The 57,671-nt window shown below is 45.3% G+C and carries 55 protein-coding genes (1 of these 55 running past the window's edge); 49 read left to right on the top strand and 6 right to left on the bottom strand.

Annotation, left to right across the window (positions count from 1 at the left end):
• On the bottom strand, window positions 1–137 hold the 5' portion of the coding sequence (locus ACYQ2L_RS13080) for an MBL fold metallo-hydrolase (protein ID WP_460056485.1). Its footprint begins 454 nt before the window's first position; only the first 137 of its 591 coding nucleotides appear in the window; its start codon is at window positions 135–137; its stop codon lies off the left edge, out of view.
• Window positions 138–147: 10 nt separating this feature from the next.
• On the bottom strand, window positions 148–366 hold the full coding sequence (locus tag ACYQ2L_RS13075) for a hypothetical protein (protein WP_460056482.1): 219 nt from the start codon (window positions 364–366) through the stop codon (window positions 148–150).
• Between the two features lie 111 nt (window positions 367–477).
• Here ACYQ2L_RS13075 and ACYQ2L_RS13070 point away from each other — a divergent pair, with 111 nt between their 5' ends.
• The 32 genes from ACYQ2L_RS13070 to ACYQ2L_RS12915 all read left to right on the top strand — a co-directional run bounded on the left by ACYQ2L_RS13070 (window position 478) and on the right by ACYQ2L_RS12915 (window position 35,007).
• Window positions 478–717 (top strand): hypothetical protein, encoded by a 240-nt coding sequence (locus ACYQ2L_RS13070; protein WP_460056480.1) that lies wholly within the window; start codon window positions 478–480, stop codon window positions 715–717.
• 190 nt (window positions 718–907) lie between these two features.
• On the top strand, window positions 908–1,183 hold the full coding sequence (locus ACYQ2L_RS13065; RefSeq protein WP_460056478.1) for a hypothetical protein: 276 nt from the start codon (window positions 908–910) through the stop codon (window positions 1,181–1,183).
• A gap of 7 nt (window positions 1,184–1,190) precedes the next feature.
• Window positions 1,191–2,012 carry a glutamate racemase gene (gene murI, locus ACYQ2L_RS13060; RefSeq protein ID WP_460056476.1) on the top strand — a complete coding sequence of 274 codons (822 nt, stop codon included), beginning with the start codon at window positions 1,191–1,193 and terminating at the stop codon, window positions 2,010–2,012.
• Window positions 2,009–2,941 carry a ribosome small subunit-dependent GTPase A gene (rsgA, locus tag ACYQ2L_RS13055; protein ID WP_460056473.1) on the top strand — a complete coding sequence of 311 codons (933 nt, stop codon included), beginning with the start codon at window positions 2,009–2,011 and terminating at the stop codon, window positions 2,939–2,941. The genes murI and rsgA overlap by 4 nt, the downstream gene beginning before the upstream one ends.
• On the top strand, window positions 2,941–5,328 hold the full coding sequence (locus ACYQ2L_RS13050) for an endonuclease MutS2 (protein ID WP_460056471.1): 2,388 nt from the start codon (window positions 2,941–2,943) through the stop codon (window positions 5,326–5,328). Before rsgA ends, ACYQ2L_RS13050 begins: the two co-directional genes overlap by 1 nt.
• Window positions 5,329–5,409: 81 nt before the next feature.
• Entirely contained in the window at window positions 5,410–6,039 is a 630-nt protein-coding gene (locus ACYQ2L_RS13045; protein ID WP_460056468.1) for a hypothetical protein, read from the top strand.
• Complete coding sequence (locus ACYQ2L_RS13040) at window positions 6,039–6,437, top strand: hypothetical protein (protein ID WP_460056466.1); 399 nt, start codon at window positions 6,039–6,041, stop codon at window positions 6,435–6,437. The genes ACYQ2L_RS13045 and ACYQ2L_RS13040 overlap by 1 nt, the downstream gene beginning before the upstream one ends.
• 103 nt (window positions 6,438–6,540) lie before the next feature.
• Window positions 6,541–7,155 carry a hypothetical protein gene (locus tag ACYQ2L_RS13035; RefSeq protein ID WP_460056464.1) on the top strand — a complete coding sequence of 205 codons (615 nt, stop codon included), beginning with the start codon at window positions 6,541–6,543 and terminating at the stop codon, window positions 7,153–7,155.
• 12 nt (window positions 7,156–7,167) lie between these two features.
• Window positions 7,168–7,737 carry a hypothetical protein gene (locus ACYQ2L_RS13030; RefSeq protein WP_460056462.1) on the top strand — a complete coding sequence of 190 codons (570 nt, stop codon included), beginning with the start codon at window positions 7,168–7,170 and terminating at the stop codon, window positions 7,735–7,737.
• Window positions 7,734–9,473: a V-type ATP synthase subunit A gene (locus ACYQ2L_RS13025; protein ID WP_460056460.1), complete on the top strand. Its 1,740-nt coding sequence runs from the start codon at window positions 7,734–7,736 to the stop codon at window positions 9,471–9,473. Before ACYQ2L_RS13030 ends, ACYQ2L_RS13025 begins: the two co-directional genes overlap by 4 nt.
• A complete protein-coding gene (locus tag ACYQ2L_RS13020) occupies window positions 9,473–10,783 on the top strand; it encodes a V-type ATP synthase subunit B (RefSeq protein ID WP_460056457.1) in 1,311 nt (436 codons plus the stop codon). The genes ACYQ2L_RS13025 and ACYQ2L_RS13020 overlap by 1 nt, the downstream gene beginning before the upstream one ends.
• Before the next feature lie 22 nt (window positions 10,784–10,805).
• Window positions 10,806–11,408 (top strand): V-type ATP synthase subunit D, encoded by a 603-nt coding sequence (locus ACYQ2L_RS13015; RefSeq protein WP_460056455.1) that lies wholly within the window; start codon window positions 10,806–10,808, stop codon window positions 11,406–11,408.
• Window positions 11,405–13,282, top strand: a complete 1,878-nt coding sequence (locus ACYQ2L_RS13010; protein WP_460056452.1) for a V-type ATP synthase subunit I — start codon at window positions 11,405–11,407, stop codon at window positions 13,280–13,282. Before ACYQ2L_RS13015 ends, ACYQ2L_RS13010 begins: the two co-directional genes overlap by 4 nt.
• Before the next feature lie 52 nt (window positions 13,283–13,334).
• Complete coding sequence (locus tag ACYQ2L_RS13005) at window positions 13,335–13,769, top strand: V-type ATP synthase subunit K (protein WP_460056450.1); 435 nt, start codon at window positions 13,335–13,337, stop codon at window positions 13,767–13,769.
• A gap of 140 nt (window positions 13,770–13,909) precedes the next feature.
• Complete coding sequence (locus ACYQ2L_RS13000; RefSeq protein ID WP_460056447.1) at window positions 13,910–14,782, top strand: tetratricopeptide repeat protein; 873 nt, start codon at window positions 13,910–13,912, stop codon at window positions 14,780–14,782.
• A gap of 48 nt (window positions 14,783–14,830) precedes the next feature.
• The gene (gene uvrA / locus ACYQ2L_RS12995) at window positions 14,831–17,662 is read left to right on the top strand and encodes an excinuclease ABC subunit UvrA (protein ID WP_460056445.1); all 2,832 of its coding nucleotides are present in this window, start codon (window positions 14,831–14,833) and stop codon (window positions 17,660–17,662) included.
• Window positions 17,662–20,985: an LPS-assembly protein LptD gene (locus ACYQ2L_RS12990; protein ID WP_460056442.1), complete on the top strand. Its 3,324-nt coding sequence runs from the start codon at window positions 17,662–17,664 to the stop codon at window positions 20,983–20,985. The genes uvrA and ACYQ2L_RS12990 overlap by 1 nt, the downstream gene beginning before the upstream one ends.
• A gap of 56 nt (window positions 20,986–21,041) precedes the next feature.
• On the top strand, window positions 21,042–22,010 hold the full coding sequence (locus ACYQ2L_RS12985; protein WP_460056440.1) for a PhoH family protein: 969 nt from the start codon (window positions 21,042–21,044) through the stop codon (window positions 22,008–22,010).
• Window positions 21,997–22,461, top strand: coding sequence for an rRNA maturation RNase YbeY (gene ybeY, locus ACYQ2L_RS12980; RefSeq protein ID WP_460056438.1), 465 nt, complete (start codon window positions 21,997–21,999; stop codon window positions 22,459–22,461). Before ACYQ2L_RS12985 ends, ybeY begins: the two co-directional genes overlap by 14 nt.
• Window positions 22,458–23,255 carry a hemolysin family protein gene (locus tag ACYQ2L_RS12975; RefSeq protein ID WP_460056436.1) on the top strand — a complete coding sequence of 266 codons (798 nt, stop codon included), beginning with the start codon at window positions 22,458–22,460 and terminating at the stop codon, window positions 23,253–23,255. Before ybeY ends, ACYQ2L_RS12975 begins: the two co-directional genes overlap by 4 nt.
• Entirely contained in the window at window positions 23,255–25,216 is a 1,962-nt protein-coding gene (locus ACYQ2L_RS12970; RefSeq protein WP_460056434.1) for a tetratricopeptide repeat protein, read from the top strand. The genes ACYQ2L_RS12975 and ACYQ2L_RS12970 overlap by 1 nt, the downstream gene beginning before the upstream one ends.
• 81 nt (window positions 25,217–25,297) lie before the next feature.
• The gene (locus ACYQ2L_RS12965; protein WP_460056432.1) at window positions 25,298–26,476 is read left to right on the top strand and encodes a phosphoglycerate kinase; all 1,179 of its coding nucleotides are present in this window, start codon (window positions 25,298–25,300) and stop codon (window positions 26,474–26,476) included.
• 53 nt (window positions 26,477–26,529) lie between these two features.
• The gene (tpiA, locus tag ACYQ2L_RS12960; protein WP_460056429.1) at window positions 26,530–27,285 is read left to right on the top strand and encodes a triose-phosphate isomerase; all 756 of its coding nucleotides are present in this window, start codon (window positions 26,530–26,532) and stop codon (window positions 27,283–27,285) included.
• Window positions 27,286–27,290: 5 nt separating this feature from the next.
• On the top strand, window positions 27,291–27,623 hold the full coding sequence (secG, locus tag ACYQ2L_RS12955; RefSeq protein ID WP_460056426.1) for a preprotein translocase subunit SecG: 333 nt from the start codon (window positions 27,291–27,293) through the stop codon (window positions 27,621–27,623).
• Window positions 27,624–27,657: 34 nt separating this feature from the next.
• The gene (locus tag ACYQ2L_RS12950; RefSeq protein ID WP_460056424.1) at window positions 27,658–28,077 is read left to right on the top strand and encodes a flavodoxin family protein; all 420 of its coding nucleotides are present in this window, start codon (window positions 27,658–27,660) and stop codon (window positions 28,075–28,077) included.
• A 48-nt stretch (window positions 28,078–28,125) separates the two neighbouring features.
• Window positions 28,126–28,938, top strand: coding sequence for a J domain-containing protein (locus ACYQ2L_RS12945; RefSeq protein ID WP_460056422.1), 813 nt, complete (start codon window positions 28,126–28,128; stop codon window positions 28,936–28,938).
• A 13-nt stretch (window positions 28,939–28,951) separates the two neighbouring features.
• Window positions 28,952–30,001: a peptidyl-prolyl cis-trans isomerase gene (locus ACYQ2L_RS12940; RefSeq protein WP_460056419.1), complete on the top strand. Its 1,050-nt coding sequence runs from the start codon at window positions 28,952–28,954 to the stop codon at window positions 29,999–30,001.
• Window positions 30,002–30,009: 8 nt separating this feature from the next.
• A complete protein-coding gene (gene nusB, locus ACYQ2L_RS12935; RefSeq protein ID WP_460056417.1) occupies window positions 30,010–30,441 on the top strand; it encodes a transcription antitermination factor NusB in 432 nt (143 codons plus the stop codon).
• Complete coding sequence (locus ACYQ2L_RS12930) at window positions 30,438–32,084, top strand: hypothetical protein (RefSeq protein WP_460056415.1); 1,647 nt, start codon at window positions 30,438–30,440, stop codon at window positions 32,082–32,084. Before nusB ends, ACYQ2L_RS12930 begins: the two co-directional genes overlap by 4 nt.
• A complete protein-coding gene (map, locus tag ACYQ2L_RS12925; protein WP_460056413.1) occupies window positions 32,081–32,830 on the top strand; it encodes a type I methionyl aminopeptidase in 750 nt (249 codons plus the stop codon). Before ACYQ2L_RS12930 ends, map begins: the two co-directional genes overlap by 4 nt.
• A gap of 36 nt (window positions 32,831–32,866) precedes the next feature.
• Window positions 32,867–34,369, top strand: a complete 1,503-nt coding sequence (locus ACYQ2L_RS12920; RefSeq protein ID WP_460056411.1) for a Do family serine endopeptidase — start codon at window positions 32,867–32,869, stop codon at window positions 34,367–34,369.
• 29 nt (window positions 34,370–34,398) lie between these two features.
• Window positions 34,399–35,007 carry a phosphoribosyltransferase gene (locus ACYQ2L_RS12915; protein ID WP_460056408.1) on the top strand — a complete coding sequence of 203 codons (609 nt, stop codon included), beginning with the start codon at window positions 34,399–34,401 and terminating at the stop codon, window positions 35,005–35,007.
• Window positions 35,008–35,079: 72 nt separating this feature from the next.
• Here ACYQ2L_RS12915 and ACYQ2L_RS12910 read toward each other — a convergent pair whose 3' ends face one another.
• Window positions 35,080–36,255, bottom strand: a complete 1,176-nt coding sequence (locus ACYQ2L_RS12910; protein WP_460056406.1) for a hypothetical protein — start codon at window positions 36,253–36,255, stop codon at window positions 35,080–35,082.
• Between the two features lie 34 nt (window positions 36,256–36,289).
• Window positions 36,290–36,901 (bottom strand): TP0733 family outer membrane beta-barrel protein, encoded by a 612-nt coding sequence (locus ACYQ2L_RS12905; protein ID WP_460056403.1) that lies wholly within the window; start codon window positions 36,899–36,901, stop codon window positions 36,290–36,292.
• A gap of 142 nt (window positions 36,902–37,043) precedes the next feature.
• On the opposite strand from ACYQ2L_RS12905, the gene ACYQ2L_RS12900 reads away from it, so the two are divergent.
• The 7 genes from ACYQ2L_RS12900 (at window position 37,044) to ACYQ2L_RS12870 (ending at window position 42,482) form a co-directional block, all read left to right on the top strand.
• A complete protein-coding gene (locus tag ACYQ2L_RS12900) occupies window positions 37,044–37,940 on the top strand; it encodes a bifunctional 5,10-methylenetetrahydrofolate dehydrogenase/5,10-methenyltetrahydrofolate cyclohydrolase (protein WP_460056401.1) in 897 nt (298 codons plus the stop codon).
• Complete coding sequence (folE2, locus tag ACYQ2L_RS12895; protein ID WP_460056399.1) at window positions 37,930–38,754, top strand: GTP cyclohydrolase FolE2; 825 nt, start codon at window positions 37,930–37,932, stop codon at window positions 38,752–38,754. The genes ACYQ2L_RS12900 and folE2 overlap by 11 nt, the downstream gene beginning before the upstream one ends.
• Window positions 38,751–39,437, top strand: a complete 687-nt coding sequence (locus tag ACYQ2L_RS12890; protein WP_460056396.1) for a hypothetical protein — start codon at window positions 38,751–38,753, stop codon at window positions 39,435–39,437. Before folE2 ends, ACYQ2L_RS12890 begins: the two co-directional genes overlap by 4 nt.
• 16 nt (window positions 39,438–39,453) lie before the next feature.
• Window positions 39,454–40,683, top strand: a complete 1,230-nt coding sequence (locus tag ACYQ2L_RS12885) for an IMP cyclohydrolase (RefSeq protein WP_460056393.1) — start codon at window positions 39,454–39,456, stop codon at window positions 40,681–40,683.
• A 70-nt stretch (window positions 40,684–40,753) separates the two neighbouring features.
• A complete protein-coding gene (locus ACYQ2L_RS12880) occupies window positions 40,754–41,104 on the top strand; it encodes a hypothetical protein (RefSeq protein WP_460056390.1) in 351 nt (116 codons plus the stop codon).
• Between the two features lie 33 nt (window positions 41,105–41,137).
• Window positions 41,138–41,467: a hypothetical protein gene (locus ACYQ2L_RS12875; protein ID WP_460056387.1), complete on the top strand. Its 330-nt coding sequence runs from the start codon at window positions 41,138–41,140 to the stop codon at window positions 41,465–41,467.
• Window positions 41,460–42,482 carry an SPOR domain-containing protein gene (locus ACYQ2L_RS12870; RefSeq protein WP_460056384.1) on the top strand — a complete coding sequence of 341 codons (1,023 nt, stop codon included), beginning with the start codon at window positions 41,460–41,462 and terminating at the stop codon, window positions 42,480–42,482. The genes ACYQ2L_RS12875 and ACYQ2L_RS12870 overlap by 8 nt, the downstream gene beginning before the upstream one ends.
• 12 nt (window positions 42,483–42,494) lie before the next feature.
• Here ACYQ2L_RS12870 and ACYQ2L_RS12865 read toward each other — a convergent pair whose 3' ends face one another.
• Window positions 42,495–44,006: a pallilysin-related adhesin gene (locus ACYQ2L_RS12865; protein ID WP_460056382.1), complete on the bottom strand. Its 1,512-nt coding sequence runs from the start codon at window positions 44,004–44,006 to the stop codon at window positions 42,495–42,497.
• A 111-nt stretch (window positions 44,007–44,117) separates the two neighbouring features.
• Here ACYQ2L_RS12865 and ACYQ2L_RS12860 point away from each other — a divergent pair, with 111 nt between their 5' ends.
• The 4 genes from ACYQ2L_RS12860 to guaA are packed head-to-tail and all read left to right on the top strand — an operon-like array spanning window position 44,118 to window position 49,823.
• Window positions 44,118–45,548: a lyase family protein gene (locus ACYQ2L_RS12860; RefSeq protein ID WP_460056380.1), complete on the top strand. Its 1,431-nt coding sequence runs from the start codon at window positions 44,118–44,120 to the stop codon at window positions 45,546–45,548.
• Between the two features lie 35 nt (window positions 45,549–45,583).
• On the top strand, window positions 45,584–47,026 hold the full coding sequence (gene guaB, locus ACYQ2L_RS12855; RefSeq protein ID WP_460056377.1) for an IMP dehydrogenase: 1,443 nt from the start codon (window positions 45,584–45,586) through the stop codon (window positions 47,024–47,026).
• An 11-nt stretch (window positions 47,027–47,037) separates the two neighbouring features.
• Window positions 47,038–48,276, top strand: a complete 1,239-nt coding sequence (gene purA, locus ACYQ2L_RS12850; protein WP_460056375.1) for an adenylosuccinate synthase — start codon at window positions 47,038–47,040, stop codon at window positions 48,274–48,276.
• Entirely contained in the window at window positions 48,261–49,823 is a 1,563-nt protein-coding gene (gene guaA / locus ACYQ2L_RS12845; RefSeq protein ID WP_460056373.1) for a glutamine-hydrolyzing GMP synthase, read from the top strand. Before purA ends, guaA begins: the two co-directional genes overlap by 16 nt.
• Before the next feature lie 38 nt (window positions 49,824–49,861).
• On the opposite strand, the gene ACYQ2L_RS12840 is transcribed toward guaA, so the two are convergent.
• Complete coding sequence (locus ACYQ2L_RS12840) at window positions 49,862–51,445, bottom strand: peptide chain release factor 3 (protein WP_460056370.1); 1,584 nt, start codon at window positions 51,443–51,445, stop codon at window positions 49,862–49,864.
• A gap of 167 nt (window positions 51,446–51,612) precedes the next feature.
• On the opposite strand from ACYQ2L_RS12840, the gene ACYQ2L_RS12835 reads away from it, so the two are divergent.
• From ACYQ2L_RS12835 to ACYQ2L_RS12810, 6 genes are all read left to right on the top strand, one after another.
• Window positions 51,613–52,620 (top strand): nitrilase family protein, encoded by a 1,008-nt coding sequence (locus tag ACYQ2L_RS12835; RefSeq protein ID WP_460056367.1) that lies wholly within the window; start codon window positions 51,613–51,615, stop codon window positions 52,618–52,620.
• A 9-nt stretch (window positions 52,621–52,629) separates the two neighbouring features.
• Window positions 52,630–53,574, top strand: coding sequence for an AAA family ATPase (locus ACYQ2L_RS12830; RefSeq protein WP_460056365.1), 945 nt, complete (start codon window positions 52,630–52,632; stop codon window positions 53,572–53,574).
• The gene (locus ACYQ2L_RS12825) at window positions 53,567–54,814 is read left to right on the top strand and encodes a DUF58 domain-containing protein (protein ID WP_460056361.1); all 1,248 of its coding nucleotides are present in this window, start codon (window positions 53,567–53,569) and stop codon (window positions 54,812–54,814) included. Before ACYQ2L_RS12830 ends, ACYQ2L_RS12825 begins: the two co-directional genes overlap by 8 nt.
• Complete coding sequence (locus ACYQ2L_RS12820) at window positions 54,786–56,126, top strand: hypothetical protein (protein WP_460056359.1); 1,341 nt, start codon at window positions 54,786–54,788, stop codon at window positions 56,124–56,126. Before ACYQ2L_RS12825 ends, ACYQ2L_RS12820 begins: the two co-directional genes overlap by 29 nt.
• 44 nt (window positions 56,127–56,170) lie before the next feature.
• Window positions 56,171–56,713: a GNAT family N-acetyltransferase gene (locus ACYQ2L_RS12815; protein ID WP_460056357.1), complete on the top strand. Its 543-nt coding sequence runs from the start codon at window positions 56,171–56,173 to the stop codon at window positions 56,711–56,713.
• Window positions 56,714–56,921: 208 nt separating this feature from the next.
• Window positions 56,922–57,671 (top strand): sensor histidine kinase (locus tag ACYQ2L_RS12810; protein ID WP_460056355.1); only part of this gene is annotated, 750 nt, incomplete at its 3' end.

Here is a 57,671-nt window from a genome sequence, read left to right as displayed (position 1 = left end):
CGTTTTTTTTCTATCTGTTCGATCAACCTTATATCAATACCAGCCGGATCAATCATTACCGCTTCATGACTCTTGTCAGAAACGATAATATAAGCATTCCGGAAAGTTTCCAGGCATATATGTGATAAAATCTGCATGCAGGGACTCCTATATCTGACCGATCGGCAGATATCTTGCCTCTGATCGTTCTTCTTCTTCAAACTGTGCTTCAATTTCATTTGACCACTGAAACATTACATTTTCCCTGACAGAATGACAGAAATTCACTCGCTTCAAATTGCAGTCTTCAAATTCAAGATTCTCAAGTTCAGCAGCAATAAAAGTAGAGCGGAATAAATCTGTCGAAAGTATTTTCTGTTTTTTCATATTCGTACCGTTGAAAGATGCCTGAAAAAAAGTTGAATCCTTGATTTCCGAATTCATCCAATCCGTACCGGCAAAAGTCGTGTTGTGTACGCTGCATTCTTCCCATGTACAATGAGAAAAAATAGAAAAATCAAAAAAACAGGTCTCGAAATGACAATTAGTGAACTTCAATCCCGGAAATACGCAATGAGAAAAACTGCAGTTAATGAATTTCTTCTTTTCAAAGGAAATATCAAGAAAGGACAATTCAGAAAAATTCCACCCGGTGAACTCTGTATGAGAGCTCAACTCTTCCATTATCCTGTTGACACAGGATTGATGATCACTGAGATGGCGATAACAGTATTCTGATCCAGTGAGCGAGAATCTATGACAACCATCGTCACGACATTTTGAAAATACCAGCATTTACCAATAATATCCCAGTTCACCTGCGAACTCAAGCCAGGAAAGATCAGACTCATGCATTACTGGGTCTTGCAAGCCGTCGAAAGCCAAAGTAATATGAACTATGGCACAATGTTTTTCCTGTGGGACTAAGTTGGACAGATCGATCGCCCTGGGGCGAAGCACTCTATGCGCGAACTGCGGTGCTGATCTTCATGTGTGTCTTAACTGCAGGCATTACGATCCGGCAGCCGCCTATCAATGCCGTGAATCAGTAGATCGAGAAATTACCGATAAAGACAGAGGGAATTTCTGTGATTTTTTCCAACTCCCGCTTCCTGGTGAAAGCGTACGTGGCATCAGCCCCGGAAAAAGCAACGATAAAGCTGATGATGCGAGAAAGAAGCTTTCTTCTCTGTTTGGAGACTGATTTTTCCATGAACAAAAAATCCTGTATTTGCGTACTTGATTCTGGTATAGGCGGCTTACCTTATCTGAAATCCATGAGAAAAGAATTACCCGGACATCATTTCTGCTATGTTTCTGATACGGCTGGATTCCCCTACGGTGAAAAGTCATCCTCTGAGCTTCTTGAAAGACTTATAAAAGTGGTGGAATGGTGCTGCAGGAATTTCGAATTAAGAGCCTGCGTAATCGCCTGCAATACTGCCTCTGTGACAGCAATCGCAGCCTTGCGCCTGCATTTTCCCGATTTTCCCTTTATCGGTGTAGTTCCAGCCGTTAAGCCAGCTGCTGCAGCAAGCAAAAAGAAAAGAATTGCCGTGCTCGCAACAAGGAGAACCGTTGAGGATCCTTACCTGTATGACCTGATTTCCAGATATGCAGTCGAAACCGAAGTGCATACCATAGCAGCAGGTGATCTGGTAGATTTCATTGAACATAAACTGTACCTGCCCAATCCGGATCTGAATTGCCTTGTCCCATTCGTGGAGCAGGTTCACGAGTGGGACAGTGATGTTATTGTCCTTGGCTGCACACATTTCCTTCATATACGGGATGAACTCGCGAGATTATCAGGAGACAGTATTACTATAATTGATTCACGGGAAGGAGTGACAAGACAATTGAAGCGCATAATTACTGCATCGGAACCAAAAACAACAGGCGAAGAAGCAGACTCAGCTACACACGATAGGTCTCTCTTATCTGACTGGTTCACCACTGCTGCCTTTCCATCAGAAGCAAGAAACAGAATTGCAGATCTATTCCATCTTACATATCAGGAAATAACTATATGACAGGAATTATTCTTCAGGGAATAAATAATATTTTTACCGTTCAATCAGGAGAATTCATCCGCCTGTGCCGGATCAAGGGCAAAGTGCTTCAGGATAGTGAAAATGTTTATAATCCTCTTGCTCCAGGCGATATGGTTCTTTGTGAAGGTGACCTGATCACAGAACGACTGCCACGAAAAAACTGTCTCGTCCGGTGGAACAGAAAGCGCAATAACATGCAGGCCATTGCTGCCAATGTTGATCAGTTGGTACTCATCGGCTGTGTTGCAGAACCGCCTCTTCGGCCCCGCTTTCTTGACCGCGGTGCTGCTATAGCTGAGCTCACTGGAATTCCATGCATAATCGCAATAAACAAGACTGATCTCGGCATAAATTCCCAGGACGAAGAGCGGCTTGATACTTTCAGAAAGCTTGGGTATCAGATCATCCTCACCTCTACAAAGAACAACACAGGATTAGGAGAACTGAAGAATCTTTGCCGGAATAAAAGAACTGTATTTTACGGCCAATCCGGTGTCGGCAAATCCAGCTGCATCAATGCCATGTTCCCGGGGCTTGCTCTGAAAACAGGGGAAATTTCAGCCAAACACAATCGAGGAAAACACACCACAAATTTCGGACGTCTGCTTACCTCAAAGGATCTTCTCGAGCCGGACAGCGGAACAGAAATAATCGATACCCCGGGCATACGCGAGCTGCACGTAATGGGTTATTCCATACCGGAAATAGCCAATGGTTATCTTGAAATTGCAGAGGCCGGACAGGCTTGTACATACAATACCTGTACCCACAGGCATGAACCCGGTTGTGCTGTCAAGCAAGCTGTTGAGTCGGGACACATACATACGGATCGCTACACAAGTTATCTTAACTGCATTCAGGATATGCAGGAACTCACGAAGCAGTTTTCCATACCGGAGTTAGAATAATGAATCTCAGAGAATCCGCACATGCATTCCAGGTACTCGAATATGACGAGGTCTTCGATCAGGTTATAGCCTGTGCCCGCAGCAGTGAGGGTAGGAATCTGCTTGCAGAACAATCATTTATTACAGATGAAACAGAACTTCTTGTTCTTCAGAAACAAGCAGGTGTATTCCGTGACCTTTTGCTGGAAACAGAATATCCACTTGCCAATTATCCGGAAATAAATAAGGCACTTGAAGATTCACGCGTTGAGGGTTCAATGCTGGAAATGGAGGACTGTGCCGCTGCTGCATACTTCGTTGATACCGCAGCTAAAGAAATGCTGCACATCAGAGAATTTAATCCCGATGCGGCAGTAGAGCTGTGTACAGGGAAAGAAGAAATTCCAGATGAAATTCCAAAGCTTGTCTGGAGGTATCTTGATTCAGGCGGCAACCTCATGGAAGAAAAAATACCTGAACTCAAGTCAATTGCCAGAAAAATCCGCAGTGCCGAGCAGGCGGCCCGCCATGCAGCGTATTCGTATCTTAAAAACGCCCAATACCATGAAATATGGACAAGTGATGAACCCGCACTGCGTGACGGCAGGTTGGTACTCCCGCTCCAGGAAAATTTCCGGGGACGACTTTCAGGTATAATCCACACCAGATCTGCAAGCGGCAACACCCTGTTTTTTGAGCCCTCCGAGATCGTAGAAGCAAACAATTCAGTCAGTGAACAGCAATCGGCATACCAGATAGAGGTTCAGAAAATACTAAGGCGCTTGAGTGACATTATTCACAAATGCAGACCAGCGCTGATGAGACTACAGAAAAAAATCGCAGTGATCGATGACCGCTGTGCCCGTGCCCGCTTTGGAATTCAGCATAACGCATACTGGCTACCTGTACAGCAGAACAGCTCGATCAGACTCATTATGGCTGCGCATCCCTTGCTGGGGAAACAGGCTGTCCCGATCAGTCTGGAGATTGATACTGACCCTTCACGCTTTCTTCTCCTGTCAGGTCCGAACACCGGCGGAAAAACCGTTGCATTAAAAACCCTTGGTCTCTGCGCAGCCATGCATCAGACAGGCTTACCGGTTCCGGCGGCTTCCGGAAGCTGCCTTCCCTTATTTTCACGTATATTTGCAGATATTGGTGATGAACAATCAATTGAACGCGCTCTGTCTACCTTCAGTGGGCATCTGCAAAGAATAAAAAGCATTCTCGAAAATATTGACCATCAATCCCTGGTCCTGCTTGACGAACTTGGAAGCGGCACAGATCCGGACGAAGCCGGCGCCCTGGCATGTGCTGTATGTGAGTTTCTTGGTGATAGCGGCTGTATGGGAATGATAACTACGCATCTCTGGTCCCTCAAGGAATTTGCTTTTGCAAGGGATGATTTTTTCAATGCCGCAATGGCCTTCGATGAAGAAACACATGCTCCAACATATGCTGTAGTTCCAGGCTTACCTGGCAGCAGTCATGCACTGGATACAGCCGAAGCCATGGATTTTCCCGAATCTGTTCTCAAAAAAGCCCGCAGCATTTACAGCTCTCAACAGACCAGCACCACGGCACTTTTGAAGCGGCTTGCAGAAAAAGAGCAGAATCTGGCCGAGAATACTCTCAAGCTGCAGCAGCAGCAGTCAGAACTTCAGTCCCGCGCAGAGAACATAGAGCAACAGCGCCAGGCATTACTTCAGAGAGAAGCCGAGGTACGGAAAGGGCAGATCCATGAACTGCAGAATCAGCTTGCGGCAGGAAGAAGTACTATTGAAGGACTCATACGATCTATCCGCGAAAATGAACTGAACAGCAAACTTATTGCTGAGGTCAGAGACGGTCTCAAAGCTGTAGAGTCAGACATTGAAAGAGCCAGAGATGATACCCGGCAGCTTCAGTCTCGTGCCCGGACACAGGAAGATTTTCACAATCCGGCCTTTGAAGGTGCAAGAGTAAAAATTCTGAGTAATGGAAAACAAGGTCTGATTCAGCGAAATGCCGGCACAGGAAAATGGAGGGTGCTGATCGGCAGTATTACTCTTACCATGCACGAAAATGATTTCATAGTAATCAGCGACAGCGATAAATCCCTGAAGGTCTATCATCCCCCGAAAAGCAATAAAGCCGTCCTGACCGAAGCTCCATTGACAAAAATGGAATACTCAATCGACCTGCGTGGGAAACGTGTCCATGAAGCTGAAAATGAACTGATTCAGCAGATAGATAATGCCATTATGAACGGCAGTACTATGCTGGCAATAATACATGGTAAAGGAACCGGGGCACTGCAGCAAGCAATACATACTATCCTTGCAAGCCACCCTTCTGTTGATAGCTATAAATTCTCACGACCAGAACTCGGCGGGAGTGGGCGCACAGAAGTTTTCTTTACTGACTGATCCTGCCTGTAGTCATAACAAAACCTGAATTTATAATCAGCTTGCTTGTTTTTTCAGTGATTTATGCCTACTATAGCCGCTATGAAGATTAAGACTAATTATGTTGTTTATTTTCTGCTCTGCGGCATATTACTTACGTTTACAGCATGTCTGGATATACATACAGAGATTGATCTGAACAGTGATGGCAGCGGCAGATTACTCTCCACCAACAGCATCCCTAAGGAGCTGCTCGCCTTTTCTGCCTTTGAAGCTCCGGTAAAACAGCTTCAGCTTTCACTGCGAAAAGAATATATAGATGATTATATCGGTCGGCTTGATGGAGTAACCCTGCATTCATACAACCAGAAAGAGAATGAAACACATGTTATAGTCGAAACTGCCTTTCACTATGACAGTTTCGAAGCATTACAGCGGCTCCTCCAGGCCCAGGCCATGGATGCCCGGGAAGTCAGGAATGCAGCGGACCAGAAAACAGGCATAGCGCTGCTGATAGCGCGTGGGGCAGCATTTGATGTACCGCCAGGCCCCTTCAGCGATGAGATCGCAGAACTGGTTAACCTTACATTCAGTCTTGCTGGACCGGATGCCATAACAAGAGTTATACCTGACATCAAGCACGAAAAGGCGGGGAGCAGGGTTTCTTTCAGCATTCCTGTCGAAAAGATTCTTTATTCAGAAGATGATTTCTGGCTGGAGTTCCACTGGTAATGTTCCATCCGAAATCACGTCAGTTTGACAGACAGATGAAAGAGATGTTTGACATTATTGATCATGAACTTGAGGATCTTTATGGGCATGATTACCCTTTACACCCCTCCAGACCAGCACGCGGAAAAACTGCGAATCCTGCAGCAGACGGCTTGTTTAATGTCGGAGTCAGTTTTTCTGCAGGATACGGCAGTAGCAGGGGTAGAGGCTATGTGCTGAATGTGCACATGTCGACACTTGCTCATATACCTAAAGAGAAGAGAGAAGAAATCGAACTAAAAACTGTTTCTCTTATTGAACAACACCTGCCCGAATTCTTTCCTGAACGGGAACTGAGGGTTGAACGCGATGGACCAGTCTTCAAGATCACAGGCGATTTGACATTGGGGAAGCTCTAATGCCGCTTATGTCTGCAGATATTTACAAAGACTCTGTTGCAAGCATTCAATCACTAGTCTACAATGAGGAAATGACCGTAAAATCTAACCTAGCGAGGCATGTATGGATATTCAGCTGAAGGAACTTATTGACAAGATCAAGCAGGACGGCATTGGGGAGGCGGAATCAGAAGCAGAAAAAATACTGCAGACATCACGCCAGAATGCCCAGACCATAATCGAAAAGGCTAAAGCCGAAGCAGATCAAATCAGGCAGGCCGCAAAGGCAGATGCCGATAAGTTCAAGCAGGCTGGGGCTGCAGCTGTGCAGCAGGCAGCCAGGGATATCATTCTGCAGACGCAGAATCGAATCGAAAAGATATTTGATCAGGTCGTCAACAATTCCGTCAAATCACAGTTCAGTGCAGAGATTCTGAAGGACGCCGTAGTAGCGCTGATGAAGAACTGGCAGGGACAAGCTGTATCGGATCTTGCAGTATTCATCTCGGATGATATGTTTGCAGCTGCCGAGAAATCACTCAAATCCGAGCTTGCGACACAACTCAAGCAGGGTCTGGATATTTATCCCTCTGAAAAAATTAAATATGGCTTCAGGGTAGGAGCAAAGGACGGCTCGGCGTTTTATGAAATCTCAGCCGATTCTCTTGGCGCACTGCTCGCATCACGGGTAAACTCGTCGGTTGGAGAGCTGATCAAAGCCGCTGCCGAACAGGAATAAGGGGGTATTGCAGTGAAGCAATACTATAACGTTGGAGCAAGCCTGCCGTTTCTGCATGAAGCCGGCACATCTTTTCCTGCATTCAGTGAGTTTCTGTCAATTTGCGAACCGTGGCTCAATGAGACTGAATTTCAGATTCTATCCGATATCTCATTATCGGGTAGCTCTGCCGCTACTGCGGTTCTTCCGGAATATGTACTGTTTGATTCCATTCTCAGGCAAAACCTTGCGCTGCTGCGTGAAAAAAAACTTAAACGAAACAATCAGGACAGAGAACATACAGTTGCAGACTTTGATCCGGAAGTTGATCGTGCTATACAGGATTTCCGGAATCAGAATGACCCCCTTGCAGGCGAGATCAGCCTTGATCACGCAAGATGGGCTTTCCTTGACAGTCTGCAGGTCGGACACTATTTTGATATCCGATTTCTGACTGTGTATGCACTCAAACTGCAATTGCTTGAGCGAAGAAATTCATTTAACAAGGAAACAGGAACTGAACATTTTACCGCTGCTTATAACGCAGTCTGGGAAGAAATACAGCATCATGTACCAAAGACAGACTCTGGAGCGAATATATGACATACACGAAGGGCAAAGTAATTGGCGTAAACGGAAATATGATTTCTGTAAAAGTCGACGGTATCGTTTCACTGAACGAAGTCGGTTATGTATTAGTGGATGACCGAAAGCTGAAAGCAGAAGTAATCCGTATAAAAGGTGATCAGGCAGAACTTCAGGTTTTCGAAATGACCCGCGGTATCGGAGTCGGTGACGATGTGGAATTTTCACAGGACATGCTCGCCGTCGAACTGGGACCTGGACTGCTGGGGCAGATCTATGATGGATTGCAGAATCCGCTTCCTGAACTTGCCGAACAGTGCGGCTTCTTCCTTGACCGGGGTATCTATCTGGATGCTCTTGACCGCAAGAAAAAATGGGAATTCACGCCACTGCTCAAAGCCGGCGATTCATTATCTGCTGGCGACTCTTTGGGAACGGTTCCTGAAGGCATCTTCAAGCACAGGATCATGCTTCCCTTTGATATTCAGGGTCCATGTATAATAGAGTCGATCGCATCAGCAGGTGAATACACTGTTACAGATAAAATAGCTACTGTCAGCGATGAAAGTGGAAAAAAAATCGATGTCACCATGATGTTCAGCTGGCCTGTAAAGCGTGCTATTGAAGTATACGAAGAACGGCTGAAACCGAGTAAGCCTATGGTTACCAAAGTAAGGTCTGTTGATACCTTCTTCCCCGTAGCACTCGGAGGTACATACTGTACACCAGGGCCTTTCGGAGCTGGAAAGACAGTTCTCCAACAGGTGACAAGCCGTAATGCTGATGTAGATATCGTTATTATAACTGCCTGCGGCGAGCGTGCTGGTGAGGTTGTAGAAACCCTGAAAGAGTTCCCGGAACTGATTGACCCCCGAACAGGCAGAACCCTCATGGAGAGGACAGTTATCATCTGTAACACTTCCTCCATGCCGGTAGCGGCCCGTGAAGCTTCGGTATATACCGGTGTTACACTTGCAGAATACTATCGGCAAATGGGACTGAATGTACTTCTGCTCGCTGATTCTACCAGCCGCTGGGCACAGGCCATGCGTGAAATGTCCGGACGTCTTGAGGAGATTCCCGGTGAAGAGGCCTTTCCTGCATACCTGGAGTCAGTCATTGCTTCGTTCTACGAGCGTGCCGGAGTAGTCAGGTTGAATGACGGAACTGAAGGCTCTGTAACTATTGGTGGTACTGTCAGTCCCGCAGGCGGTAACTTCGAGGAACCGGTAACCCAGGCGACCCTCAAAGTGGTAGGTGCTTTTCATGGTCTGAGCCGTGAGCGTTCAGATGCCAGAAAATATCCAGCCATACACCCGCTTGAGAGCTGGAGTAAATACAAAGGTATTATCGAACCCTCACTGGTCGAATACGCAAGAGATGTGCTTACCCGCGGAAATGAAGTCGGGCAGATGATGAAGGTAGTAGGTGAGGAAGGAACAAGCCTTCTGGACTACATAACCTACCAGAAGTCCGAGTTTATTGACTTCTGCTATCTGCAGCAGAATTCCTTCGATCCGGTTGATCAGGCAGTAAGCACAGAGCGGCAGGAAATTGTATTTAATCATATGTACAGAATTTTACAATCAGAATACAAACTGACAGATAAATCCGAAGCCCGTAATTTCTTTGCGGAACTCCGACAGAAATTCAGGGACTACAATGGTGCTGAATGGGAGTCAGATGCTTACCACGCCCGTGAAAAGGAAATGGAACAATTGGTAGCCAAGTACACTATGAAGGAAGGTGCATAATGCAGAAGGTATACAGCAAAATTGAGTCAATTTCGGGTAACGTTATCTCTGTAAAAGCTGAAGGTGTACGCTATGGTGAACTGGCAACAGTTCAGAGCAAATACGGCACTTCACTGGCCGAGGTTATCCGACTGTATAATGACACCGTATCGCTTCAGGTCTACTCGGGCGGACGCGGTGTTTCGACGGGAGATGAGGTCCGTTTTCTCGGTCATCCCATGAGAGTAAGTTTTTCCGAGAATCTGCTTGGACGTATTTTTACCGGCAGTGGTGTGCCAAGGGACAACGGTCCAGAGCTCCATGAAAACCTTATTGAAATAGGCGGCCCCTCAGTAAATCCTGCACGCCGAATTATTCCCCGGAACATGATCCGAACCGGTATCCCGATGATAGACATGTTCAACACCCTGGTAGAGAGTCAGAAACTTCCGATATTCTCGGTTTCCGGTGAGCCATATAATGATCTTCTGGCAAGAATCGCACTGCAGGCTGAAGTCGACATGATTATTCTGGGCGGTATCGGACTCAAGCATGATGATTATCTTGGTTTTAAACAGCAGCTCGAAGATGGCGGAGCTATGTCGCGAACGATCTTTTTTGTTCACACCGCGGCAGACCCGGTAGTAGAAGCTCTCATGGTTCCGGATATATCCCTCGCAGTAGCGGAGAAATTCGCGCTGCAGGGAAAAAAAGTATTGGTACTCCTTACTGATATGACCAACTTCGCAGATGCAATGAAAGAGATTGCGATCACCATGGAACAGGTACCTTCAAACCGTGGGTATCCAGGAGATCTGTACAGCCAGCTGGCTTCGCGCTATGAAAAAGCGGTTGACTTTGAGGGCGCCGGATCTATTACAGTTCTGGGTGCAACCACCATGCCCGGTGACGATGTTACCCACCCAGTGCCGGACAATACCGGATATATTACTGAAGGTCAGTACTACCTGCGCAATGGACGCATTGAGCCGTTCGGATCACTATCAAGACTTAAACAGCTTGTCAATGATAATACCAGAAGTGATCACCGCGCTATTATGGACGGCATGATCCGGCTGTATGCTGCCAGTAAGGAAACCAACGAGAAAAAATCAATGGGTTTCCGAATGTCGGACTGGGATGATAAATTGCTGAAATACGGTGAAATGTTCGAAGCAAGAATGATGGATCTGTCAGTGAATATACCACTGGAAGAAGCGCTTGACCTTGGGTGGAAAACCCTTGCGCAGTGTTTTTCACCGGCTGAAACTGGTCTTTCATCCAAGTTGATTGAGCAATACTGGCCCAAAGAATCCGTACAGGCAGAATAAAACAATTTCCAGGGGTTGATAGATGGCAAAAGTCAAACTGACAAAAAATGAATTAAAAAACCAGAAGGATATGCTGAAGCGCTTTCAGAGGTATCTGCCAACTCTTATCCTTAAAAAACAGCAGCTTCAGATGGTACTGCGACAGGTCGAGGCTGCAGTACGGGAAAAGACTGCTGCCAAACAGGAAATTCAAGAGGCCATCAATCACTGGATTGCGGTTTTCGGTGAGGATGCAAAACCAGAACAATATGTTCATATCACCAGTCTCCAGACATCTACAGGCAACATCGCTGGTATCGATATTCCTGTTTTCGAAGAACTGCTGTTCGAAGAAAGCACTCATGACCTTCTTGTTACAGCGCCCTGGATTGACGATGGAATTCTCATGCTTCAGAAACTCCTGGCTTATGATGCTGAAATAGCAGTACTGCAGGAGCAGAGACGACTTATTGAACAGGAACTGCGCATTACCACACAGAGAGTTAACCTTTTTGAAAAGGTAAAAATTCCGGAATCCAGAGAAAACATTCGTCAGATCAGGATTTACCTCGGTGATCAGCAGACTGCAGCAGTCGTACGTGGGAAAATTGCAAAAAATAAAGTAGAACGGGTGGCTCAATCATGATTGTAGAAATGAAAAAAGCCCACATAATAATTCAGGAATCCGAGAGAACAAGTACAGTCGAAAAGCTTTCCAGGCTTGGACTGATGCATGTCAGGATTCAGGATGTGGAAGACAGTCAGGTAGATGCTTTCAGGAATAATTTCCAGACAGTTGATACAGCACTGCAGCAGCTTCCGGCGGCTTTAAAAAAACAGAAAATGCTGTCTGGTTTCACTGTAGACAGACTCGACGAAATTCTGTCTCAAGCCAAAGAAGTTGTATCACTAAATGATCAAATTCGGCTTCTGCAGGAACGAAAGGGCAAGTATGCTGCCGATCTGGAGCGTCTTCAGCCCTGGGGTGATTTCTCACCTACTGAACTTTCCGGCTTGTCAGAGCAGGGTTTCAGAATTGAACTACGAATTGTCAACAGCAAAGACTGGAAAAATAAACCCGCCAGCATCAAGGCCTGGATCGTATCCAGCAAAAAAGGAAATATTTATACTGCCATTCTGCAGCCAATGGACGATCCATGGGACGGCGGGCAGTTATTTATTCCTCCGGCAAATGGACTGGCGGAGCTGCGAGCAGAAATAGATGCAATAGATAAAGAACAACAGGAACTGTACTCAAGACTGCAGGAATTTTCGGTTTACAATACTCTTTTCAAGGATGCACGATCTCTGTTGGCAGAATACCTTGATTTCTCCAGTTTACACGCCGGGATGGAACAGGCAGACAGCCTGTGCATAATCAGTGGCTTTATCCCGTCAGAACAGTCCGGGATTTTTCTGAACACTGCAAAGGAAGAAAACTGGGGTGCCCTTATCCAGAACCCGGATGAAGACGATTCCCCACCCACACTTCTGAAAAATCCGAGGTGGATCCGTATTATTCAGCCGGTGTTCAATCTTCTGGGCACGGTACCAGGATACCGCGAGTATGATATAAGTGCCTTCTTTCTTGTTTTCTTCGCAGCTTTCTTTGGCATGATCATTTCCGATGCCGGCTATGGAAGTCTTCTGTTAAGCGCGTCCATACTGCTTTCTATTCGCAGTAAACGCCGCGAGGGTCGGGTAGCCGATGGATTGATCCTCTTTATGGTGCTTAGTGCAGCAACTGTAATCTGGGGCGGTATTACCGGAAACTGGTTCGGCTATGAACCCATAAAAGAAATGCAGCCATTCTCGCTTATTGTCATTCCTATGCTGGACAGTTTTGATCCACGCAGTATTGAGTTTGTGCAGTTGTTCTGTTTCATCCTCGGATTGATTCATCTCAGTCTTGCTTTTTTATGGAATACAAAACGGGCATTACAGGGACCGCATAAACTGAAAGCTATAGCCGAACTTGGGTGGCTCACTATGGTTGTCGGGCTGTTCTTTCTGGTACTCAATGTTGTCCTGGGAAAACCCCTTCCAGAATTTTCCCTGTATCTTATTATCGGCGGTTTCATTTCCGTTACTATTTTCAGTGAACAGGAAGGAAATTTTCTGCAGGGAATTGGAAAGGGTACAGCAGGACTCATGACAAATGCATTATCCAGCGTCAGCAGATTTTCTGATATCGTGTCCTACATCCGTCTGTTTGCAGTCGGACTGGCCTCTATAGAGATAGCCAAGAGCTTCAATGCAATGGGCCTGGATGCATCACAGGCACTGGGTTCAGGTGCCGCCGGTTTCATTGCCGGAGGGCTTATAATCTTTGTTGGACATACAATCAATCTTTTCATGGCTGCACTTTCAGTCGTTGTCCACGGAGTACGATTGAATATGCTGGAATTCTCTGGTGCACTTGGCATGGAGTGGACAGGAGAATTATTTAAACCATTCAAGGCAAGATCTCCTCAGTTGCAGGAGAATGTATTACAAAAAAACCAAATCAGTGGAAGTTAGCCGACAGCTGTCGGTACATACAGATACTAGATTCTTCCAAAAGGAGAAGCATATGGACATAGGATTTATTGGTGTAGCGTCTGCGTTGGCATTTGCTGCGATCGGATCTGCAATTGGTGCAGGAACAGCAGGTATGGCGGCTGTCGGAGCATGGAAGAAGTGCTTTCTGCAGAACAAGCCTGCACCGTTCCTTCTGATTGCATTTGTAGGTGCACCTCTTACCCAGACCATTTACGGATTTATTCTGATGAATGCGCTGGCCGCAGCTGCGATAAGTGGTGCTGTAGAGAGCAGCATGCTGTTAGGCGCAGGTGTGCTTGGTGGTATTGCAATGGGGTTCTCCGCATGGTTCCAGGGCAAAGCCGGAGCCGTCAGCTCTGATGCATTGGCAGAATCCGGAAAGGGTTTCGGTAACTATATTATCGTTCTCGGTCTGGTCGAGACTGTAGCGCTGTTTGTCATGGTATTCCTGCTGACAATTCTCTAACAATCAAGAGCAGCCCCGTGCAAAATCAGCCGGGGCTGTTTATTTTTTATAACAAAGGCCGATATATAATTATGTCACTTCCATATCGGTACAGCATTAAAAAATCGCTTGTTTCCCTTCTGATTTTTCTCTGTTGCATCATGCCCGTAACAGCCGATCCAGCTTGGACTCTGGTTGACAGAGGCCAGCACTTACTTGAACAATATCAACTCTCAGCTGCGATCGACCTGTTTCAGGAAGCACTACGGCTTGAAAACAATATGCCGGAGGCTTTGTACGGACTTGGTCGTGCGTATCTGGGATCAGGAGATACCCAACTTGCACTGCGTGAGCTGGAACTTGCACTTGAGAACAGCAGGTTTCTCTACACCCCTGAATATCGTTATTCAATATTATATGCAATGTCCGACATTCACTACATTCAGGCCAATCAACGGAGACTGCAGAATACTTTGCTATCGGTCACGGATGATGATCCATATTTCAATGATCCGGAACATCAGGAAAACAGAAGAAACTATCGACGCACACTTCAGCAGCAGGGTATAGATGAGCTTTTTTTATTGTATCGACTTCCGGAAATATTCAGTCGACGAGCACATCGTGAACTTGGAATGCAGTTTCTACTACAGAACCTGCCTTCCCAGGCGGTCGACCATCTCATATTTGCCATACTCATGGGTTTCAGTGATGTCATAGATGAAATGATCAGGGTTTTTCCGAATTACCGGTACAGCAGTGTACTGCAGACCTATGAAGATATTTTTACTGAAGATCCCAGAACCCAGCACATACGGGACTACCTGATGGGTGACAGTCTGACCAGAGAGATCCTGTACCTGGCAGATGCTTTCTATATTGAAGGGCAGAATGCCCTTGCAAACAACCTGTGGAGACTGGTATCACAACTGCCGGGACCGGAAATTATACGCTCGAGAGCTCAACACCAGCTTAAACAGCCCACAATGCCTGAAACATTTATCCGCAGGATGATTGATTCAGGAATAAAGTAATTTTACTGTAATTGATATTAGCTGGAAAATATGTAAATCTGTGATTCAATGAAAAGTCTAATCGTGAAAGGTGCCCGCGAGCACAATCTCAAAAATATAGATATTGAACTCCCCCGTGATTCACTTATCGTAATATCCGGATTGAGCGGCTCCGGAAAATCATCACTTGCCTTCGATACAATCTTTGCCGAAGGCCAGCGTAGATACGTCGAATCCCTTTCAGCGTATGCACGCCAGTTTCTGGGCAGGATGGACAAACCAGATGTTGATTACATAGAAGGTTTATCTCCAGCCATCTCCATAGAACAAAAAACTACCAATAGAAATCCGCGCTCCACCGTTGGTACGGTTACAGAAATATATGATTATCTCAGGCTTCTCTGGGCGCGAATTGGTATACCGCATGATCCGGTAACCGGCGAAGCCCTGGTACGTCAGACAGTAGATGAAATAATCGACTCAATTCTAGAGTTGCCTGTCGATTCCAGACTGACCATCAGCTCTCCTGTAATACAGGGTAAAAAAGGCCAGCATAAAAAAATCATTGACGATGCAAAAAGAGCAGGCTTTGTCAGAGCAATAATTAATGGAGAAATGCTGCTTCTTGAAGAACCAATAGAACTGGATAAGCAGAAAAAACATTCTATTGAAATCGTTGTCGACCGATTGAAACTGTCCGTGGATAGCCGTTCAAGGATTGCAGAAGCCGTGGAAACAGCACTCGGAGCAGCAAACGGTCGCGTTTTTATCTCCGGGGAAGACCCGGATGGACAGGAAATCAATCTCGAATTCTCTGAAAACTACCGGTTTTCTGATGAAAACATGAGCCTGCCGGAACTTCAACCTAGACTGTTCTCTTTCAACAGCCCATTCGGAGCATGTCCAGCATGTTCAGGACTTGGAATGACACAGGAATTTGATATCAACAAGATAATTCCTGATCCAGCACTGTCATTTGAAGATGGTGGGATAGCTCCTTACAATCCAGGATCAAACTGGCACCGCAGTAAATTCACAGCATTGGCAGATCATCTTGATTTCTCTCTTGATACAGCGATTGAGGATCTACCGGAGGAAGTCTACCATGCCTTGCTTTATGGTACAGAAGACGCAATAGAGTACACCTACGTCAATAAAAACCAGACAGGTCGTTTCGAATATCAGGAGCCTTTCAGCGGTATTTTTGCCGATCTTCAACGCAGGTACAGAGAAGCAAGTTCCGATAGAATTCGTGAATGGCTTGAAGGTTATATGAGCCAGAGACCCTGCAGCAGCTGTAAGGGCAAGCGGCTAAGAAGTGAATCACTATCAGTGCTTATACAGAAGCAGAATATTATTCAGTGCACGGAAATGTCTGTAGACGTACTGATCGATTTTTTCTCAACACTCAAAATGACCGAAAATGAAGCACAGATAGCTAAACAGATCCTGAAAGAAATTCGTGACCGCCTCAGTTTCCTTCAGAGTGTAGGCCTCGGATACCTTACCCTTGAACGTACAGCAGGAACCCTCAGTGGGGGAGAAGCCCAGCGAATCCGCCTGGCTACACAGATCGGGTCAAGTCTGGTGGGCGTACTGTACATTCTGGATGAACCAAGTATCGGTTTGCATCAAAGAGATAACGACAGACTTATTAAAACTCTTGAACATCTAAGGGATCTTGGCAATACCCTTATCGTAGTCGAACATGATGAGCAAACACTGAGGACTGCTGATCATATCGTTGATCTGGGACCCGGAGCAGGAGTCCATGGTGGTCAGATCGTGGCTCAGGGAACTCTTGAGCAGATATGCGCCGTTCCAGAAAGCCTTACCGGTCAATATCTGTCAGGCAAACTGTATATGCACTTACCTGAAGATCGCAGGACCGGAAGTGGTAAAAAACTTGTAATCAGCGGTGCAGTAGAACATAACCTGAAAAATATTGAAGCAGTATTTCCGCTGCAGACACTTTCAGTAATCACCGGTGTATCGGGATCAGGAAAATCAACCCTCCTAAGCGATATTACTTATCCTGCCCTGGCAAATGCTCTGAACAGAGCACGGCTTGAGGTTGGCGCCCACGAATCTATTTCGGGTCTCGAACATCTGGACAAAGTAATCAATATTGATCAAAGCCCGATCGGTAGAACTCCACGGTCAAATCCTGCTACCTATGTCGGCGTTTATACTGCAATCCGTGATCTCTATGCAGCTATTCCGGAAGCAAAAGCAAGAGGGTACAAACCCGGAAGATTCTCCTTCAATGTCAAAGGTGGACGCTGCGAAAACTGTCAGGGAGCAGGTACAATCAAGATAGAAATGCACTTTCTGCCTGACGTATACGTAACCTGTGATGTCTGTAATGGAAAACGTTTTAACAAGGAAACCCTCGAAATAGGCTATAAAGGGAAAAGTATTCACGATGTGCTCGAGATGACTATTGAAGAAGCCAATGAATTTTTCTCCGCAATTCCAGCTATCTCCCGCAAGCTGCAGACGCTGCATGATGTCGGACTTGACTACATCAAACTGGGTCAATCCGCACTTACCCTTTCCGGTGGTGAAGCACAAAGAGTCAAGTTAGCCCTGGAACTGTCGAAACGCAGCACCGGAAAAACTATTTATCTGCTCGATGAGCCTACTACCGGGCTGCATTTCGCGGATGTAAAAAAACTGATGGAAGTTCTTCAGGTACTGGTAGATCAAGGCAACACCGTTATACTCATTGAGCATAACCTTGATGTAATTGCACAGGCTGACTATGTTCTCGACCTGGGTCCCGAGGGGGGTGATGGTGGTGGTACCATTGTCGCTGCCGGAACACCGGAAGACATAATCCACAATAAAGTCTCCTACACTGGACGATACCTGCGTGAACATCTGCATGGAAATCAATAGTGAAGAAATCTGGAAGTATTGTCCGCTTTTATTTATTAATCCTGCTCATAATACATCCGGTGATCTTTCCTTCTTATATTCATAGCAATGAACCTGGTGCGGAATCCAATACTGACTGGAGAGGCAGACAGCAGATTCTTTTGCGTGATATTCAGACAGCTGATTACTATGAACTCCTTGAGACTGCACGTCAGGAAGGTTTGTCAACCAGCGGCACAATAGAGCAGCTACGAACCCGATTGTATACGCATTACGATCTCAGCTCTCTGGCTGAGAGCCAGAGCCGTGATCAGCAAGAAACGGGCTCGGTCACCATTCGTGTGTTGTCAGCACAGCAGACACGATACGAAACATCCGAAAACGACGATGAAGAGCTGTTTATACTCTCAGGCGGTGTAGTAATTGCATTGGATGATACAGAAGAAGGGCAGCGGCACAGCATTGAAGCTGATCAGGTCTTTTTCAACAGATCCAGAGAGACAATAACCGCTCAAGGCAATGTTACCTACAGCCTGATACGCGGCAACGACACTGAAACATATCGCGGTGAAATAGTTAGCTTCAGAATGAAGAACTGGTCAGGGGCCTTTGCAGAGGGTGGCACTATGCGAAGCCGAACAATAGACTCTACAGAACTCATGTTCTCCTATTCCGGCGACTTTATCACCCGATCCAGCGGTGACGTTGTAGTTATGGAGGACGGTACAATTACCTCTTCGGAATCTGATCCGCCCAATTATCGGATCAAGGCTGGTAAGATTTGGGTATTTGCCCCTGGTGAATGGGGATTGCAGAATGCGGTATTATATGTCGGCCGCATACCGCTTTTTTACTTTCCCTTTTATTTTAATCAAGGAAGAGATCTGTTTTTTTCCCCTGCCTTAGCATCTTTTCCTGTTGAAGGTCAGGCCGTATTTACTACCACATATCTATATGGTGACAGGGAGGAAGAGGACAGTCCGATATCTGTCCTCCAGCTGGCCGAAGCTCCAGACAGGACTGGCCGGCGCCGCATCAGCGGATTGTTTTTTGATGACGAAGCTGGCGATGATGAAGATGAACATGCAGATAGAAGCCTGAAAATTATGGCAGACCTCTATAGCAATAGAGGTGCCTTTCTCGCGTTGGATGGAACTTTTCCGGAAGCCGGTAATTTCCGGAATGTGGTTTTCTGGGCTGGCCTTGGTCGCACCCGGGATATTTTCCGGTACAATAATGGTTATAGCCACTGGTATAGAGCCCAGGACGGCATTGAATCAGTATGGCACAGTAGTTATCTGCTAGGTAGTGAATTTCCATTCCGATACGGAATGCAGTATTCAAGTGCACTTACCTTTCAAAGAATCCGGACGAACATCTCATTTCAGCATTATTCGGATCCTGAATTCAGACGTGAACAATCACGGCGTAATGAAAGCTTTCAGATACTGCAGCTTATTACCAGACCTGACCCACCAGATTCAACATTTTCACGTCTCAACAATTATAACTGGTCAATAAACAATTCCCTGAGTTACTCACCTGCGACCCGATTCATAAACAGCATTTCAATCAGCAGCTTGAATTTCCGTCTCGACTGGCATTCCAGAGAGATCGCATCTCAGCTCGTTGACCCACGCACAGCAGCAATGAGTAACCAGGTACAGAATCAGATAAAGCATTTTTTTGTACCACGTCTACTCGAATTCCCTCGAATTCAGTCTTCAATAAGCGGACGATTGATAAGCAGCGACCGAGCAGCGCGGCCACCAAGCAGTCCTGAAGAAGAAACCAGCAAACCTGAAGCTACCTTTCCCGTCGAAGCCCCCTGGGAGAGTCTGCCCGTTCCAGAACCTGCAGAGAATAAAGCTCCACTTTTCCAGCTTCCTGAACTACAGCGTCACATACCGGTACCGCAGCAGGCAAGACAGTTTCAGTATACCCTGGACTATACCCTCCGACCTGATTACAGACTTGAGGCATATAATCACTATGCGGCAAATACCATCCCATCAGAAACAAGATTCAGCCCGAGATACTTCGATGGCCGTAGTACTCCCAATGGAAGCATAAGCCAGAGCCTGAACATGTGGCAGAGAGTTCTCGGTATCAATAATTCCTTGAGATTCACCGCTTCATACAGGCATGTTTTTGCTGAGCATGAGGAAGTGGAGACCGAATCCGAACGTAGATCCGCAATACTTAATAACCGGCTTACAATCAATTCGACCAACGATATCCAGCTGCGGCCGCTTGAATCCCTGGATATTTTCAGGGGTTCAAGCATCAGACATGATTTCAATACACAAGCAGCAGATTTCAGGATTGATCCGGAGCAGGAACTTGATCTGGATAACCCTTCATACCAGTGGATAAGCGAACCTTTTGAACTTGATTCAATCTCGACACATAAGCTCAACTCAACATTGAATGTTAATATTCTGGGACGGACTCAGCAGGCTACGGTAAACTTCCAGCTTCCACCTCTGGAGAAGAAAACCGAGTACAGTTTGTTATTGCGCTATGGTTTTGGCTGGTACAGCGGATCACAGACCTGGAAATGGGAACATCAGGAAGATGAAGAAGAACTGATCTGGAAACCGATGACATTTTCCAATCAGCTCAAAACTGAGAAAGTTTTCAGTCTGACTCAGAATGGAAACTATAATATTGAGGAAGAACGGCTGGAAAGCCTCGGCTTTAATCTGGACCTATGGTCCCTCAAAGCATCCCTGAACTATCAATATACGACGCCGTATGTTCTTGACATGTCAATTCCAGCCTGGGTTGCAGAGGAGGAGAAGGCTTTTATTCCGACAAGAGGTTCAATCAACTACAGCTACAGCTATGATCCACTGCCTTTCTGGAAAAACCGATTCAGGATAAACAGCAGTCTGAGCACAGCCTTGGTTGCTGATTTTAACCGATTCACTGAAAGCAGCATGAATATTTCATTCAAAACTACCATGGACCTGCATAAGCTGTTCAGACTTGAAGTTTCATCAAAATCAGTTCATAACACCATATTCCTGTATGTGCCCGAACTTGCCCGGCAGGCTGGTCTCGATCCTGTCAGCCCGGTATCCGACATTGCAAAAGGATTCAGGTTCTGGGATCGACAGGAACGCGAAGAATCAAATTTTAACCTTGAAAATTTCCAGCTCAAAGGAATCTATCGAATGGGAGACTGGGATTTTACCACAGAATATACCGGAAGATCGTCATTCAGCGCTGCCGACAATGAATGGAGCTGGACCAACAATCTCAGTCTTGAGCTCGTATGGAAGCCTATTTCAGAACTCAGCACCGAAATCAATATCGACGATGACGGCATGAGCTATTAACAGTACTTGACCACGGCTCATGCTGCGGCTAAGGTTATAGATGAAAAGGGGGATAGTTGGAATCTTCAATAGTAGTCCAGGATACCAGTGTATTGCAGGATATCTTTGGATCTAATGACAGGAATGTACGTTATCTCGAGCAGCTGACCGGTGCCTTGATTCACACCAGAGGTAATGAATTGCTTGTCGAAAAGTGTGATGACAGCATGAAAGAAACAATTCACGAGATTATCCGTGAACTGCAGACATTATTTTTTCAGGGCAGAATCATTGACGAAAGAAGCATCACCGCAACATATCACAGCATTGTACAAGCAAAAAACGGGACACCAAAAAGCTTCAGCAGTGAATCAATTGTGATTCCCGGTGGGTATCAGGCGGTATATCCGAGAACCATAATGCAATCACGCCTGATAAAACAGCTCAATGAAAATGAGATTAATTTCGTCATCGGTCCGGCCGGGACAGGTAAAACATTTCTTGCAATTGCACACGCACTACAGGAAATACAGGAACGAAAATACCGGAAACTGATTTTATCCCGACCAGTAGTAGAGGCTGGTGAGAGTCTGGGTTTTCTTCCCGGTGACCTGACACAAAAACTGAATCCGTATCTCAAACCCTTGTATGATGCAATGGAAATGCTCATTCCCAAAGAAATCCGTCAGCGTCTGCATGAACAGGAGATTGTTGAAATTGCCCCCTTGGCATATATGCGCGGGCGAAGCCTCAACAACTGTTATATAATTCTCGATGAGGCACAGAACACAACGATTGAGCAAATGAAAATGTTTTTAACCAGAATGGGAGAAAACTCAAAAATGGTAGTCACCGGAGATATTACACAGGTTGACCTTCCCAGAAACAGAACCTCAGGTCTGAAACACGCTCTCCATATTCTGGACTCTATTGACGAAATAGGAATTCTCCGCTTCAGCTCTGCCGATGTTGTCCGCCACCGACTTGTCCAGCAGATCATAAAGGCATACGAATATAAAGACGGAAATGATCATGAACAGCATTGAAGTATTTACCAAAGATATTGAAATTCCGGACTGGATCAATTCAATTGAGCCGTTTATTCAGAATATTCTGAAAGCAGAAAACGAGGATAATACATGTTGTTCGATAACCTTTTGCTCGAATATCTATATAGCCGATTTAAACAAGATATACAGAGACAAGGAAGGGCCAACAGACGTACTATCATTCTGTGAACGAGATGAATCAGAAGAAAATATTCCCTTTCCGAATCAGGATGAACTTGAATCACTGGGAGATATTATAATCTCGCTTGAGCAGGTGCAGGAGAATGCAGAGTATTTTTCAGTTTCCTACGAAGAAGAACTACGCAGGGTGATAATCCATGGAGTATTACACTTGATCGGATACGATCATGAGAGCAATAATACCAGCCAGGAGCCAATGCTGCAGCATCAGGAGAAACTGCTGCAGGCAGGAGAAACACTATTTTGAGTATCTTTACAGTACTGAAAACAATTTTTCCCGGATCAAAGTCTGATCAGAATGCAGCTTACTCTTCTGAAGAAGAAAATATGATTCAGGGTATAATTGATTTATCATCAACCACAGTTAAAGAAGTAATGGTCCCGAGAATCGATGTTGCATTTGTTTCGCTGAGCATGGATAAAAACTCCTTGCTGGAACAGATATGTGACAGCGGATACTCCAGATACCCTGTATATCGGGAAACAATCGACAATGTCGTCGGTATGCTTTATGCCAAAGATGTACTGCAGTCGCTTATTCAGAACGATGGAACTGTTCAAATTGATCAATTGATCAGAAAGCCATATTTTGTCCCTGAAAGCATGCGGCTGGATTCACTCCTGAAAGAAATGAAACGCCGGCGCGTACACATTGCCATCGGGGTAGATGAATACGGAGGAGTATCAGGAATTGTCTCAATGGAAGATATTATTGAAGAGATAATTGGCGACATTCAGGATGAGTTTGACAATGAGCAGGAAGACATACTGCAGATTGATGAATCCGTATTCCTTTGTGATGCCCGAACCAGCCTGGAGGATCTCACAGAAGTAGCCCAGATCAGTATATCGCACAATGATTTTGAAACTCTCGGCGGTTACGTGTTTGATCTCTTCGGTAAGATCCCGGTCAAATTTGAAAAAATACAGAATGATGGTCTGGAATTTATTATACAGGAAATGGACGGACATAAGATCAGGACCGTCAAGGTCGTAGTACACCGTGATCTTCCTGCCGATGAAGAGCCGGAGGAAGACTGATGATTAAACTGATGTTCCGTATATGTACAATTATGCTGCTTTTCAACACTGCAGTTATCTATAGCAGCCCGGTTGATAATGTACGGAGCGGAAGAATATTCTTGAATAGCGGTAATTATATAGAAGCTATCGGTGAATATCGAAAAGCAATAGAAAGCAATCCTCATTATCTCGATGCATGGCAGGGATTGGCCGAAACATACCTTGCTATGCAGGAATTTGACCAGGCGCTGTCCTCAATTGAAAGAGCAAGGGTATATGCAGGCTCTTCACTCCCTGTAAAGAACCTTCACGCAGATATTCTACTTTCCATTGGCAGGATCAATGATGCAGCGGCGGTATACGCAGAAGTGAGGAGGCAGGAGCCGAATAATACTGCTGCGATAATCGGAGAGGCACAGATTGCTCTGGCACGAAACAACCCGGATAGGGCCGCCAGAATTTTCGATGAGGCTCTTCAGCAGAATCCCGGCAACAGAAATGCCCTGCTTTCACTGGCGCTGATCTCAAGTGCTGCCGGTGATCATCAGGCCGCCGGTCGCTATATTGATTCAGCCTTACAGCACCATAATAATAACCCGACCGTCCATCTGCTCGCCGCCCAGCAGTTTATGGAGCGCAATAACCTTGAACAGGCAGAATACCATGCCAGTGTGGCTCTTCAATTAAGAGAACATTACCCGGATGCGCTATTGCTGAGCGCAGAGATCAATCTTGAAAAAAACGACTATGCGACTGCAGACAGACAGATACGGCAGATACTTGAACGTAATCCGCAGTCTGTAGAAGCGTGGTACCTGGCAGGCTATGCTGCTTACAGAGAGAACCGTATCGATGAAGCCCTGACAGGCATGGAACGGGCTCTCCGCCTGTCTCCAGGTAATGAGCTGCTCAGAGGCATCTACGAGACAATACTCCGCAGGGAGACATCACTGACCGATTCTCGTCGTCAGGCTGCAGCTGATTACCATATACAGCTTGCAGGAGGATATCAGGATCAACATCTATCTCAACGCGCCAGGGCGCACTACCGCAGAGCCTTGCAGCTTAATCCATTTTCTGAACGAGGTCGGCTGGGGTATGCATCTTCCTTTGAGGCAGATGGAAATTACGCTCGGTATCTGGAGGAACTGCGGCTTCTCAGAGAGCAGGGTAATAATTCCCGCGATGTTGCTGATTCCATAGAAATGTACAGTAATATGATTGCCGGTTCGGTAGCTGAGCGATGGTCCATCAATCAGTTTGATCTTGAACGGGCATCTGTAGGAGTTCAACTCTTCGTCCTGCCGGGGAGTACCGGCCTCTACAATGCAGATTTATTTCTACCTTATATAATTATTGACAATCTGAACAATATCCACTCAGTAAATTTTTCCAGTCCGCCTGTAGCCGTTACATCTCATCAGGAAGCACTGCAGATGGCCAGATCCGGATCCTCGGAATATTATATTGTGCTGGAACCTCTTCTGGACGGAAGTACAGTCCGGCTCGGTTTTACAATCGCTGTCAGCCGCACCGGTTCACGTATTTCGGAATCCTGGATTCTACGGGAAGGGGCCCATTCCTTCAGCCGGGCGTTATCTGTAATCCAGGAGATACTGAGAGATTCTATGCCTGTAATAGCACGTATAGTAGAAAGACGTTTCAGAAATGCTGTAATTGATCGAGGCACCCTGGACGGAATCTCTGTGGGTGACGAAATACCTATTCATCCCGCCCAGACACCGGTAGCAAGAAATGACAGCCCGGGCCTATTACTGCCTGACAAGGAGCTGCTGGCTGTATTCGTTGTAGAGGAGCTTGATGACAGACTCTCTTCCGGTAGAATAACCCAGGGCGGTTTTTTCGATAGGGTGAACCCCGGTGACTATGCCATTATTCAACCAGCAGGCACAGGTGAGCAGAATCCCGTACTCACAGATTTTTCGCCTCTCTACCGTCGAATACGCTCACTCGATTGACAGCATCCCGGTATATCCTTATAGTCACAGGTAATAGCAACTATACACCTGTTTATTCAGATCATGAAATTTGGAGGAATTATGGCATTACGAACACTGAAAGATATCGATTTGAAAGGAAAAAAAGTCCTGATGCGTGCAGACTTTAATGTACCGCTCAAAGACGGCCTCATTACTGATGACACCAGAATCCAGGCAGCACTACCGACGATCAAGTACATTATTGAACAAGGTGCATCCTTGATTCTCATGAGTCATCTCGGACGTCCGAAAGACGGACCTTCTCCGGAATTCAGTCTTGCACCAGTAGCAGAAAGACTCAGTAAGCTTCTTGGTGACAGTGTGGCAATGGCCCCTGATTGTATCGGTACAGAAGTAGAAGGAATGGCGGCTGCTCTCGCACCAGGTAAAGTTCTTCTTCTTGAAAATGTTCGTTTTTATGCTGAGGAAACCAAGAATGATCCTGATTTTGCCGCTAAACTGGCTAAATTAGGTGATGTATATGTCAATGATGCATTCGGAACTGCACACCGTGCACATGCATCAACTGAAGGCATCGCTCGTATTCTACCTGGCAGCGCAGGTTTCCTGATCCAGAAGGAAGTCGAAGCCTTTGCTCCACTTTTAGGTAATCCCCCCAAACCAATGGTAGCCGTTATTGGAGGAGCAAAAGTATCATCAAAAATTGGTGTACTTGAAAGCCTGCTTCCGAATTGTTCAACCCTGATTATCGGGGGAGGCATGACTTATACATTTCTCAAGGCGCAGGGTTATGAAATCGGCAAGTCATTGCTTGAAGAGGATTACATACAGACAGCGGCCGAACTGATTGAAAAGGCAAAGGCTGCTGGTGTAGAAATACTGCTTCCAGTCGATCATATAGTTGCATCTGAGTTCAGCGAATCTGCCGATCCGGAAACAGTTGACAGTATTGACATCCCTGAAGGTAAAATCGGAATGGATGTAGGGCCAAAGACACTTGAAAAAATTCGCCCCGTGATTGCAGAAGCAAGATCCATAATCTGGAATGGCCCCATGGGTGTCTTTGAGTTCGCTAATTTCGAAAAAGGAACAAGATCCGTTGCGGAAATGATTGCCGAGAGCAAAGGCACAACTGTGGTTGGTGGCGGTGATTCGGTTGCTGCTGCAAATAAATTTGATCTCGCTGACAAGATGAGCCATGTTTCAACCGGCGGCGGTGCTTCACTGGAATTTCTGGAAGGTAAAAGCCTACCCGGCATTGCAATACTGGAAGCATAATTTAAAAGTTAACAGCGCCGGTATGGCGCTGTCTGACATTAAGGAGCAATACAATGAGAAACTATTTCCTTGCAGGTAACTGGAAACTGCATAAAACCCCATCGGAGGCAGCTGATTTCGCTGCACAAATCGCTGCTGCAGTTAAGGGAACACAGAACCGCGTTCTTGTCGCCCCTTCTTTCGTAGCAATTCCTGCGGTTGTAGAGGCTGTTAAAGGAAGTAATGTCCTGATTGGAGCACAGAACTGCGCTGCAGCAGAAAAAGGAGCTCATACTGGTGAAGTATCAGCTTCCATGCTCAAGGATGCAGGCGTAGATGCGGTGATACTTGGACATTCAGAACGGCGTTCGATTTATGGTGAGACAGATTCACTGATAAACACAAAGGTTAGACTCGTCCTGGCAGAGAAACTTGAGGTTATACTCTGTGTGGGTGAGACTCTCGAAGAACGTGAGGCTGGAAAGGCAATGGAAGTGGTAAAAGAACAACTTCTCCAGGGTCTGAAGGATATCACAGAAGCTGAACTTACAAATATAACTATTGCCTATGAACCAGTATGGGCGATAGGTACCGGAAAAACCGCTACACCTGAAGATGCAAATGAGATTCATGCCGGCATTCGTGAATACCTGTCTGAGTTATATTCAGAAAAAGCAGCAGAATCCATGATTATTCAGTACGGTGGATCGGTAAAACCCGGAAATGTAAAAGACCTGATGGCAATGGAGCATATAGACGGTGCTCTGGTCGGCGGAGCCAGCCTCACTGTTGAGGACTTTTCTCCGATCGTAAATTTTAACAAGGGGTAACTCACGTGGGATTACTTAGTATTTTATTGTTGGTGGTATTTATTATTTCTGCTGTTCTGCTCGCACTGCTGGTGCTTGTACAGGACGAAAGCGGCGATGGTCTTGGTGGAATTTTTGGCGGCGGTGGATCACAGCAGATCGGGAACAGAAAAGGAAATATTCTTACAAGGGCAACATCAGTTCTTGGAGCGGTATTTCTTATTTCTTCTGTAGCCTTTGCTCTCGTGAACCGATCTTCATCTGTTGGAGATGTTGAAGGTGCAGCCCGCCGACTCGAAAGCGAAAACGGAGTAGTAGAATGGTGGAATACACCATCTGACATAGAAGAGATCGACTGATCTCTTCTGTGCTACTACAGAAAATGAGGTTTATATGCGAACTGCAGTTGTTTATTTTTATGAGTCCAACCGGGATTTAGCGCTCTCTGTTGCAAAGGGCCTCGCTCGAGGCATTGAAGCCAAAGGTCACAGTTGCGACCTTATTGACGGCATGAATGATTCCCAGTCAAAACTGAGTGCCTACCAGTACATTTGTATCGGTCACCAGTTTTCATCTCTTCTGGCCGGGAAGGTCAGCTCTAAGGCCCGGGAATTTCTTGCACAGGCTGGTCTGATCGGTGGGAAACGCTGTTTTGCGTATATCAGTAAAAAAGGTTTCGGCAGTGCAAAAACCATGAAACGCCTTATGCACATTCTTGAAAAAGAAGGTATGTTCGTTCAATACAGCGATCAGCTCCAGACACAGGAAGAAGCTAAAGTTATCGGTACTCATCTTCAGATTGTGCGACCATAGCATCAAAAAAGTGTAACGTCGGAGCGAGTATATGTTTTGGTGTATAAGATGAAAGCGCAAAACTATTATGAGGTGTTGCAGGTCGATACTGGCTGTTCCTCCGACGACATTAAGAAGAGTTTTCGAAAGCTTGCAAAAGAAATTCACCCTGATGTACAGCAGGATGAATTTAATGGTATCGAAAGGATGCATCTTTTGCTTCAGGCTTATGAGACACTCATACATCCTGAGCGTCGTAATGATTACGACAAGACTCATTCATTTTCACGCAAGAAATATTCTTTTAATTATCGGGAATTCCTGCAATCTGAACCTGAGAATCCCGCAGCCTGCAGTAAACTCATTTTCTATGATCTGTTGAATGGCTTTGTAGAAGAAGCACTGCAGGTATATGACAGAAATATCAAGAATCCGGAATTTGATATTTCTGACTGGCTCGATCGTGAAGATTTTATGGACTGTGCTTTTCTATTGGCGGAGGCACTCGAGAACAGAGGTGACATCTATCGTGCATTCCAGCTTTTATACACAACCGTATGTTATGAAAAGCACAAGGCATATTTCCGACATTTTTTTATAGAAGTATCTGAACGTATGCGAAGAATAGTAAGCTTGAAGATGCCCGGAAATGTTTCAGATAACGCATACCTGCAGTGTCTTGAACAACTCATTGATGCAGATCTTAACAGCCGGGATACTGCGTTCTACCTGAAAAAAGCAGCAGAAATCTATTGTGATCGTGAAGATAGAAACAAGGCCCGTATAATGCTTCAAAGGGCATTCAAGCTTGATCCTAAACTTTCCGGCACCAAGAAATTACAGGAGAAACTGGTGAACTCACCAGAATTAATTCAATACTAAAGGGGCTTTTCACATGAAGATGAATAATATTTTGATCAGGACAATAACTCTGATATTTTTTCTCAGTGGCATAAGCGGTCTTACTGCTCAGGTTATGGACACTCCAGTTGCTACTGTACGTCTGACCGAAACTGCAGTCATTACCCAACGGCAATTGCGTCAGGACGTGAACCTGTTCGAGCAGCAGCTCCGACAATCACTTTCCACAGAACAGCGCCGTGAAGTTCTTGATGCAAAAATTAACGATCTTCTGTTAAAACAGGGAGCACGCCGTGCAGGGATTCAGGTTACCAATGCAGAGTTATCATCAACTATTGCTCAGCAGAGAGCACAAATCGGGGTACAGATCAGTGATGCCCAGTTCAGGGAATTGATCCTTCAGCAAACCGGATTAAGTTATGAAGAATTTGAGGCGGAAATTCGAGATACACTACTGCAGCAGAAATTCCTTGCCGAAAGCAAACAGCATATTTTTTCTGAACTTTCTGAACCTGATGAAGCAGAAATAAGAAAAGTATACGAAGAAAATGAAACCAGCTTTATCAATCCTTCAATGCGAGGATTCACACATATTTTCTATGATGCTCGCGGAAAGTCGGACACAGAACGTCAGGAAATCAGCAGTCAGGCTGAAGCATTATCCCGGCAGATCCGTAGTGGTGAGCGCAGCTTCCAGCAAGCAGTAAACTACGCAATGGATGCCAGCAATATTCATGCAGGTGATTTCGGGTACATACAGCGTGGTGATCAACAAGCGGTATCACTTCTAGGGCAGAGTTTTATAGATTCAGTCTTTGCCATGGCTGAAAACCAGATAAGCAGGGTGATTCAATCTAATCTCGGTTATCATATTGTCAAGGTTACCGATGTACGGAGTCCACGTCTTCTTGGTCTGGATGATCCTATTTACCCAGGTCAAAGCATGACCGTACGCAGCAATATTATTCAATATATTCTTCAGGAAAAACAACAGGCACTGCTTGAACGCGCACTTGAAGAATTAATCGGGGAATTACGTGATGAAGCTGAAATAACGGTATTCTCTGATAATCTTTCATGGTAAGGTAAGTAATGGCTTCCCGTAGAAAAGGTAGAATCGCTGCATTCCAGGCACTATATGCCCTGGAATGCGGTGCACAACAAGAAGATCTCGAATTTGACTGGGCATATAGCGAAGGTGAAGAAACACCCGAATGGGTGGTTTTCGCAAGGCTTCTTTTTGAAGGGGCTGTATCATCCAGAGAAAGTATTGATTCAATGATTGAGGCACATCTTGACCACTGGAATATCTGCCGATTGCGTAAGGTCGACCTTGCAATCCTCCGCATGAGTGTATATGCGCTTATGTTTCAGACAGGCATTCCAGCAAAAGTCACTATAGACGAAGCCATTCACATAGCAAAAGAATACGGTACCGAAGAATCCTATCGCTTCATAAATGGAGTACTTGATGCCGTGTACCACAAAATTCAACTCAAAGCAGAGGAGACACCTCTTCAATGAGAGGACGGTATAGAGTACTCGTAATCGCCCTGATATCAATCCTGATACTGGGCTCGATAGTCTCAACTGCTGTATACATTGTCAGACAAAATAGAATATCTGATTTCTCTAGCAGCCTGAAATCTATCGATGAGTATCTCGGTCGCGGCGACAGGTTAAGGGCTGAGAGTTATATCCGATCTGCAATTTCATCGGCCCGCAGCGAATTTCAGTTCATTCAGTTATTGAAGCGATCCTTCCGGTATGCGCAGAATTTCGATGCACCCGGGATCCATTTTGAAACTGCCTATGCCGCTGTCTCCGGAACAGCACAACAGGATCAAAGATTCTGGGCCTTTGTGGTAGATGCAGCCCTTAGAAACAGAGAATACACAACAGCAATGCAATGGGCATTTGAAAACCTTAAACATGAAGGCTTTCAGGGGCTGGTGCTTGAGGCTGTACTACGCGGAGGAGGTGTTCAGAGCAGCGATGGCTCCGAGTTCGGTAACTTTCTGCTTATGCTCTCCCGTTTACTGGATGATCCTGAATATGATGACTTCATTTCAGCGGCGGAAGCAACTAATGACAGCCGGTATGCACTCAATGCCTTGCTAATGGCCCTGGCCGATGGAAATCAGCATCTGGCTTACCAGACATATCTCGATTATCCGGATATCCACACGCACAATGCCGCACTTATAATATTACTAGGAACAGAACTTGGCTTTCTTTCGCTCGCTGAATCGCTTCTTGAGAGCAACCCTCCCAGTCCAGAGGACTACTATAGTCTTGATCTGCACAAGGCAAGTGCCGAGATTGCCCTGAGAAAAGGACGCTTTGATTCCGCTGCCGCTTTGTATGCTGAGTTTATTCAGGATAACAGAGACTCTCCATGGTTCTATAACAACAAGCTTTACGCACATTATATGCAGGGAGATTTCTTCAGTTCTGCAGATACTGCTCTGGATATGATTGAGCTGTTTGGTGATGATGATTCGATTCGGCTGCAGTTCCTCCGTTGGTATACCCAGGTTCACGCAGATCTTGATCCGGGACCATTTGACCCGGATCTGGCTCTCTACAAGCAGCGTCTGGAACAGCATTATTATCAGCTGCCAGTGGATGATTTATTTCAACTCATCCATGAAAAAGCAGCAAATAATGCAAGACAGTATTTTTCGGATATCTGGCTAAGATTCGAAAACGATCCTGCTAATCCTGCCTTACAGAGGCTTGCCTTCTTTACGGCTTTGATGTTCCGAGATGAAGCAGCAATGCGTGCAGTCATTCGACGTACAACTGATACAGATACCGGGAACATTTTCGTGATGTACAAAAATATATTTAACAGGAATTTTCTGGTTCCGTCCGACCTCGAAATTTTTATCGCATCACCTGTAGATATCCTGAATGCGGCAATCATGCACATACATAACGGAAATTATTCTGAAGCAGCCTATTACCTGGACACGGCCATTAAACGAGTGTCCTCGGCAGTGAATGAAACCGACACACATATGCTCCTGCCTACAGCCTGGGCATATCATGCAGCTGTGGCCATTCTGCGGGGACAGGAATTTCTTGCCCGTGAATATATTGAACTATCCGAACGATACAAACAGTTTCATCCAATTACACAACAGCTAGAGGACAGATTATGATCAAAATCAAAAACCAGAAACAGATCGCAAAAATACGACTTTCCTGCCAGGCACTTGCCGAAACAATCAACACCGTATCATCGGCTGTCAGTCCAGGTGTTACTACGGCTGAACTGGACCTGATTGCCAGAAAAAAGATCACTGAACTCGGAGGTGTACCGGCATTTCTTGGCTACATGGGTTTTCCCGCGGCTCTGTGTATATCAGTCAATGAGGAAGTTATACATGGTATTCCCGGCCCGCGAAGGCTGAAAGAAGGTGATATTGTATCTATAGACTGCGGAATCAAACTCGAAGGATATTACAGTGATTCAGCTGTAACAATTCCTGTAGGAAAAGTGTCTACAGAAATAGAACAGCTATTGGCTGTTACGGAAAAAAGTTTGTATCTTGGTATAGAGAAGATGTGTGCTGGGAATCGTATCAAGGATGTCAGCCGGGCAATATACTCATATGTCACTCAGTATAATTACGGAGTGGTGCATGAGTACTGTGGACATGGCGTAGGAATAGATATTCACGAAGATCCACAAGTGCCTAATTATATTGGCCCTGGACCGAATCCAAGACTCAAGAACGGCATGATTCTCGCAGTCGAACCAATGATAACCCTCGGCAGCGATGATGTAGAAGTTCTTGAGGATGAGTGGACAGTAGTCAGCGTCGATCGCAGTCCTGCTGCCCATTTTGAACATACCGTTCTCATATGGGATGACAAACCGGAGATACTGACAGCAAGATCTTAATCTACCAGGCATATCAAGAACACAGGAGGTGAGATTATGAAAAAAATTCTACATTCTCGAGGCTATTTTACGGCAAATATTCTACTTTCAGGACTCATTCTGGGATTTATTCTAAGTGCTTTGGTGTTCTCCTGTTCAACTCATGTACAGCCGGGAAATCAGGCAGATGCAGTTGAACTCGGGCAGAAATTCGATTTCGACATATCAGGCACACAACATTCTTTCAGGGAAATATCAGCGGCCTTACTACCGACTGTAGTTAAAGTTGAAGCAGTAGAAGTAACCAGGCAAACGGTTCCTCAGGCTGGACCATCCCCCTGGTTTGACTGGTTTTTCGGTCCCCAACAGCGTCCAGAAGGCGATGGTAATAACCAGGAGCGCGAATTCAGAAATGAGCGTCTCGGCTCTGGTGTTATTGTCAGACGCTCAAACGATACATATTATGTAATCACCAATCATCATGTTGCAGGTAATTCAGAACACAGTCATGTCACTCTGGATGATGGCAGAGTGTATCAGGCGGTTCTGGTTGGCAGTGACGAACGCAAGGATTTTGCACTGCTCTCATTTGAAACAGATGAACGCGACATAGCAATCGCTGCCCTCGGTAACTCCGACGACCTTTATGTTGGTGACTGGGTACTTGCCATGGGTAGTCCCTTTGGGTTTCAGTCTACAGTTACCGCTGGTATTGTCAGTGCACTTGGCCGGACAGGGGGTCCTGACGGCAATATAAGCGACTTTATACAGACGGATGCAGCAATAAACCGCGGCAACTCCGGCGGTCCTCTCATTAACATGTCTGGTGAGGTAATAGGTATAAATACATGGATTACCTCGAGTACCGGCGGCAGTGTGGGCCTCGGTTTTTCTATTCCAATCAACAATGTACTTAACAGTATAGATCAGTTGATTGAAACCGGATCCGTACAGTATGGATGGATAGGAGTGAGCATTGGTGATGTCAGCCGGAACCTGGCGGAAGAACTTGGTGTCAGAACAGGTCAGGGTGCACTTATTCACCATATATTCACTAACGGACCAGCGTATGCATCCGGATTGAATCCCGGTGACTTTGTCACAGCCATAAATGGCCGACGGGTCCGTAACAGAGATGACCTGGTGCTGCTTGTTGGGAATCTTACAGCAGGGGAGACTGCTGTTTTTGATATAATCCGAAATAAACAAGCCATGACTATAGATGTTCATGTCGAAGCAAGACAGGATGAATCTACAATTTCCGAACAATACCGCCTGTTATGGCCGGGATTCACCGTATTTCCTCTCACTGATGAAGTCCGCAAAGACCTAGAACCAGGAAGCGGGGTTGACGGAGTGGTCATAGCTAATGTAGAACAACGGTCTCCGGCATCTATTGCCGGCCTGAGATCTGGTGATATTATTACCAGAATCAATGACAGTGAAATTCAAACAATCCATGACTTCTACCGCATTGCCGGCGACAGGGATACTCGGGAATTCGATATTCATTTTGTACGGGAACAGGTAGAGTTGAAGATTGGTATTACCCGCCGATAACAATCGGCGGGACAGGACAAGGAAGGTACATGAGTAAAGACTTTATTCCATATGATGTTATCCGTGATAATGCACTGAAGCTGGCACATAAAATCCATAAGGATGGTTTTGTTCCGGATGTGATCTACGTCAGTCTTCGGGGAGGAGCATATCTTGGAAATGTTATATCCGAATACTTCAAAATGGTTCGAAAGGCCGAGCGTCCGGTATTTTTTGCAGCTGTGGTTGCCAGATCCTACAGTGATATTTATACCCGCACAAGAGTAATGGTAGATGGATGGACCTACAGTCCTGAGCATCTCAGGACCGGTGACAAGGTATTGCTGATCGATGATATCTTTGACAGCGGAAGAACAGTGAATCATCTAGTTGAAATCATAATGGAGCATGGAATACCAAGAGAAGATATCAAGGTAGCTGTACACGACTACAAAATGCGTGAACAGTCCAACATGGATCTCCCGATTCATCCCGACTATTATTGCGTGAAACATGAGATTCCAGACGACAGCAAGGATTCATGGCTTCACTATATGAGTCATGAGCTTGTCGGACTCAGCAAGACTGAGGTAAGCAAGCACTATCCGGATGATCCTGAGCTGCAGGAAATTCTACACCAGATAATCGACAAGGATTAATTCAGCACCAAAAGTGAGTATAAAAAAAGCACTGCTTGTATAAAAGCAGTGCTTTTCTATAGAAGAAACTATTTATTCCTTACCCCATGTAACAGTAATATCATCCGTATCCCCACGGATCAAACCTTCCCACAGTCCATTTCCTGCTGTTCCGGCATAAATATAACCTGGGGCCGAAGAAGAGCTGCCCTGAAACATTTTCATGGTCTGTACCGGAATTCTTGAAAGCGCGGTCCCGCCGAAATTAATATGGTGGATAGTGCTGCTGCTTCTGGGAGAAATAATAGCACCGTCCTCAAACATCACAAATCCACTTCCCTGTGTCCCGAGAAATACAATTTCCTGGTCTTCATAGAGGATTGCGGCTATCGACAGTATGTTCTTATGTGTATCGACATTAGTAAGCTCAACTTTTTCTCCCTCAGAAGAAGCTGTAGTTTCTGCATGGTACAGCTCCCGGTTTGACACAACATACAGCGTATCTCCAAGTACGGCCATATCCATGTACTGAATAATTACCTCGTCGTCCTTTGGTACGGTCTTGTCCGGATCAAGAGGGGACACTGTGAGATTCAATCCGCTGTCGTCAATTTCATAGAGGGTTTCTCGGCTGAGCACAAACGAAGAGCTAATTGCAGCAATCTCAGCAAGATTTCCGAATTCATTATTCAACTCAACAGCGGTGCTGTCCCAGTCATCTCCATCTTTAATAAGCCTGTACAAACCATAGGTGTTATCCTGAACACTGGTTCTTACGGAAACATAAAGAGCGCCATCTCCACTAAAAAGTCCGGAAATTTCATGCGTAATATCTGCAGCAACGGCGCTGCCAAGATCCAGATCGCCACTCTTATGCTTTTCTACTTCTTCAATTTCTACAATATACAGACCACGCCCGGAATCACTACTGAAGAGAAAAGCGGCATAGCTCTGACCCTCTACTGTAAAAACTTCCGCATCCAGTACGTAGGAATACTCAGCCGGGAATGGAATCTGAACCCATTGAGCATTTGTTTCTGCCTTTCTGTGAAGCAGCTGACGGCCGGTGACAGCTATCAGGTGATTTTGATCATGCACAGCAACATTGAAAATAGTTGCCTGTCCCGGCATACCACGATTCTGGTCTACTTTCTGGGTTTCTTCAATCGTGGCGAAAATTCCTGCTGGACCCTGATTGCAGGCAGCAAACAATCCAGATAGGAAAATAATCATAATAAGTAATAAATATTTGCCTGTTTTTTTAATCATACTACATCCTTGCAATTGGCTAAAAACCGAGATTCTAAAAATGATACAGCGCTGTCAGACTGAGCTCTATCTGGTTTGCTGTACGTGAATGTTCTGCTGGCGGTCCATTTTCACCGAGATATATCTCTGGCACAATCCAGTAGTTAGCAGTCAGACCAAAAGCCCAGCCGCTATCAGTGGCATACAGAGCAGAAATTCCGGGTTTCAGCATAGGGCCCGCGTAGAGAATATCCTGAAAACGTGTAAACTGTATTCCGCCGTCAAGCAGAAGAGGGAAGAAGAATGGGTATGCTCTCAGAAAATAAAAGCTGTTTGCAGATGTTATATTCACCTGATACAAAGGCTCATTGTTCACGTTGTTGGCGATAGAACCGCTCAGACCAACGCCGGTAGAAAAGCTGTTATTGACATATGCATTCCACCGTAAGGCTCCGCTTCCACCGAATTTCATATTGCTGTCACTCATACCTTCCGGTCCATAGAAGAAGAGTGGTTTGAAAAGCCCGAGGCGGATGCTGAACTGCTGATCCCCTAAATCCTGATCGAACAGATCAGCCTGACTGATTTCCTGTCCGAATGAGACTGCAGTCAAGGCGAAAAATATAACAAGACATTGTGAATAAAAGAATACTCTGTGACGATTCATGATGCTCCTCTGTAAAATCCTTGAAAAAAATAGTAGCATTTCTGTGATTTGTATGCAATCAAGCTCATGCGAGTTGTCCATGAGACCTTGTTTATGCTACAAACAATTCATGATACTAACAAGTGAATGAAAGTGAGGTTTCATGGCAGCACATATAATTGATGGAAAAGGTATCGCTGCGGCGATCCGTCTGGAAATTACTGAACGAACTGCTCAACTTCCGGAAAATAAACGGCCTGGTCTGGCGGTCATCCTTGTCGGGAGTGACCCTGCCAGCATTTCATATGTAAGTGCAAAAGAAAAAGCACTCGAAGCAGCCGGCATGCGATCGGAAGATGTCCGTTTGCCGGAATCCTGCTCTCAGAAAGAACTGCTTGCTGTTATTCATGAAATGAACCAGCGTAAAGATATACACGGCATACTTGTCCAGCTTCCCCTGCCGAAACACATCGATTCGCAGGCAGTAATTCATTCGATCCATCCATTCAAGGATGTTGATGCATTTCACCCTGAAAATCTCGGGCTGCTGCTTATGGGTACACCTCGTTTTCTTCCTTGCACACCGCATGGAATAATCCGGCTTCTCGAAAAAATTGAATGTCCAGTTGCAGGCAGTCGCGCTGTTATTGTCGGAAGATCCAACATTGTAGGCAAACCTCTGGCCAATATGCTTCTTCAAAGGGATTGCAATGCAACAGTTACAGTCTGTCATACCGGCACCAGGAATCTTGCAGAGCATACCAGTAAGGCCGATATACTGATTGCTGCAGCTGGTACTCCCGGCCTGATCAGCCCGGATATGGTAAAGCCAGGTGCTGTTATCATTGATGTAGGGGTGAACAGGATTCCAGACGAAAGCAGAAAAAAAGGCTTCCGGCTGTCCGGAGACGTCGATTTTGAGGAACTGAGTAAAACAGCATCCTGGATTACTCCGGTACCTGGTGGTGTGGGACCTATGACTATCACAATGCTGCTTGAGAACACTCTTCGATCAGCGATCGCAGCATCCATGAGCCAGGATCCTGTACATGTCAGATAGTTCACAGGATTTCATGAACACCCCCGATATTCAGAGCGAAACTGACAGTCGCGGAATTGTAATTCAGCAAGTAGGTATAAGCCAGCTGCGCTATCCTCTCGTCTGGATGGAAGATCAGCAGATGCATTCTGAGGGCGTGTTCAAGTTCACAGCATCACTGCCTGCAGACCAGCGTGGTACTCACATGAGTAGATTCGTTGAACTCCTCCATGCGCAGCATACATCTCTGAGCATGCAGACATGGATGAATTTCCCGGACATGATAATGGAAGCACTGCAGACCGACTCAGCCTCTGCAGAAATGCAGTTTTCTCTCTTCAGAGAGATAGCAGCTCCAGTAACCGGTAAGATAGCTCTACAGGCCGCTGAGGTCCTTCTCAGAAGTAAGAAAGAGTTGTCCGGAAACAGTAGTTTTTCAAGCATGTTTATTCAGCTTGATATACCTATAGCAACGGTATGCCCCTGTTCCAGAGAAATAAGCGCCAGAGGCGCACATAATCAGAGAGGAATGGTCAGAATATCCGGATACCTACGTGAGAATCTCATTAATAATCTACAGCTCAAAAAACTGATCAGCACTTTTGAAGCCTGTTCGTCGGTACAGTTGCACCCCCTGTTGAAAAGATCTGACGAGAAGTATGTAACCGAGAAGGGTTATGATCAGGCAAAATTCGTTGAGGATGTTGCCCGGGATCTCGTACTTGCAGCACGGAATACTGAGGTCTTCGAGAGTTTTGCAGTCGAAGTCGAGAATGAGGAAAGTATACATACACATAATGCATTTGCACGAATAAATGAGGAGAAAAAATCATGAACCGCGTAGAATTAATCGACAGGCATACAAGCATTCGATCTGTACTGATAAGCGTCAGCGATAAGAACGGCTTGCCTGAACTTGTCAGCGGCCTGGCCTCTGCATGTCCGGGAATCAGGATTTATTCCACCGGTGGTAGCTATGCAGCCATCGAATCCATCATTAAAGAAAAAAACCTGCAGTCAGAATGTACACTCATATCCATTTCGGATTATACCGGGCAACCGGAAATGCAGGGTGGACTGGTAAAAACTCTGGATTTCAAGATATATCTCGGGCTTCTCTCTGAAACCTATAATGAACACCACAAAAGCGATATTGAACGAACCGGAGCCGAGATATTCGATCTCACAGTAGTTAATCTGTACCCATTCAAAGAGACCATTGCTTCAAAAGAAGCAAGCCTGGAAGATGCACGGGCTAATATAGATATTGGCGGACCAACCATGATTCGAGCCTCTGCCAAGAATTTCCTGAGAGTCACAACCCTCTGTTCACCGACATTTTATCCTGAACTGATCAATGAACTGAAAGAATACACTGGCCAGGTCAGTCTGAATTTTCGTTACAGAATGGCTGTAGAAGCCTTCAGTCATATAGCCGAATATGACATAGCAATCGCTCATTATCTGAAACAGACCAAACCGGGTGATAATCTATATAGCTATCCGAAAGGAGAATAACAGTATGCTCAAGGACATGTACAAACAGTTTGCCGCAGATCCGTTCCCATCCAGAATGGAAATTGCTTTTATTGATGATAACGGTAAGAGAACCGCACTGGAATATCAGAAGGTATCTTTCACTATTGGCGAGGAAAACCTTGGGCTGCGCTATGGCGAAAACCCTGATCAACCGGCATCAATGTACAAGCTGATCAATGGGAACATTAAACTTGGTGAACTGGAAACAATCCAGCCTGGTCTACAGCTTTCCAGCAATCCTGAACTTCTCCAGTCCGGCAAACACCCAAGCAAGATAAATATTACCGATGTGGATAGTGCGCTTCAAATTCTCAAGTATCTCTCATCCGACCCTGCCTGTGTCATCGTCAAACACAACAATCCCAGTGGAGCAGCCATTGGCAGCAGCCTTGAAGAAGCCTTCATCAAAGCCCTTCTCGCAGACCGGACTGCTGCATTCGGAGGGGCCGTAGCCCTTAACCGTCCACTGGATAAAACAACAGCAGAAGCAATTATGGACGGTTATGTTGAAGTTGTCGCCGCTCCGGAATTTGATGATGGCGTACTTGACATCCTTTCCAGAAGGAAAAACCTCAGAGTACTGAGAATTCGCGAAATGGAGCGTCTTGAAAGACTTATAACCCAGCCGACAATAGAGCTGCGTTCTCTCATTGATGGTGGCATGATTGTACAGACAAGTTTTGAATCCGCCATAAAGGACATTACTGATTTTCTGCCAGCTGAAACTACATACAAGAATAAAGAGTATAAAGTGCAGCGCCAGCCAACTCAGCAGGAGCTGAAAGATATGTTGTTCGGATGGCTCATAGAAACAGGAGTAACCAGCAATTCAGTTATATATGTTAAAAATGGAGCTACTGTCGGTATAGGAACAGGAGAGCAGGACCGGGTTGGTGTAGCAGAAATTGCAAGGGACAAAGCATACAAGAAACTTGCTGACCGCTATGCCCATGAACAGTACCGGAAGAGCATTTTCGAACTGACAGAAACCGAGGCGGCCGGGATAAATCAACAGGTCGAAAAAGAGAAGGGCGGTCTTGAGGGCAGTATCATGGTATCCGATGCCTTTTTTCCTTTCAGGGACGGTGCCGAAGTAGGTCTTTCTCAGGGAGTTAGTGCAATCGTGCAACCTGGAGGCAGTCTCCGCGACTACGAGGTTATTGAAGCCGTGAATGAATACGGTGCAGCAATGGTCTTTACCGGACAAAGAAGCTTCCGGCATTGACTATGGCTGGTAGAACTGCCGGTTTCACGCTACACTGATTCAGAAGGCTTAAGTTTTATAAGGAGATGGTGTGAGTAACATAGTACCAAGAGACAAAATGGTGAAAACTGCAGGAAAGGCAGTTGGAGGAATTGCCGGCGGCATAACACTCCTTGCTCTGAACTCAGTAACGGGCTTTGTTCCCGCTCTGATTATCGGAGGAATTTTTACTGTCGGAGGAGCGAGTATTGCAGCCAGTTCTCCAGAGGACAGGAATGCAGGTTTGATCGGAATTGCAGTCGGAGCGGCTACTATAGCCAGCAGTCTGCCACTGATCGGAGGACTGGCATCTACCTTGCTGTCACTAAGCGGTATTGGACTTCTGGGAACAGGAGTATATTGCGCATACAAGTTCTGGCAGGGACTCAATTCACGTCGTTAATACTTTCGTCTGTTGCAATAGAAGGAGGAGCAGATGCCCTGGAGATTGATAAGTTTCATTCTAGTTCTCGTACTGATTATGTTCTTCATTGGATTCAATCTGGAAAACAGATCCGATATATCGGTCGTATTTCATACCTTTGAGGATATACCGATTTTTTTCAGTATGTTTGCATCATTCCTGATTGGTGTAGTATTAATGTTGCCGTTTGCACTTGGCAAGAAAAAAATGGCCAGGATAAAAACCGGAAACAGCACTTCTCGAATCCCTTTTATAGGTAACAGAACCGAGAGTAAAAAAGAAAAAAAGAAATCTTCGGATTCCGAACATATTCAGGACGATAAATCGCACTCAAATGCATAAGCGCTCTTTCCTCCTGTTATTACTGTCGTTTCTCTGTCTGAACCTGTCACTGCCTGCAGATGACTTGATTTCAGCAGATCCGCACGAAGTTCTTGATTTGATTGCCTCGACTCAGCATATAAGCGAGCACCTCGAATCGATCAGAGCTTATGCAGAAAATCTATCAGCCGGTGAAACCCGTGACAGTATTTTCAGAAACACAGGATTAAGATTATACATGTCAGGCGATCTTGAGACTGCAGTATCTTTCCTGCGTAAGGCAGATACTGATTCAAGACTGTTAGCAGCTCATGCCGCCCTGTTAATAGGCAACAGCAACCTGAGCAGCTCCATACTTCAGGAGATTATCCGCAATGTAGATACTCCGGCTGTACGGCAGCAAGCCATTACCATTCTGGGATTATCCAGGATTGCCGATGGCAATGAGCTGTCCGCCGTCAGTATTTTTGAGCCCTATCGGATGCAGCCTGAACAGATCCTCGTACCTGAACTGCTGTATGTACTTATACGCTATGAACTGACCCTCGATCAGGAACGCCGAAAGGATCCCGGTGAATACTATCGGATCCTGCAGAGTAGATTTCCTGATCACCCCGTTACGAGTTTATCCCGTAATTTCCTGCGTGATGGAAGTGGAAGCGGTCAACGGATAGTTAACATGCCATCGCCGGAAATATTTCTCTTCTCATCTGTCCCGCAGATTCCCGAAGCTCCCTCAGAAGATATGGTAGTAGAAACAGAAACTGCTGATATTGCAGATGGTCCATCAGGTATTCAGATCGGTTCCTTCGGACTCAAGGAAAACGCCGAACACATGGCCAGAGAAATGGAAGAGAAAGGATTTCCGGTTCTTATTGATGAACAGCAGCGAAGTGACCGCCTGTATTATTCCGTGATAGTGCCTCTGTCTTCCGGATATCACCAGATCCTGCGTGACAGTTTCGGCAGTACCGATCCGGAAAGGATATATCTTGAAATACGGTCCGCCGGCTATGACGGATTCCGTATATACTGACATCTGGTCTGCTTATTCGATCCGCTCGATAATCTGCTCCAGCCTCAATCCTTCTGTCCCTATAATCTGTACACCATGACTGAAAATCCTGGCTGGCTGCATTATCAGCCTCCTGATGACCCTGTCGTTACTGGTCTGGGTTTCGATTTCAACTGAGTAAAGCAGGCGATCCTGTAAAATTCCGAAATTACTCGTAGCCTGAAGCTCAATCAGTATATGGTCATCGAAAGCATAAGAACTGTATCCACCTTGCAGCTTTCTGTCCTCAAGCTGAAGAGTAAACGAAGACCGGTCAAAGAACAGTTCTACATCATTTTCACCCAGGAATAATCCCTGCAATTCAGATGCAGCAAGTAAGGCCGCAGCTTTGCTCCTTCCGAATAGCGAAGACTGAAGGTTTCCGGAAATCCGGCGATAGTCTCCGTTCCAGTCATCGTTATTCTGCAGCTGCACCCTGATAGTATCCATACCGATTACAGCCACAGATCCAAAAGTAGAAATACTGGGCATAATCTGGTTTCTCAGATCAATTCGGATGTTGCGGTAAATTGTCCGGGTAGATGTATCCCATGTAAAAACCTGCTGAAACTCGTCATTAAAAAAAATCATTTCCCTTTCCTCAGGGAAAAAAGATATGAAAACAACATCGGGATCCTCTATGTTTCCACCCCGTGATCGATACCAGGGGCCACTCAGAAACTGTTCGAATGCATGAGAATCACCGGCATACAGCTGCTGCAGCTGAGATTCCTCAATCTCGATTCCGGGAATTCTTCGGCGTGATGACAGATTGAACTCGGCTGCACCTGTGTCCCAATGATACGATTCCTGAACAAGATCCATAATATTTGTACTGCTCTGATCCTGCCGCTGAATGGAAATGCTGTAAGTTGATCTGAGGTCATCACCTGACTCAAGAACATCGATAGTACCATCTACTGCAATATTAAATACATTTCTGAACTGTAATCCCGGTCCAGTTATATTCTGGTCAGCAGTAAAAACATCCAGGGTTTGACGTCCCTGATTGTCAATGCCGTATACTAAAATTTCCGAGAATCCATTTCCGTTGGTATCGAGTGTATCAATTTTAACAGAACGGTTTTGTGTTCCCTGTGTAACTGCATGCCAGCTTGTCACATAGGCACCCCGGATAAAATCATAATCAAGTAGAAGAATATGGATTCTATCCGATTCATCGCCCTGGATTTTATACGCAATGATCTGTTCATCCATCTCGTCCTGATTCAGATTATAATCCTTGACGGCAACAACAAGATGATCACGCGGTAATGGTATTGCTGTTGTGAGAGCGGCAATTTCTGACTGTGAAGCAGATGACTCGGAATCTTCTTCTGACATAAGAACCGAAGCTGCTGCCGAAGGTGAAATTCTTGAATGCAGTACCTGCTGCTCAACAGAATTCCGGTAGTTGTTCTGACTGTTTCCATTCTCAGTATTCAGGGCTACCGAACAAGCGGCTGCGGATATCAAAATAAAGGCTGCTGTTACGTACAATCGCATGAGCACATTATATCCGAGCACTCTTGATACGGCTACACCACTTGTTCGTAGATATACGGTAATTCTGTATTCAGGCTTTGACTTTTTTATAAGCTTCTGGCATTATTCGGTATGCTGGAACGAAATATTTTTGCGAATCTCTCGCCCCTTGATCATCGTTATTACCTGAGTAACAAACAGGTTTTTGAGAAACTCTCCGATCATCTAAGCGAAAACGGATCTGTAGGCTACCTGGTGCAGGTAGAAGCTGCCTTGCTGGAAACTGTTCTTGAGGAACTTGGGCTCTGGAATACAGAACATGCTGAGGCAATCAGCAAACTCAAGGAAAAAGTCACTCCCGATGCCGTTGCTGCTGAAGAGGAAAAGACTCAACACAATATCCGTGCCCTGGTGCATGTCATAAAATCACATCTCCCGGATGAGATTGCCCAATATGTACATGTCGGAGCAACTTCCGTTGATATTCTTGATACCGCCAACGCCCTTAAAATAAGGGGAGCTGTACAAAAAGTTATACTACCTGAGTTGATTTCTCTTGAAGAACAGCTTGTACGCCTTGCAGAAACCTACGCCGATACCGTCCAGGTAGGCCGTACACATGGCCAGTTTGCTGTTCCGGTAACATTCGGCTTTGCAATTGCTGAGTATGCAGCACGTCTTGGTAAATCCATAACTGAAATAGAGAAACGCTCTCAGGCGCTATGTGGAAAAATCGCAGGTGCTGTCGGTGCATACAATGCTATCAGCATGGTATCCTCCGATCCTCAGGAATTTGAAAGAAGAGTACTCGGCCGGCTTGATATCGATGCCAGTGAGCACTCGACCCAGATGGTTGAACCCGAGTACCTCGCACGGCTGGTTCTTGAGATTAATCTTGCTTTCGGCGTTATCGCTAATCTTGCAGACGATCTTAGAAATCTCCAGCGGTCTGAAATCGATGAAGTCCGTGAACATTTCGGACAATCTCAAGTCGGTTCCTCAACCATGCCCCAGAAGCGAAATCCCTGGAACAGCGAGCATGTTAAAAGTCTCTGGAAGGCATTTGCACCCCGAATCATGACTGTTTTTATGGATCAGATTTCCGAACATCAGCGAGACCTGAGCAATTCAGCCTCCGGCAGATTCATTGTTGATTTTCTCGCCGGGTTTACTGCTGCAGTGTGCAGAATGACAAAAGTTGTTTCTGGTATTGCTGTCAACCAGGCCGGTATAGAGAAAAATCTCGAAGCAGCCGGTGATAGTCTCCTTGCTGAACCGGCATATATCCTGCTGGCACTCGGTGGAGTTAACCACGCCCATGAGGTGATCCGTCAGGCGACGCTAAGGAAACAGGAATCAGGAGAATCACTGCATAAGATTCTGCAGGAAGACAAAGACGCATGGAGAATTATCAGTGATCGGCTGGAAAAGCTTGGAATCAATTCGGATACATTCTTCAGTGATCCATCGGCTTATACAGGGAGGGCTGCCGAAAAAGCACGTGAAATAGCCTCAAAATACTCGATGGTATGCAGCACAATGCGATCCCGTCTCGAATGCTGATACAGATTCAGCTGGTAAATTATTAAGGAGTTTATATGGACATTACGACTATTCCGGAATCACTGAGCTATGACGATGTACTTCTCTTGCCGTCATACAGCGATTTCCTGCCGCACGAAGCTGATGTATCAACAGAAATCTTACCGGGAATCAACCTGAAGGTACCCATAATATCTGCTGCTATGGATACCGTAACCGAGGATCGACTGGCAATTGCTCTTGCACTACAGGGTGGGGTCGGGGTAATTCACCGGAACCTCAACCCGAGAGATCAGGCTCAGCATGTAGCCAATGTTAAACGTTACCTTAATTACATAATCGAAACACCACTGAGTGTTGATCCTGAGCAAACCATAGCTGATGTATGGGAAATCATGCAGGACAACCGGATCTCCGGTCTGCCGGTGGTCAGCAGCGGAAAACTGGTCGGTATAATTACTTCCCGCGATCTTCGCTTCTGCAAGGATTACAAACTCCGGGTCAAGGATGTTATGACACCGGATCCCGTGGTTGAAGTAGGAACTCCGGCGATTGAAAGTGCACGGGACAAGTTTAATTCACACAAAATCGAGAAACTCCCTGTAGTCGATGAAAATGGAAAACTCACCGGACTTATAACCGTAAAGGATATGGAAAAACACGATAAGTATCCCAATGCTGCTACTGATGAATCAGGAAGGCTGCTGGTCGGTGCGGCAATCAGCCCTGTCGATCTGGATCGGCGTATGCCGCTTCTGCAGCAGGCACGGGTTGATTTCGTAGTTCTGGATACAGCCCACGGTGAGTCAAAAAATGTAGTTGAAGCAATCAAGAAAATGAAAAAAGACTATGATATCCCGGTTATCGGTGGGAATGTAGCTACCGAAGAAGGGGCAGAGCGTTTGATACAGGCCGGAGCAGATGCCATTAAAATCGGTGTCGGGCCCGGATCCATCTGCACAACCAGAATCGTTGCCGGAATCGGTGCAGCACAGTTTTCAGCCGTTGCGGCTGCATGTAAGGCCGCCAGAAAACACAATGTACCGGTAATCGCAGATGGGGGAATCAAGTTCAGCGGAGATATAGTAAAAGCAATTGGAGCAGGTGCAGCTGCTGTAATGGTTGGCAATCTATTCGCTGGTATGAAAGAAAGTCCGGGGAAAGAAATTATCTACGAAGGAAGGATTTTCAAGGCATACCGTGGAATGGGCTCTATCAGTGCAATCAGGAAAGGATCGGGTGACCGTTACCAGATGAACGAAGGTGATGAACCAGTACCAGAAGGTGTAGAAGGACGCGTTCCCTATAAAGGTGAACTGGCGCCTTATGTTCACCAACTGGTAACAGGACTGAAAAAAGGCATGGGATATACCGGCTGCCGTACACTTGAAGAATTGCGGAATTATGGAAAGTTCGTTAGAATCACTGCGGCAGGTCTCAGGGAGAGTCACGCACACGATGTGTCTATAACCCAGGAACCGCCAAACTACTCTCGTTAAGGACAGTCACTGTGAATTTAGTTGTAATTGGAACCCAGTGGGGAGATGAGGGAAAAGGAAAGATTGTCGATTTCCTTTCGGAGCAGGCAGCTGCGATCACCCGGTACTCAGGTGGAGCTAATGCCGGACACACAATCGTGCGAGGTGAAACCACCTATAAACTGCATCTGATTCCATCGGGTGTAATCTACCCGCATACCCAGGTAATTCTTGGAACCGGAATGGTTATAGACCTTGAATCCCTGAAAAATGAGCTGACCACACTTTCCGAGCAGGGTGTAGACTGGGAAGGGCGCATTTTCATATCAGACCGCGCCCACATTGTACTTCCTTCATACAAAGCACTGGATATAGAACTCGACAAGAACCGTACCCGACCGATAGGCACAACAGGCAGGGGAATCGGAGTTACCTATTCCAAGAAAGCCAACCGGGATGGCTTCCGGATCGCAGACCTCCTGAGCCCCAGTGCAGACAGCTGGATGCAGGAGCTCGCCCCGGCTGATCGAGAATACCTCGTTACAATGCGGGACTTTATTGCACCGATGGTTGTCGATCTTACCGAGTTTAACGAGAGCCTCAAAGGAAAAAGAATTCTACTTGAGGGAGCACAGGGCACACTGCTTGATCTGGACACAGGAACATACCCCTTCGTCTCATCAGGCATCAGCAGCGCCGCTGGTGCAGCTGTAGGGAGCGGTTTCGGTCCTCGTGCGATCGATGCGGTACTGGGAGTCTGTAAAGCTTATTCAACCAGAGTAGGAAACGGACCCTTTCCATCTCAGTTTGACAGTAACACTGAAGGTGAACTGGAAACTCATGTACGGGAAACCGGCCGGGAATACGGCGTTACCACAGGACGTGTCCGCCGCTGCGGATACCTTGACCTGGTTGCATTAAGGTACGCCTGCCGGGTAAATTCCATGGATCAGCTTGTACTGACGCATCTCGATGTCTACGATGCACTGGACAATCTGAAAGTCTGTGTTGCCTATGAAATCGACGGTAAACGGGTCGAGCATTTTCCTGCAGATGTAAGCCTCCTGGAACGAGCGAGGCCGATTAACGTTGATTTACCGGGCTGGAAAAGCGATGTCGGCAAGGCACGCAGCTATGATGAACTCCCCGAAAATGCCAAGGCTTACATTGCCTATATCGAAAATGCTGTCGAAACACCAGTCACGATTGTTTCGGTCGGATACGAGCAGCAGCAGACAATTGTACGCAGGGATCCATGGATAAAATACTAATTCTTGATTTTGGAAGTCAGACAACACAGTTGATAGGCCGTAGAATTCGCGAATTCGGTGTTTACTCGGAAATATTCCCCGGCAGCAGCCCGATTGATGATGAAATGCTGCAGGGAGTGAAGGGTATCATACTCAGCGGCTCACCGCATTCAGTTAACGAAGAAGGTTCTCCTGTACCCGATCCAGCCGTATTCAGACTGGCAGAGCAGGGAGTACCGGTACTTGGAATCTGCTACGGACTGCAGAGAATGACGCATTTTCATAATGGCAAGGTCCAGGCCTCCGATCATAGAGAGTTCGGACGCTCTAGAATCAGATTTGTTAATGAACATACGCTTTTTGACGGTATTCCGGAGAACTTCACCAGCTGGATGAGCCACGGAGACTCTATTATAAAAACGGGTGAGGGTTTCCAGGTTGTAGCAGAGAGTGAGAACGGCATTCCTGCCTGCCTGGCCTGTCCGGAAAAAAATATGGTTGGGATCCAGTTTCATCCTGAAGTTTCGCACTGTGAGCACGGAATCGATATACTGAGAAACTTTGCGATCGGAATCTGCAAGGCAGCCACTGACTGGTCGCTTGACCGCATACTCGAGGATATAAGCGAGGACATACGCAACAGAACTGCCGGAAGACCTGTGCTGCTTCTCATTTCGGGAGGAGTGGATTCCACTGTAGTCGCCGGACTGCTCCTGCGAGCTCTTGATCCGGATCTTGTTCACCTCATGTACATCGATACCGGACTCATGCGTCTGAATGAAACAGATGAGGTAATAAAAACCCTTGAGAACCTTGGTGCAAGCCATATAAATGTTATTGATGCCCGGGATCGTTTCCTGGGTCCACTCGAAGGAATCAGCGACCCGGAAGAAAAACGGCGCATTATCGGCGATGCCTTCATTCAGGTACAGCAACAGGAACTTGAGGAGAGAAAAATCCCGGCTGATGCATTCCTCGCGCAGGGCACCTTGTACACCGATCTTATCGAATCAGGAAAAGGTGTCGGCAAGCATGCTGCAGTAATCAAGAGCCATCACAATGTAGGCTCACCGCTTGTCGTTGCCAAACGTGAGGCAGGACTGATAATTGAACCTCTCGCGAGCCTCTACAAGGACGAAGTAAGGGCAATCGGCAGCAAAATCGGTATAGATCACGCGGTAGTTTCAAGACATCCTTTCCCGGGACCAGGCCTCGCAATTCGAATTCCAGGTGAAATCACCAGGGAAAAGATAGCAATCCTGCAGCAGGCAGATGACATCTATATCCGTGAACTGAAAGCACGTGGTCTCTACGATGAAATCTGGCAGGCATTCGCAGTTCTGCTTCCAGTCAGATCTGTCGGGGTAGCAGGCGACGCCCGCGAATATGGCTATGTATTGGCGCTGCGGGCAATTGTCAGCCGTGACGGAATGACAGCAGATGTTTACCACATGCCCTATGAGCATATTCTGGAAATATCCGCACGAATTACCAATCAGGTCAGACAGGTTGGCCGTGTTGTCTACGATGTATCCAGCAAGCCGCCAGCCACTATCGAATGGGAATGATCCTACAGCCGCTGTTCAGCAGAAACAGCGGCTTTTTTTTATACTGCAATTATCTCCGAGCTGAATCTGAAATCAATGCCGGGATTATCTGCAATTATCGACTGCAGCATCCAGTGTGATTCTGAAAGATAGACCGGCTGATCATCTTTGTCCCAGGCAATCTGATTCTCGCGGTACTGCATGAACTCATCGAGTTCCTTTTTACTGGCTGCCGATATCCAGCAAGCCTTGAAGTAGTTCAGGGGTTTAAGGCGGCAGCTGGCGCTGTATTCAGCATTCAAGCGGTGCTGGATTACCTCAAACTGCAGTTCACCGACCGTTCCGACAATAAGCCTGTTGCCGATTCTCTGTGTAAAAAGCTGGGCAACGCCTTCTTCGGTCAGCTGCTTGATTCCCTTTCTCAACTGCTTGTCTCTCATGGGGTCTGCATTAATCAGTTCCTTGAAAATAGACGGAGAAAAAACAGGAATACCGGTGAACACCAGTTTTTCTCCCTCAGTCAGGGTATCACCTATTTTCAGATCGCCTCGATCGTATAATCCTACAACATCGCCGGGGAAAGCCTCGTCAATAATTTCTTTCTTCTGTGCCATAAAGCTGTAGGGAGTAGAGAAGCGCATCTGCTTGCCACTCCTGGTATGCATAAAGGATTTTGCACGCTCGAAGCGGCCTGAACATACCCGGAGGAACGCAATCCGGTCACGGTGACGGGGGTCAAGGTTGGCATGTATCTTGAAAATAAAACCGGAAAATTTGTCCTCATCCGGATGTACTATCCTTACATTGGAAGGACGGGACAATGGCGGAGGCGAAATCTCTACAAAGGTTTCCAGCAACTCGCGGACACCGAAGTTGTTGAGTGCACTTCCGAAGAATACCGGGGCAGTGTGGCCGGAACGGTAATCCTCCAGGGAAAAATCATCATATACGCCTTCTATCAGCGAAACATCTTCACGCAGCTGTTCAGCATCCATTCCGCCTACAGCATCATCAAGTTCCGATCCGTCGAGGTCTGATATAAGCTTTCGCTCATTTTCAACAACGGTCTTCCCCGGGTTGAAGAGATACAGATTCCGCTCAAAGAGGTTATAGACACCCTTGAATCTCTGCCCCATATTGATCGGCCAGGTTAGAGGCCGAACCTTTATCTGCAGCATCTCTTCCAGTTCATCCATGAGCTCAAAAGGAGGACGGCCATCCCGGTCAAGCTTGTTTACAAACACGATTACCGGCGTGTCGCGCATCCGGCAGACCTCCATCAAGCGCTTGGTCTGCTCCTCAACACCCTTGGCACTGTCTACCACCAGTATGACAGAGTCCACAGCCGTAAGGGTGCGATAGGTGTCCTCTGCGAAGTCTTTATGCCCGGGGGTGTCAAGAATATTTATGAGCTTCTCACTGTACTCGAATGTCATAACCGAGGTAGCAACGGATATGCCACGCTGTTTTTCGATCTCCAGAAAGTCGGAGGTAGCCGTACGATCAATTTTATTGGATTTCACAGCCCCTGCTTCCCGGATCCGCCCGCCAAAAAGCAGCAGTTTCTCGGTAAGGGTAGTTTTACCGGCATCCGGGTGACTGATTATTGCAAATGTTCTTCTTCGTTCAATTTCTTCCAGCATCGGGAATTAGTAGCACATTTCACCCATGAAAGTCAAACTGCAAAATGATATAGAAAAATCATTGAGGACAAGGTTTAACGTAAAAATTTATAGTTGAAAGTATGAACGGGTACGTATAGGATGAGCATTGGAAACTACGACGCAGGATTGGGAGGAAAAAAGGCACTATGAACGAACTAAATGTTGCAACCGTACAATTTGAGAATGCTAGTGGAGACAAGAAATACAATCTCGATAAAATAGAACATTTCTGTGAACAGGCTGTGTTAGCAGGCGCAAAAGTCGTGGCATTTCATGAGTGTTCAGTTACTGGGTATACATTTGCGCGCAAATTAACCAAGGATCAATTATTAGAAGTAGCAGAACCGATACCATCTGGCTTCAGTACGAAAAGAATAGATGGGATTGCCAAAAGACTTGACATATATATTCTCGCTGGAATGTTTGAAATTGGCTCGGATGGAAAAATCTATAAAGCCTATATGTGTGTAGGCCCGCGTGGTTTTATCGCAAATTATAGAAAGATTCACCCGTTTATTAACCCGCATATTACCCCGGGAAATGAATATGTGGTATTTGATATTGAAGGATGGAAGTGTGGGATCTTGATTTGTTATGACAATAATGTCATCGAAAACGTTCGAGCTACAACATTATTAGGTGCACAGATTATTTTTATGCCGCACGTAACAATGTGCACACCCTCAACCAGACCGGGGGCAGGTTTTGTGGATTCTCAACTCTGGAAAAACCGATATAAAGACCCGACAACCATAAGAGCAGAATTTGAAGGCCTGAAAGGCAGGGCTTGGCTTATGAAATGGCTGCCGGCTCGGGCATATGATAATGCGATATATGCTGTCTTTTCGAATCCAATTGGCATGGATGATGATCAGCTAAAAAATGGATGTTCAATGATTATTGATCCCTTCGGCGATATTATCGCAGAATGTGATCGATTAGATGAAGGATTCACGATTGCCACACTGACTCCGGAAAAACTGACCAAAGCAGGCGGATATCGGTATAAAGAAGCCAGGAAACCGGATCTCTATCGAGAGATTATAGGGCAGGAACACCGATCAAACCAGAAAATTGCATGGCTGCACACCGCTCACGACAACACAACCAGGGAACAGTCTTCTGATAATTTTTCTGGGGGACAACAAAAATAGGAGATATTCATGAACGTAGTTATTAAAAAAATCCAGGACAACATAGCACGCGTTATTATTGGCAAGACTAAAAGCATCGAGCTTCTTCTCACTGCATTAGCAGCTGGTGGGCATTGTCTTATAGATGATGTTCCCGGTACAGGTAAAACAAAGCTAGCAAATGCTCTATCAAAATCAATTGATGCCAATTTTCGAAGAATTCAATTTACACCGGATCTTCAGCCCGGTGATATTAGCGGTATCTATTTCTACAGCAGAAAAAGCGAGGATTTTATCTTCAGAGCAGGACCACTATTTGCAAACATAATCCTTGCAGATGAAATAAACAGAGCAGTTCCTCGAACCCAATCAATTTTATTGGAAGCTATGGAAGAACGTCAGGTAACGATAGAAGGAAACACAAAAAAGCTTGATGCACCATTTATGGTTATAGCAACGCAGAACCCACTGGAATTTCAAGGCACATTTCCTCTGCCAGAGGCGCAGCTCGATCGGTTCCTTTTAAAAATTTCCATGGATTATCCGGACATCAACGAAGAAGAGCTGATTATAAGACGTTATCAGAGCAATGATCCGCTCCCGGATTTACAGAAAGTCTGCAGTGCGGAGGATATTATAACATTGCAAAAGCAGGCTTCATCAATCTATGTTGCCGACGACATTATTACCTATATCGCACAGTTATCTAATGCCAGCCGAAGAAATGAAAACATTCAGACAGGACTCAGTCCTCGAGCATCTTTGGCCTTACTCAAGGCATCAATGGCGTACGCCTTGATAAAAGGGAGGGATTATGTCATTCCTGATGATGTTAAAAACCTGTTCCTACCTGTTGCATCACACAGAATTGTACCGGGAATGAAGGCTGAGCTGGAAAATTTGTCATGTCAGAATTTACTTAAGACTGTACTTGAGAGTGTAGAAGCACCTGTAGAGAGCGGCATCCATGCATAAAGAGCTGCCAAAACTACTTATAGTAATTGCGCTGCTCGTATTATTCATCACAGGAGCTCTCGGCAACGCCGACGCTATTCTGCTTTTCTTTTTTATTGTCGCGGGTATCTCCGTAGCCTGGCTTTGGAATAAAAACTCTTTTCGAAATCTAACGATACACAGAAAACTAAGTACACAGCAGGTTCAATGTGGCACCAAGCTGCAGTATATTATAGCAGTCACAAACCGAAAAATTTTACCGGTATTCTGGTTGGAAACAGAAGAAATGATTCCTGATGGAATCAACTTCGGATCAAAGCGGCACATCTTCTATGCCAGATCGCTGAACAACCAATCTTTTATTGATTTTTTCAGCATGGCGCCATTTCAAAAGGCAACTCGATACTATGAGATAACCGCCTCTAAACGTGGAGTCTTTGCATTTAATCGAAATCATCTGTCATACACCGATCCATTCAGCATGTTCAAAAATTCCCGGGAAAATCATCTGCAGGGCCTCAATCTGACGGTATTTCCAAAGATTCTCCCTCTTATCGATACGCATATTACAGCCAGTCGTTTGTTTGGAGACAAAAACAGTAGCGGCTGGATCAATCCGGATCCACTGAATAGAATCGGTACAAGGGAATATAGCTATGGGGATTCGATGAGAAATATCAACTGGAAAAGCACGGCAAAAACCGGTAATCTCCAATCATACGTATTAAACCCATCACATGATCCCGGTACATTTTTATTGTTACATCATACAATTGAGGGCCATACAGATAATACCGAAGCAGCAAACTGCTTTGAACTGCTAATGATAACAACGGCTTCACTCATCTTTGAACTGATCAACAGACAAAAAGCCACCATCACCATGACAGGTAATTTGACCAGCCTCGGAAAAAAAAAGGGGCAAGGTGAGTACAAGGATATTTTACGCAACTCTGGAAACATACAGTCTTTATTCACGGCTCTGGCGGGCTATAATGCTGTAACAAAAATCAACATGGAACAGATTCTTACTATCGAAGCGCCAAAAATTCCCACTAATTCAAAAGTTTACTTTATGAGCACTGCACCGGACATATCAAACACATTGCATACACAACTGCAGAAGCTTGCACAAAAATCTGATTTCAAGGTGATACGTATTCATTCAGATAATACCTATACTTCATTTGGTATTAATCCTGAGTTCAATATCGTTGAAAGGAGACCATGGCATGAAGTTTCCGAACTTTCTCTCGTATAGAAGTGCTTCACAATTCCCTCTGGAAAAAATTATTGCAGAAATGATACCAGCATTCTTTTTTATCTCTGCATCAAGTATCATACTGTACCGTCTCTACCAACTTGTTGCCTGGCTGATGGAAGAACTGCTGCACATCAATCCAGGAAGCGAGGCCCTCATATCTGGATATTTGTTGGTTTTTTTCCTGGTTGCCAGTGCGATTATATGTTTATCTATCACGAATCATGAACACAGCATACGGACGAATATATTACTGATTATATCGCAAAGTATACTTACGTATGTGATCGGCTTTGATGTAATCATAATTCTTTTCGTGCTTCCAGCTTTGGCCCTTGCACAAAAATTCAACACGTATCTTGACCCTGATGATGCGACATATGATATTATCAAGGCGATATTCATCATTATTCTTCTCACTCTCATAAATGGATCGGCTGGAATTATCATATCTACTACAGAAATTATTCTTATGTCAGTTCTGTTGCTTGGCTTACAGAGCAGCCTTCACAAAAAAAAACTCAAACACCTGTATCCCCATATTCCAACAAGCAGCCAGTTATCTCCATTATTGGTATTCATTGTTGTTATATTTATTTTTACCGGAATTATTACTTCATTGACATCAGCAGTATTTACCCCTGAAGATACGACTATTCTTCTGAATATGTATGAAATTTTGATTGAGGTTTTCTTTTTTTTACTATACCCCTTTATGAAGGTAATTTTATTTTTTTACGAAAAGGTATACAGATCCGCCCGAAGTGCCGATCCAGTCTTTTCAGAAATGTCCTCAATGCCTGAAACAGAAAATCAACAATTATTACTTGATGATTTAGATCCTTCTGTTCCAGATTTCCTTATTACTACCGTTATAGCGATCTTTTTTATAATCATTGTACGCAAGCTGATTATCTCATTGATTTCCAGCAACAAGCAGAAGCAGCATCGCCTGGATTATACCGAAGAACGAGAATTTATCGCTCCAGATCTTGATTTATTCCGATTAGCTGGAAGCAAACTCCGTAGTGTAATCTCAAACGCAAAAAAAACTGACCACACTAATACTATCAGTAATAAAATCAGAACAGTATACAGAAAAACGATTCTGAGATTACGTCCAGAGCAAGTTTTTCGGCTTCCAGATACAGCACGGGAGTATGCCAATGCATGTAATGATCTCTCTCGACGAAAACAACTCCATGAGTTGACATCAATTTATGAAAAAGCAAGATACGGCCTGGATGCAAATTCAGATGATCTCCATAATGCTGAAGACCTTCATAAGAATTTATGTTACAAGAAATCATGACGGAGCAGAATACTGAAATATCGGCCAAAATGCATAGGAATACTATGTTTGAAAGTACACGTTTGCTCTTCAGAGAGCTCAATGAGACGGATTTCAATTTTTTTTATGAACTTTTATCTGATATTAAGGTGATGAAATACGCCTATTCAGATAGATTCACTTGCCGGGAGGATGCATTAACCAATTTGCGGAAACGTTTACAGAGTCAAAATGATAAGGATCAAGGCACCCTGTTTGTAGCTATTCACCGGGAGTCTGGTAAAATGATCGCTATTGTAGACTACGACGTACATATCAAAAATTCTTATGGTGGAATTTTTGAAATAGGCTATTTTTTAAAACCGGAATATTGGGGAGTCGGATATGGGTTGGAGATGGCACACGCGCTTACAGACTTTTTATTTTCAACTTTTAATATTCATAAAGTCATCGCAAGCTGTAATGAAGCTAATCAATCTTCAGAAAGGATTATGCAGAAGCTTGGGATGACCAAGGAAGCTGTGTTCAGAAAAGTACGCTATAAAAACAATCAATGGGTAGATGAAATCAAATACGGATTACTTAAGGAAGAGTGGATAAGTGGATAAGTGGAAGAATATAAAGGAGGATTATAACTTCACAAGTTTTTACATAAAAAACTTATGAATTCGCTACTGATGCGAGGAGGAAATTGCACGTAATCTATCAACTTCCTCTATAGTAGCCTTTTATAGGGATAACGCACTACCGAAAAAAAATAAAATTCATACTTACAGGTGATTTTTCTATAGATATTTGAGAACTAAAATAATATGTATGAACATTATTCAAAGTGAAAATATGAAATCTACAGCAGAGAAATCCGTATCCAGACATGAATCAGAATATGTTGCCTATCTGTGTCATGAAATTCGGGGGGTGCTTTCAGGGATCATAGGATATACCGATTTATTGCGTGCTATGCCCATAGGGAGTATTGCAAATGAATACATCGAATATCTTTGGGAAGGTGAACAGATGCTGCTTGAGACTTTGAATATGGCAATAGATCACTCTGAATTCGAGATAGAGAGAATAAAGCTACTCAATGAATGCGTCTCAACGGAGCGATTTATATCTGAAGTAATCCACCTTGTTCGACCGCTTGCATATCGAAAAGCAATAGAACTGAAATCATCATTTTTATCGAAAATACCAGAATTTATTCTAACAGATCCGATACGCTTACGTCAGATAATTTTAAATCTAATTAATAATGCAATAAAATATACTGAAAGCGGAAGAGTTAAATTAAATATATCTTATGAAGAAATAAACATAAACTCCGGGAACCTTCATTTCACCATTTCAGATACCGGACCCGGGGTGCCGATGAGTGAAATGCCACGGCTAATGCAGGCATTTCAGAGAAACTCAAGCAATACCCAGGGTACTGGTCTTGGCTTATACATTGCAACCAGACTGATTGACATATTTGGTGGTGACATTTATGCCTGTTCTACTGAAATTTCGGACAATCAATCAAGTAACGATCATGGAACATGTTTTAGTTTTCATATACCAGTA

The sequence above is a fragment of the Spirochaeta dissipatitropha genome, from assembly GCF_054657935.1.
Note: the sequence above shows the minus strand (reverse complement) of the source record. Positions and strands in the feature narration are given on the sequence as shown.

Excerpts from the sequence above, each read along its gene's own strand:
- ybeY (WP_460056438.1), top strand. The coding sequence starts at position 21,997 with ATGAACAGCATTGAAGTATTTACCAAAGATATTGAAATTCCGGACTGG.
- ACYQ2L_RS12825 (WP_460056361.1), top strand. The coding sequence starts at position 53,567 with ATGCATAAAGAGCTGCCAAAACTACTTATAGTAATTGCGCTGCTCGTA.
- ACYQ2L_RS12875 (WP_460056387.1), top strand. The coding sequence starts at position 41,138 with ATGCCCTGGAGATTGATAAGTTTCATTCTAGTTCTCGTACTGATTATG.
- ACYQ2L_RS13015 (WP_460056455.1), top strand. The coding sequence starts at position 10,806 with ATGGCAAAAGTCAAACTGACAAAAAATGAATTAAAAAACCAGAAGGAT.
- ACYQ2L_RS13075 (WP_460056482.1), bottom strand. The coding sequence starts at position 366 with ATGAAAAAACAGAAAATACTTTCGACAGATTTATTCCGCTCTACTTTT.
- ACYQ2L_RS12950 (WP_460056424.1), top strand. The coding sequence starts at position 27,658 with ATGCGAACTGCAGTTGTTTATTTTTATGAGTCCAACCGGGATTTAGCG.
- ACYQ2L_RS13040 (WP_460056466.1), top strand. The coding sequence starts at position 6,039 with ATGTTCCATCCGAAATCACGTCAGTTTGACAGACAGATGAAAGAGATG.
- ACYQ2L_RS13025 (WP_460056460.1), top strand. The coding sequence starts at position 7,734 with ATGACATACACGAAGGGCAAAGTAATTGGCGTAAACGGAAATATGATT.
- ACYQ2L_RS12915 (WP_460056408.1), top strand. The coding sequence starts at position 34,399 with ATGAGTAAAGACTTTATTCCATATGATGTTATCCGTGATAATGCACTG.
- ACYQ2L_RS13020 (WP_460056457.1), top strand. The coding sequence starts at position 9,473 with ATGCAGAAGGTATACAGCAAAATTGAGTCAATTTCGGGTAACGTTATC.
- ACYQ2L_RS12870 (WP_460056384.1), top strand. The coding sequence starts at position 41,460 with ATGCATAAGCGCTCTTTCCTCCTGTTATTACTGTCGTTTCTCTGTCTG.
- tpiA (WP_460056429.1), top strand. The coding sequence starts at position 26,530 with ATGAGAAACTATTTCCTTGCAGGTAACTGGAAACTGCATAAAACCCCA.
- ACYQ2L_RS12965 (WP_460056432.1), top strand. The coding sequence starts at position 25,298 with ATGGCATTACGAACACTGAAAGATATCGATTTGAAAGGAAAAAAAGTC.
- ACYQ2L_RS12830 (WP_460056365.1), top strand. The coding sequence starts at position 52,630 with ATGAACGTAGTTATTAAAAAAATCCAGGACAACATAGCACGCGTTATT.
- ACYQ2L_RS12945 (WP_460056422.1), top strand. The coding sequence starts at position 28,126 with ATGAAAGCGCAAAACTATTATGAGGTGTTGCAGGTCGATACTGGCTGT.
- folE2 (WP_460056399.1), top strand. The coding sequence starts at position 37,930 with ATGTCAGATAGTTCACAGGATTTCATGAACACCCCCGATATTCAGAGC.
- ACYQ2L_RS12820 (WP_460056359.1), top strand. The coding sequence starts at position 54,786 with ATGAAGTTTCCGAACTTTCTCTCGTATAGAAGTGCTTCACAATTCCCT.
- ACYQ2L_RS13050 (WP_460056471.1), top strand. The coding sequence starts at position 2,941 with ATGAATCTCAGAGAATCCGCACATGCATTCCAGGTACTCGAATATGAC.
- ACYQ2L_RS13000 (WP_460056447.1), top strand. The coding sequence starts at position 13,910 with ATGCCCGTAACAGCCGATCCAGCTTGGACTCTGGTTGACAGAGGCCAG.
- map (WP_460056413.1), top strand. The coding sequence starts at position 32,081 with ATGATCAAAATCAAAAACCAGAAACAGATCGCAAAAATACGACTTTCC.
- ACYQ2L_RS13035 (WP_460056464.1), top strand. The coding sequence starts at position 6,541 with ATGGATATTCAGCTGAAGGAACTTATTGACAAGATCAAGCAGGACGGC.
- guaB (WP_460056377.1), top strand. The coding sequence starts at position 45,584 with ATGGACATTACGACTATTCCGGAATCACTGAGCTATGACGATGTACTT.
- ACYQ2L_RS13045 (WP_460056468.1), top strand. The coding sequence starts at position 5,410 with ATGAAGATTAAGACTAATTATGTTGTTTATTTTCTGCTCTGCGGCATA.
- ACYQ2L_RS13010 (WP_460056452.1), top strand. The coding sequence starts at position 11,405 with ATGATTGTAGAAATGAAAAAAGCCCACATAATAATTCAGGAATCCGAG.
- guaA (WP_460056373.1), top strand. The coding sequence starts at position 48,261 with ATGGATAAAATACTAATTCTTGATTTTGGAAGTCAGACAACACAGTTG.
- ACYQ2L_RS12970 (WP_460056434.1), top strand. The coding sequence starts at position 23,255 with ATGATTAAACTGATGTTCCGTATATGTACAATTATGCTGCTTTTCAAC.
- ACYQ2L_RS12815 (WP_460056357.1), top strand. The coding sequence starts at position 56,171 with ATGTTTGAAAGTACACGTTTGCTCTTCAGAGAGCTCAATGAGACGGAT.
- ACYQ2L_RS12905 (WP_460056403.1), bottom strand. The coding sequence starts at position 36,901 with ATGAATCGTCACAGAGTATTCTTTTATTCACAATGTCTTGTTATATTT.
- uvrA (WP_460056445.1), top strand. The coding sequence starts at position 14,831 with ATGAAAAGTCTAATCGTGAAAGGTGCCCGCGAGCACAATCTCAAAAAT.
- ACYQ2L_RS12900 (WP_460056401.1), top strand. The coding sequence starts at position 37,044 with ATGGCAGCACATATAATTGATGGAAAAGGTATCGCTGCGGCGATCCGT.
- ACYQ2L_RS12860 (WP_460056380.1), top strand. The coding sequence starts at position 44,118 with ATGCTGGAACGAAATATTTTTGCGAATCTCTCGCCCCTTGATCATCGT.
- ACYQ2L_RS12940 (WP_460056419.1), top strand. The coding sequence starts at position 28,952 with ATGAAGATGAATAATATTTTGATCAGGACAATAACTCTGATATTTTTT.
- ACYQ2L_RS12835 (WP_460056367.1), top strand. The coding sequence starts at position 51,613 with ATGAACGAACTAAATGTTGCAACCGTACAATTTGAGAATGCTAGTGGA.
- ACYQ2L_RS12910 (WP_460056406.1), bottom strand. The coding sequence starts at position 36,255 with ATGATTAAAAAAACAGGCAAATATTTATTACTTATTATGATTATTTTC.
- ACYQ2L_RS12930 (WP_460056415.1), top strand. The coding sequence starts at position 30,438 with ATGAGAGGACGGTATAGAGTACTCGTAATCGCCCTGATATCAATCCTG.
- ACYQ2L_RS13070 (WP_460056480.1), top strand. The coding sequence starts at position 478 with ATGAGAAAAAATAGAAAAATCAAAAAAACAGGTCTCGAAATGACAATT.
- murI (WP_460056476.1), top strand. The coding sequence starts at position 1,191 with ATGAACAAAAAATCCTGTATTTGCGTACTTGATTCTGGTATAGGCGGC.
- ACYQ2L_RS12885 (WP_460056393.1), top strand. The coding sequence starts at position 39,454 with ATGTACAAACAGTTTGCCGCAGATCCGTTCCCATCCAGAATGGAAATT.
- nusB (WP_460056417.1), top strand. The coding sequence starts at position 30,010 with ATGGCTTCCCGTAGAAAAGGTAGAATCGCTGCATTCCAGGCACTATAT.
- ACYQ2L_RS13005 (WP_460056450.1), top strand. The coding sequence starts at position 13,335 with ATGGACATAGGATTTATTGGTGTAGCGTCTGCGTTGGCATTTGCTGCG.
- rsgA (WP_460056473.1), top strand. The coding sequence starts at position 2,009 with ATGACAGGAATTATTCTTCAGGGAATAAATAATATTTTTACCGTTCAA.
- ACYQ2L_RS12920 (WP_460056411.1), top strand. The coding sequence starts at position 32,867 with ATGAAAAAAATTCTACATTCTCGAGGCTATTTTACGGCAAATATTCTA.
- ACYQ2L_RS12865 (WP_460056382.1), bottom strand. The coding sequence starts at position 44,006 with ATGCGATTGTACGTAACAGCAGCCTTTATTTTGATATCCGCAGCCGCT.
- ACYQ2L_RS12890 (WP_460056396.1), top strand. The coding sequence starts at position 38,751 with ATGAACCGCGTAGAATTAATCGACAGGCATACAAGCATTCGATCTGTA.
- ACYQ2L_RS12840 (WP_460056370.1), bottom strand. The coding sequence starts at position 51,445 with ATGCTGGAAGAAATTGAACGAAGAAGAACATTTGCAATAATCAGTCAC.